Annotated in this window: 43 protein-coding genes (2 of these 43 only partly in view); 7 read left to right on the plus strand and 36 right to left on the minus strand. The window is 54.7% G+C overall.

Annotation, left to right across the window (positions count from 1 at the left end; all coding sequences use genetic code 11):
• The 31 genes from cysW to BLR00_RS04835 form a co-directional block, all read right to left on the minus strand.
• Nucleotides 1-414, minus strand: the beginning of a protein-coding gene (gene cysW / locus BLR00_RS04690) for a sulfate ABC transporter permease subunit CysW (protein ID WP_074631062.1). 465 nt of this gene lie to the left of the window's left edge; only the first 414 of its 879 coding nucleotides appear in the window; it begins with the start codon at nucleotides 412-414; the stop codon falls past the left edge of the window.
• A 10-nt stretch (nucleotides 415-424) separates the two neighbouring features.
• Nucleotides 425-1,258 (minus strand): sulfate ABC transporter permease subunit CysT, encoded by an 834-nt coding sequence (gene cysT / locus BLR00_RS04695; RefSeq protein WP_074631063.1) that lies wholly within the window; start codon nucleotides 1,256-1,258, stop codon nucleotides 425-427.
• 41 nt (nucleotides 1,259-1,299) lie between these two features.
• Nucleotides 1,300-2,124 (minus strand): EAL domain-containing protein, encoded by an 825-nt coding sequence (locus BLR00_RS04700; RefSeq protein ID WP_074631064.1) that lies wholly within the window; start codon nucleotides 2,122-2,124, stop codon nucleotides 1,300-1,302.
• On the minus strand, nucleotides 2,102-2,521 hold the full coding sequence (locus tag BLR00_RS04705) for a DUF2325 domain-containing protein (RefSeq protein WP_074631065.1): 420 nt from the start codon (nucleotides 2,519-2,521) through the stop codon (nucleotides 2,102-2,104). The genes BLR00_RS04700 and BLR00_RS04705 overlap by 23 nt, the downstream gene beginning before the upstream one ends.
• A 44-nt stretch (nucleotides 2,522-2,565) precedes the next feature.
• A complete protein-coding gene (locus tag BLR00_RS04710) occupies nucleotides 2,566-3,561 on the minus strand; it encodes a sulfate ABC transporter substrate-binding protein (RefSeq protein ID WP_074631066.1) in 996 nt (331 codons plus the stop codon).
• A 42-nt stretch (nucleotides 3,562-3,603) separates the two neighbouring features.
• Complete coding sequence (locus tag BLR00_RS04715; RefSeq protein ID WP_081346642.1) at nucleotides 3,604-5,265, minus strand: alginate export family protein; 1,662 nt, start codon at nucleotides 5,263-5,265, stop codon at nucleotides 3,604-3,606.
• A gap of 229 nt (nucleotides 5,266-5,494) precedes the next feature.
• Entirely contained in the window at nucleotides 5,495-6,820 is a 1,326-nt protein-coding gene (locus tag BLR00_RS04720) for an alginate export family protein (RefSeq protein WP_371130367.1), read from the minus strand.
• Nucleotides 6,817-7,209: a hypothetical protein gene (locus BLR00_RS17160; RefSeq protein ID WP_371130368.1), complete on the minus strand. Its 393-nt coding sequence runs from the start codon at nucleotides 7,207-7,209 to the stop codon at nucleotides 6,817-6,819. Before BLR00_RS17160 ends, BLR00_RS04720 begins: the two co-directional genes overlap by 4 nt.
• 485 nt (nucleotides 7,210-7,694) lie before the next feature.
• A complete protein-coding gene (locus BLR00_RS04725) occupies nucleotides 7,695-8,654 on the minus strand; it encodes a sulfate ABC transporter substrate-binding protein (protein WP_371130396.1) in 960 nt (319 codons plus the stop codon).
• A gap of 320 nt (nucleotides 8,655-8,974) precedes the next feature.
• A complete protein-coding gene (locus BLR00_RS16595; RefSeq protein ID WP_074631069.1) occupies nucleotides 8,975-9,709 on the minus strand; it encodes a type II secretion system protein in 735 nt (244 codons plus the stop codon).
• The gene (locus tag BLR00_RS04735) at nucleotides 9,696-10,073 is read right to left on the minus strand and encodes a type II secretion system protein (protein WP_074631070.1); all 378 of its coding nucleotides are present in this window, start codon (nucleotides 10,071-10,073) and stop codon (nucleotides 9,696-9,698) included. Before BLR00_RS04735 ends, BLR00_RS16595 begins: the two co-directional genes overlap by 14 nt.
• A 4-nt stretch (nucleotides 10,074-10,077) precedes the next feature.
• Entirely contained in the window at nucleotides 10,078-10,542 is a 465-nt protein-coding gene (locus BLR00_RS04740; protein WP_074631071.1) for a type II secretion system protein, read from the minus strand.
• On the minus strand, nucleotides 10,539-12,497 hold the full coding sequence (locus BLR00_RS04745) for a secretin N-terminal domain-containing protein (RefSeq protein ID WP_074631072.1): 1,959 nt from the start codon (nucleotides 12,495-12,497) through the stop codon (nucleotides 10,539-10,541). The genes BLR00_RS04740 and BLR00_RS04745 overlap by 4 nt, the downstream gene beginning before the upstream one ends.
• Nucleotides 12,497-13,090: a hypothetical protein gene (locus BLR00_RS04750; protein WP_074631073.1), complete on the minus strand. Its 594-nt coding sequence runs from the start codon at nucleotides 13,088-13,090 to the stop codon at nucleotides 12,497-12,499. Before BLR00_RS04750 ends, BLR00_RS04745 begins: the two co-directional genes overlap by 1 nt.
• Nucleotides 13,087-13,635: a hypothetical protein gene (locus BLR00_RS04755; RefSeq protein ID WP_074631074.1), complete on the minus strand. Its 549-nt coding sequence runs from the start codon at nucleotides 13,633-13,635 to the stop codon at nucleotides 13,087-13,089. Before BLR00_RS04755 ends, BLR00_RS04750 begins: the two co-directional genes overlap by 4 nt.
• 1 nt (nucleotide 13,636) lies before the next feature.
• Nucleotides 13,637-14,158, minus strand: a complete 522-nt coding sequence (locus BLR00_RS04760) for a PilN domain-containing protein (RefSeq protein WP_074631075.1) — start codon at nucleotides 14,156-14,158, stop codon at nucleotides 13,637-13,639.
• A 13-nt stretch (nucleotides 14,159-14,171) separates the two neighbouring features.
• On the minus strand, nucleotides 14,172-15,011 hold the full coding sequence (locus BLR00_RS04765; RefSeq protein ID WP_074631076.1) for a hypothetical protein: 840 nt from the start codon (nucleotides 15,009-15,011) through the stop codon (nucleotides 14,172-14,174).
• Nucleotides 14,992-16,683: a GspE/PulE family protein gene (locus BLR00_RS04770; protein ID WP_256324049.1), complete on the minus strand. Its 1,692-nt coding sequence runs from the start codon at nucleotides 16,681-16,683 to the stop codon at nucleotides 14,992-14,994. The genes BLR00_RS04765 and BLR00_RS04770 overlap by 20 nt, the downstream gene beginning before the upstream one ends.
• A complete protein-coding gene (locus tag BLR00_RS04775; RefSeq protein ID WP_074631077.1) occupies nucleotides 16,680-17,861 on the minus strand; it encodes a type II secretion system F family protein in 1,182 nt (393 codons plus the stop codon). The genes BLR00_RS04770 and BLR00_RS04775 overlap by 4 nt, the downstream gene beginning before the upstream one ends.
• Nucleotide 17,862: 1 nt before the next feature.
• Complete coding sequence (gene gspG, locus BLR00_RS04780) at nucleotides 17,863-18,297, minus strand: type II secretion system major pseudopilin GspG (RefSeq protein WP_074631078.1); 435 nt, start codon at nucleotides 18,295-18,297, stop codon at nucleotides 17,863-17,865.
• Nucleotides 18,290-19,210 carry a CysB family HTH-type transcriptional regulator gene (locus BLR00_RS04785; protein WP_074631079.1) on the minus strand — a complete coding sequence of 307 codons (921 nt, stop codon included), beginning with the start codon at nucleotides 19,208-19,210 and terminating at the stop codon, nucleotides 18,290-18,292. Before BLR00_RS04785 ends, gspG begins: the two co-directional genes overlap by 8 nt.
• A 172-nt stretch (nucleotides 19,211-19,382) precedes the next feature.
• A complete protein-coding gene (locus tag BLR00_RS04790) occupies nucleotides 19,383-20,015 on the minus strand; it encodes a hypothetical protein (RefSeq protein ID WP_074631080.1) in 633 nt (210 codons plus the stop codon).
• A 55-nt stretch (nucleotides 20,016-20,070) separates the two neighbouring features.
• Nucleotides 20,071-21,645: a putative porin gene (locus BLR00_RS04795; protein ID WP_176759937.1), complete on the minus strand. Its 1,575-nt coding sequence runs from the start codon at nucleotides 21,643-21,645 to the stop codon at nucleotides 20,071-20,073.
• A 23-nt stretch (nucleotides 21,646-21,668) separates the two neighbouring features.
• On the minus strand, nucleotides 21,669-22,370 hold the full coding sequence (locus tag BLR00_RS04800; RefSeq protein ID WP_081346643.1) for a TonB C-terminal domain-containing protein: 702 nt from the start codon (nucleotides 22,368-22,370) through the stop codon (nucleotides 21,669-21,671).
• Nucleotides 22,370-22,774 (minus strand): ExbD/TolR family protein, encoded by a 405-nt coding sequence (locus BLR00_RS04805; protein WP_074631082.1) that lies wholly within the window; start codon nucleotides 22,772-22,774, stop codon nucleotides 22,370-22,372. Before BLR00_RS04805 ends, BLR00_RS04800 begins: the two co-directional genes overlap by 1 nt.
• Nucleotides 22,774-23,184 carry an ExbD/TolR family protein gene (locus tag BLR00_RS04810; protein ID WP_074631083.1) on the minus strand — a complete coding sequence of 137 codons (411 nt, stop codon included), beginning with the start codon at nucleotides 23,182-23,184 and terminating at the stop codon, nucleotides 22,774-22,776. Before BLR00_RS04810 ends, BLR00_RS04805 begins: the two co-directional genes overlap by 1 nt.
• Nucleotides 23,185-23,198: 14 nt before the next feature.
• Complete coding sequence (locus BLR00_RS04815; protein ID WP_074631084.1) at nucleotides 23,199-24,881, minus strand: DUF2341 domain-containing protein; 1,683 nt, start codon at nucleotides 24,879-24,881, stop codon at nucleotides 23,199-23,201.
• A 42-nt stretch (nucleotides 24,882-24,923) separates the two neighbouring features.
• Nucleotides 24,924-26,570: a ShlB/FhaC/HecB family hemolysin secretion/activation protein gene (locus BLR00_RS04820; RefSeq protein WP_176759938.1), complete on the minus strand. Its 1,647-nt coding sequence runs from the start codon at nucleotides 26,568-26,570 to the stop codon at nucleotides 24,924-24,926.
• 991 nt (nucleotides 26,571-27,561) lie between these two features.
• Nucleotides 27,562-37,971 (minus strand): filamentous haemagglutinin family protein, encoded by a 10,410-nt coding sequence (locus BLR00_RS04825; protein WP_074631085.1) that lies wholly within the window; start codon nucleotides 37,969-37,971, stop codon nucleotides 27,562-27,564.
• Between the two features lie 361 nt (nucleotides 37,972-38,332).
• A complete protein-coding gene (locus tag BLR00_RS04830; RefSeq protein ID WP_074631086.1) occupies nucleotides 38,333-39,664 on the minus strand; it encodes a substrate-binding domain-containing protein in 1,332 nt (443 codons plus the stop codon).
• Between the two features lie 124 nt (nucleotides 39,665-39,788).
• Nucleotides 39,789-40,595, minus strand: coding sequence for an FxDxF family PEP-CTERM protein (locus BLR00_RS04835; RefSeq protein WP_074631087.1), 807 nt, complete (start codon nucleotides 40,593-40,595; stop codon nucleotides 39,789-39,791).
• 555 nt (nucleotides 40,596-41,150) lie between these two features.
• Between BLR00_RS04835 and ttcA the strand changes: the two genes are divergently transcribed.
• The 7 genes from ttcA (at nucleotide 41,151) to lpdA (ending at nucleotide 51,320) form a co-directional block, all read left to right on the plus strand.
• A complete protein-coding gene (gene ttcA, locus BLR00_RS04840; protein WP_074631088.1) occupies nucleotides 41,151-42,035 on the plus strand; it encodes a tRNA 2-thiocytidine(32) synthetase TtcA in 885 nt (294 codons plus the stop codon).
• Between the two features lie 45 nt (nucleotides 42,036-42,080).
• Nucleotides 42,081-43,442: a DegQ family serine endoprotease gene (locus BLR00_RS04845; protein WP_176759939.1), complete on the plus strand. Its 1,362-nt coding sequence runs from the start codon at nucleotides 42,081-42,083 to the stop codon at nucleotides 43,440-43,442.
• A 303-nt stretch (nucleotides 43,443-43,745) separates the two neighbouring features.
• The gene (gene leuS / locus BLR00_RS04850; RefSeq protein ID WP_074634135.1) at nucleotides 43,746-46,358 is read left to right on the plus strand and encodes a leucine--tRNA ligase; all 2,613 of its coding nucleotides are present in this window, start codon (nucleotides 43,746-43,748) and stop codon (nucleotides 46,356-46,358) included.
• 31 nt (nucleotides 46,359-46,389) lie between these two features.
• Nucleotides 46,390-46,887 carry an LPS-assembly lipoprotein LptE gene (locus BLR00_RS04855; protein ID WP_074631090.1) on the plus strand — a complete coding sequence of 166 codons (498 nt, stop codon included), beginning with the start codon at nucleotides 46,390-46,392 and terminating at the stop codon, nucleotides 46,885-46,887.
• A 179-nt stretch (nucleotides 46,888-47,066) separates the two neighbouring features.
• Entirely contained in the window at nucleotides 47,067-48,080 is a 1,014-nt protein-coding gene (gene holA, locus BLR00_RS04860; protein WP_074631091.1) for a DNA polymerase III subunit delta, read from the plus strand.
• A 64-nt stretch (nucleotides 48,081-48,144) separates the two neighbouring features.
• Nucleotides 48,145-49,410 carry a glutamate-5-semialdehyde dehydrogenase gene (locus BLR00_RS04865; RefSeq protein WP_074631092.1) on the plus strand — a complete coding sequence of 422 codons (1,266 nt, stop codon included), beginning with the start codon at nucleotides 48,145-48,147 and terminating at the stop codon, nucleotides 49,408-49,410.
• A gap of 83 nt (nucleotides 49,411-49,493) precedes the next feature.
• The gene (gene lpdA / locus BLR00_RS04870; protein ID WP_074631093.1) at nucleotides 49,494-51,320 is read left to right on the plus strand and encodes a dihydrolipoyl dehydrogenase; all 1,827 of its coding nucleotides are present in this window, start codon (nucleotides 49,494-49,496) and stop codon (nucleotides 51,318-51,320) included.
• A gap of 128 nt (nucleotides 51,321-51,448) precedes the next feature.
• On the opposite strand, the gene BLR00_RS04875 is transcribed toward lpdA, so the two are convergent.
• The 5 genes from BLR00_RS04875 to BLR00_RS04895 all read right to left on the minus strand — a co-directional run.
• Complete coding sequence (locus BLR00_RS04875) at nucleotides 51,449-52,096, minus strand: transglycosylase SLT domain-containing protein (protein WP_074631094.1); 648 nt, start codon at nucleotides 52,094-52,096, stop codon at nucleotides 51,449-51,451.
• A gap of 155 nt (nucleotides 52,097-52,251) precedes the next feature.
• Nucleotides 52,252-53,034: a 16S rRNA (adenine(1518)-N(6)/adenine(1519)-N(6))-dimethyltransferase RsmA gene (gene rsmA / locus BLR00_RS04880; protein WP_074631095.1), complete on the minus strand. Its 783-nt coding sequence runs from the start codon at nucleotides 53,032-53,034 to the stop codon at nucleotides 52,252-52,254.
• 72 nt (nucleotides 53,035-53,106) lie between these two features.
• Nucleotides 53,107-54,105, minus strand: a complete 999-nt coding sequence (pdxA, locus tag BLR00_RS04885) for a 4-hydroxythreonine-4-phosphate dehydrogenase PdxA (protein ID WP_074631096.1) — start codon at nucleotides 54,103-54,105, stop codon at nucleotides 53,107-53,109.
• 69 nt (nucleotides 54,106-54,174) lie between these two features.
• Entirely contained in the window at nucleotides 54,175-55,491 is a 1,317-nt protein-coding gene (locus tag BLR00_RS04890) for a peptidylprolyl isomerase (RefSeq protein WP_074631097.1), read from the minus strand.
• 195 nt (nucleotides 55,492-55,686) lie between these two features.
• Nucleotides 55,687-57,671, minus strand: the 3' portion of a protein-coding gene (locus tag BLR00_RS04895; protein WP_074634136.1) for an LPS-assembly protein LptD. Its footprint extends 874 nt past the window's final position; the window shows 1,985 of its 2,859 coding nt (coding positions 875-2,859); the start codon falls outside the window, past its right edge; it ends in the stop codon at nucleotides 55,687-55,689.

The following is a 57,671-nucleotide window of genomic DNA, read 5'->3' on the forward strand; positions in this document are numbered from 1 at the left end:
CCCAAGCCAACCCTGCAAGCCGAAAATGAGCACGTAAATCAGCCCTGAAACCACGGGAGACACCGAGAATGGCAAATCAATCAGGGTGATTAACAGACTCTTGCCGCGGAACTCGAACTTGGCCACAGCCCAAGCCGCCGCTACGCCGAATATCAGATTGACCGGTACGGCGATCGCCGCGACAGTCAGGGTAAGCTTGATTGCCGACAGCGCATCGGGTTCGGTGATGGCCGCAAGGTAGACATCTGTGCCCTTCTTCAGCGCTTCGTAAAAAACAGAGATCAGGGGTATAAAGAGGAACAGCGTCAAAAACGCGAGCGCGAGTCCGATCAAAGTTCTACGCACCCAGACGGGCTCATCGGTGGCTGCCCTGCGGCGTATCCCGGCAGACGCCGGAAGAGCGACAGTAGTCATTGATAGATCCTCATGTGGCGATGCTCTGGCGGCGGCTCCACCATTGCAGCAGGTTGATGATCAGCAGCATCACAAACGAAATGACCAGCATGACCACCGCCAGGGCGGTAGCGCCGGCGTAATCGTACTGCTCAAGCTTGGTGATGATCAAAAGCGGCGTAATCTCGGAAACCATGGGCATATTGCCGGCAATGAAAATAACCGATCCATACTCGCCGATTGCGCGTGCAAACGCCAGCGCAAAACCCGTCATCAATGCCGGGAAAAGCGTGGGAAAAATCACCCGCGAGAACGTTTGGAACCGGTTCGCGCCCAGCGTTGCCGCGGCTTCCTCCAATTCCGATTCAATATCTTCGAGTACCGGTTGCACCGTGCGCACCACGAACGGCAAACCGATAAAAGTCAATGCGACAAAAATGCCGATCGGCGTGAAAGCGATTTTGATGCCGAGCGGCTCAAAAAATTGACCGATCCAGCCATTTCCGGCGTAAAGCGCGGTCAGCGCAATGCCAGCCACCGCCGTTGGCAACGCAAACGGAAGATCCACCAGCGCGTCCACCAACTTCTTGCCCGGAAAGCGATAGCGTACCAGTACCCATGCAACCAGAAGGCCGAATACGGCATTGACCAGTGCGGCCGCAAATGAAGCACCGAAGGTCAACCGGTAGGAAGCCACGACACGTGGCGTCGTCACCGCGGTCCAGAATTCCGGCCACGTGAGCGCAGACGTACGGATAAACGCCGCCGACAGCGGGATCAGCACGATGAGGCTCAGATAAAGGAGGGTAAACCCGAGCGCCAGATTAAAGCCTGGCAAAACGCTATGTTGCTTGAACGTACTCAACTTAAAGCTCCTGTCGATCCAGTTTTACCATCATGCGCTTCTCACTCGCGTGCCCCAGGGCTCCCACCCGCCACGGCACGTGGCCTGCTTGCTTCAATCATACGGGCCGGTTCCCCGAGGAAACGGCCCTGCAATAAATGAGCACCTGCGCGAATCGCGGCTGTCATCTGCTGGCTGGTCTCGATATCCCGTATCAGCAGAGAGGCCCCAAAACGATGAACCGTATCCAGCAGCGAATCCGAGCCGTTGTGTTGCAACAGGTCAGAGGCATCCTGCCGGACAATATCCGGATACAGGCTTCCAAGTTCCGCCATCCAACTGTCACTTGCCCCGCTGTGATTCGCCGCGATCCGATAGCCGCGTGAACGATAGTTGCCGATCACGTGCCTGAGCAGCCGCCAATCGCGATTCACCTCGGACGGGATTTCAATCACTACGCGAGAGGTAGCCACTCCGATGAGATCGAGGACCTCCGCGAACGCGCGGCCATGATCGTCCTTGACGCTTTCCAGCAGGCGCGGCTGCACGCTGACGAAAAGATCGCCCGGCCCGGAAGCAGTATTAAAGTAATTGATGGCATGCACCGTGCGGCACAAACGATCAAGATTGACCAGTAGCGTATCCTCCGTCGCCAGCGCAAAAATGCCCCACGGCGACAATACATTAGTATTGTCCGTCTCGGAACGAATATAAGCGGCATGCCCAATAATGTGCCGGGTATTTGCATCGACCACCGGCTGAAAGACGCTTGACAAACGATTACTGGAGAAATGCCCGATTATCCAGCCATCTTCCGAGGGCTGCAGCAGATAATCGGTAGTCGCCTGAACCCGCCTCAGTTCGTCATGCGCATTCCTTGTTTTCATACCGGTGCTTTTTCCTTTGTTCGGGCATTAAGATAGCCGAAGCTGCCAGGCAGCTCCATTGTCCAACGATAAGTATTAGGGATCGGATAGCGTCGCCGCCGCGACAGGGAATCTCGCTTAATTCCATACTTTCCAGCTTCCTGCGCAACTCATGCGTTGAGTTTCTGCAAAACACCAGGGGTACGCCACTTTTATTTGCCTGCTGCTTCAAAGCATTCGATACGCTGTGGCTGACATAATCGTACAGTATCACCACCAGCCTGGCGCTGCCGGGGATTGTACGCTTGGTAATTCTCGACTGTCTGCCATCCCAGTGTTCGACATCAGTCAGGCCATGTGCGAGGAGCTCCCGCTTCAAGGTTTGTATGTAGTCTCCACCCACGATCAATGCAGTCATGCTGACTCCTGAATTATATGATGATGCCCTGACGCCGAAGGCTGCTATTTCTGATAAATCTGATCAAACGTTCCGCCATCTGAAAAATGAACCTTGTGTGCATTTTTCCAGCCGCCAAACGCATCATCGATCTTGAACAGCTTGATGGCAGGAAACTGGCTGGCATACTTTGCGGCAATCTTGGTGTCGGTAGGGCGGTAGAAATTTTTTGCGGCGATCTCCTGGCCTTCTTCCGAGTATAAATACTGTAGATAGGCTTCAGCGAGATCGCGCGTGCCCTTCTTGTCCACTACTTTATCTATTATCGCGACCGGCGGCTCCGCAAGTATGCTGAGTGACGGCACCACGATTTCAAACTTGCCGGAACCGTACTCCTTGATCGCAAGGAATGCTTCGTTCTCCCAGGAAATGAAGACGTCACCGACACCGCGCTCGACAAAAGTCGTTGTTGAACCGCGTGCACCCGAATCAAGTACCGGAACATTCTTGTAGATATCGGCAACAAATTCTTTTGCTCTGGCCTCACCAAAGTTTCGCTTGCCAAATTCCCACGCCGCCAGATAATTCCATTGTGCGCCCCCGGAGGTTTTCGGATTGGGTGTAATCACAGCCACACCGGGTCGAGCCAGATCGTTCCAGTCCTTAATCCCCTTGGGGTTGCCTTTGCGCACCAAAAAAATGATGGTCGAGGTATAAGGCGTGCTGTTGCGCAAAAATCGTTTCTGCCAGTCTTCCGGTAGCAGTCTGGCCTTTTCCGCGATGGCGTTGATGTCGTTGGCCAAGGCGAGCGTCACCACATCTGCCTCAAGACCGTCGATCACGGAACGCGCCTGTTTGCCAGAACCGCCGTGGGATTGCTTCACGGTCACTTTTTCGTTGGTCTTGGCCTGCCACTGTTTTATGAATGATTCATTGAACTCCTGATAAAGTTCACGCGTTGGATCATAGGAAACATTAAGCAAAGTCCGGTCTGCAACAGCGTGGCCACTGATTAATAAACTTGATAGTAAGGCCGATGTCACCCATGTTTTGATTTTCATTTTTCCTCTGATGTAATGATTAAATGAACCTGGTCAGCTCGATCAAAAAGCGCTGACGACTACTTCCATGTAAAGAAAATTGGAGCTCCCCGGACTTTTGCCAAGTGCCGCTATTTGCCGGTTACGCGTGAAGTTTCCGCTGACAAAGTGTGAATAACCCACAGTGGCATCGATATTGGCCGTGAGTTTATAACGCGCACGGATATCAAATGCATGTCCGATGAAGTCGCCACTCCTCCCGGTGGGATCACGATTGAAACCCGGATTCCGAATCGCGCTGTTATTGCCATCGAGCAAGTTATTAAAGCGGTCAGTGCTGCTGGCGAGCCAGAACCAGCCGTAACCACCGTCTATGCGCAGGTCTTTGGCCGGCTGAAACTCAAGCTTGATTTTAGGCGCTTTGATATTCTCAAAAACAATGTAGTCGTCCGCCGACCAAGGCCGCGCGAAACCAAAGAAGCGTTCAAACCGGTTATTCACGTTGTCATTGGGATGACGATCGCCGCTGGCGTAGCCATAAAAGGCGCTGATACGCGGTTTCCAGTCGTGTTTGAAGGTATATCCCGCCTCAAGCGTATAACCGTGCGCCTCATGCCGCTCCGCACCGTTTCTGCCGAATTGATAGATCAGGTTGAAATCATAATCCAGGTTGGTATTGCCTATCTTCCCATAGCCCCGCAGGGCAGGCGCGTGGATCTCGCGATCGACTTGCCCTGGCATCTTGCTGCCGTCCTGTATGAGGCCCATATAATATGGCTGGAGCGTGATAATGTCCGACCACTTGCGCCAGTGGCCAATAACCCCGTAAAACCACTGATTTTCGATGCGTTGATCGAAAGTGGTCAGGAAGCGTTTAACAGGTTGATAGGCCCATAAATCAACTTCCCAGTCGTTGACTTCCCGGCCCAGGTTGATGCGAAAGCCCTCGAAAGTATTGGTGGTGTTGCGCCATTCGTTACGCCCGATCAAACGCCGGTCAAGAGCCTCATAGGCCATACGGCCTATCCGGAACCTGATGGGACGGTCCTGGTTCCGATCGTCCTGACCCAGCGCGTGCTTGAAATACAGTTCACCATACCCCTGGATCAGTTCGTGCTCATTAAAATCACGGTCGTCATGCGGGAACTTGCCGTTGTAACGCCGGGAATCCTGAAATTCGATCGCGCCGCGAAATGGGTCCAGAAGTTCCCTTATTCCGACATATGCCCGTGAGCGTAGTAAAAAAGGCTGGTCAAGCGTGAGGTTGGTGCGTCGTATATCATTACTCCGAAACTCATATCGGGTACGGTGATCCAGACCAACATCCAGCCAGGTAATATCCTTGAAGGCCTCGATCCCGGTTTTGCTCAAAGTCTTCACATATCTGGGTGGATCGGACTCCGGTTGTGTGGAATAACTGCTGGAAGGTTGAAAATAGCTCGTGGATTTTTTGCTGGCTTCCGGTTTGACCGCAAGCGGGGTAGCGGGGTTATCCAATGCGGCAGGGTTAGCCGATGGCGGTATCGCCCATTTGTAATTATTGTCTGATAATTTTATCGACCAATTATCTGAATCAAATATCCCGGCCTGAGCCAATTGCTGCGCCGCTTGCTGGGTTGCCACCCGGGATTCTCCCATTGGCTGGTTGTTTTCCCTCGCCTGAATCGAGCTTACGGGTAATGTGCTGATCGCCGATGCAAGCGCGATTTGCCAATAGTACTTCACTGCTCTCTCCATAGTTTTTATCTGGCTGCTGCCCCGAATAATGAGAAGGCACCGCCGGGGTGGCAGGTGCCTTTTAATTAAAGTGCAGGATTATCGACAGAACAGAAGTTACCAGTCCCTCCTTATATGAGGAACTAATAAGATTAGATTTGTTTATCTCTTTTTCTCATATAGGGAGTTTAGGCAGCTGATTCTTGCGAAATGACCAAGTTACGCATCCGCGAAATATCTAAAAGGCGCTCATCAGCACTTCAACGTAGAAAAAATCGGTGTTGCCTGAGCGCTGTGCGATGTGGTCAGGTTGCGCCGCTATCCTGTTTTTTACGAAATCACCTGCAGTGAAATGAGTATAGCCGATCACGGTATTAATCCGCGACGTGAGCTGATAGCGCAAGCGCAGTTCCACCGCGCTCCCGACATAATCTCCACTCCTGCCTGTTTTATCCCGATTGAACCCGGGATCCTTGACGACACTGATGTTGCCATCGAAAGAATCGAAAAGACGATCTGTGCTGCTGGCCAGCCAGAACCAGGCATAGGCTGCTTCAAATCCCAGTTTTTGGGTTGGCTGAAGGTCAAACCTGATTTTAGGGGCCTTGATATTCTCATAAATAACGTAATGATCCGCAGACCAGGGGCGCGCAAAACCAAAGAAACGGTCGAAACGATTATTTACATTGTCGTTGGGATTCCGGTCCCCGGTAGCATAACCATAAAAAGCACTCACACGCGGTTTCCAGGAGTAATTAAAGTTCTTCCCTATTTCGGTAGTGTAACCATACGCGTCTTGCCGCTGCGTACCATTAGTACCGAACTGATAGCTGAAGTTGATATCATAATCCAGCAAGTTTCCAATCTTGCCGTAGCCACGCAGCGACGGCATGTGAATTTCCCGGGGGAGCTGGCTTGTCGCTGTATGGCCATTGACGTCAGGTGTTTGTAACTGGCCCATGTAGTAGGGTTGCAACGTGATGATGTCGGACCACTTGCGCCAGTGGCCAATTGCACCAAAAAACCACAGGTGATCGTTGCGCCTGTCAAATTCAGTTTGGAGACGTTTGACCGGTTGATACCCCCACATATCGATTTCCCAGTCATTGGCTTCCCGGCCCAGATTTAGACGAAAACCTTCAAAAGTATTAGTTGTATTGCGCCATTCGTTGCGCGCGATAAAACGCCGGTCCAGCGTTTCGTAGGCCATGCGCCCCACCCTGAATCTAAGAGGCCGGTTCTGTTTGCGATCATCTTCACCCAGCGCGTTTTTGAAATATAATTCGCCGTATGCCTGGATCAGATCATAGGGGTTGTTCTCCTGATCAGTAGACGGAAATTTGTTATTGTAGACTCGTGAATCCTGAAATTCGACAGCGCCACGAAACGGATCGAGGATCTCTCTTATGCCTAAATAGGCGCGGGAGCGCAGAAAGAAAGGATTGTCGACTCCCCCTTCAACACGGCGTATGTCGTTGTGACGCATTTCGTAACGGGTGCGGAACTCAAAGCCAATATCCAGCCAGGTGATATCCTTGAACGCCTCAATGCCGATGTCGCTCAACCGGCGCACATATCTGGGCGGATCGGTGTCGGGATTAGTGGCATAGCTGTTGGAACGCCGGTGATAGCTGGTGGGTTTTGGGGGGCTTCCGTTTTAGCCGCAGCAGATTTTTCCCACCAGTCATACTCGCGATCCGTATTCATAGCGGGTCTCGGAGGAGACGGTTCAGCAGGTCGATGCCCCGGTTTGATCGACCATTTGAAGTTTCCGTCTGTTGAATCGACCGCTTTTTTATCTGCAACCAATATTCCTGCTTGACCTATCTGCTGCGCTCTTTGTTGGATCACCCCGGATTTGCCTGATGGAATGTTGAATTCCTCCGCTTGAATCGAACCCATAGGTAATACGCTGATCGCGGATGCAAACGCGATTTGACAATAGCATTTCATTGATATGTTCCAAAAGGACTCTCCCGGTATTCCGGATAGGTCGTCTGCGTCGTTTTCGCGCTTGTGCTGCGCCGATCAGCAACAAGCCCGCGACCCATATAAAAATATGCTCTCTCGTAATCCTGTTTGGCTACCGCTGCGGGACAAGAAAAGGCACTGCTTGGCGACAGGTCCTTGAAATAAACCAAGGAGCTGTGACGGAATGGAAGTTACCAGTGTGGCCTTATGCAAGGAACTAATAAGATTTGATTTGTTTATCTCTTTTTCTCATATGAGGGAGTTGCGCGGAGATTCTGCAATGCGAACAACGGCGATCGTTTTTATGTGAATAATCTTTCGCGACTCTATCCCCCCTTGAATTGTCTAAAATGAATTAAGAATTCCGCTATTTATGTAAAGAAGCCCCATGAGCATCGGAGTCCGCGGCAAAACAGGCATCGCAGGCAGGTCTACATTATTGGGCGGCTTCGCTGTATTCGTCGTTGTTACTTCACGTGATAAATTTGATCGAACAGACCGCCATCGTCGAAATGCCTAATCTGGGCCGCTTTCCAACCACCGAATATCTCGCCGATGGTGAACAGATCCAGTTCTTTGAATGTCGCGTGATGGTGTGCAAGAATCACTGCATTACGGGGTCGGAAGTAATGTCTGGCGGCAAGTTCCTGGCCCTCTTCTGAATAAAGATATTCCAGGTATGCGACAGCGAGTTTGCGAGTGCCGCGTTTTTCGACCACCTTGTCCACGATGCTGATCGGGTTCTCGGCCAGAATGCTTATCGATGGGTACACCACATCGAATTTATCGTCACCGAGTTCTTTTCGGGTAAGGAATGCCTCATTTTCAAAAGTCAGAAGGACGTCGCCGATGTTCCGCTGAACGAATGTTGTGGTAGCCGCCCGTCCTCCACCGTCCAGCACGGGCACATTCCGGAATAACTTGGCAACGAAGTCTTTCGCGCCCCGCTCGTTGCCGCCCCTCTTGATCACATATCCCCATGCAGCAAGATAGCTGTAACGGCCGTTCCCGGAAAGCTTCGGGTTGGGAATCACCACGGACACACCAGGTTTGACCAAATCACCCCAATCATGAATGTTCTTGGGATTGCCCTTGCGAACAAGAAATACGGTAGTGGATGTATAAGGTGCGCTGTTGTGTGGGAAACGCTTCTCCCAATCTTGTGGAATCAATCCTCTTCGTTCTGCAAGGAGATCGATATCATTTGACTGATTCATGGTAATTACGTCGGCCTCCAAGCCATCCAGAACTGCTCGGGCTTGCTTGCTCGATCCACCATGAGATTGATTGACGGTCACTGTCTCTCCGGTTCTTTGCTTCCAGAACGCGGCGAAGGCCGGATTGTAATCTTTATAGAACTCGCGGGTCACGTCGTAGGAAACATTCAGCAGAGAGATTTCTCGAGATTCCGCTTGTGCTATGCCCATTAGCAGCAAGCCGGCAATCAGTGTTCGATACATGCTTCCTCCATGGTTTTGTCTGACTTAGCCTCCCGGATCAATGAGCAGTGTCGCCGGGGGGCAGGCGCCTTGAATTAAATGTCAGGGAGTGTTGAAAAAGCAGAAGTTACCAGCTCCTCCTTATATGAGGAAACAATAAAATCGGGTTTACTTATTTCTTTTTTATCATAGGCGAGGTTGCGTCCCCGATAGCGCCACCGACCAAAATTATGGACTCACGCATTAGTGTGGGGTGGATGATGATTTTCATCCCAGCCATTTTTACTCGGTAGCTGGGAATATCGTGGCTAATTACGCAAGCAAGCCCGGCGAGCATCGGATGCGGCGTCAAAGCAGGCATGGCATGCCGGTCCGGTCAAATCTCCGCAACTTTCCCGGCATTGGGCATTTGCGATGGTGAGCTGACTTCCGCACAACGCGAAACGGTTGCCCGGTTTTGCCGGTGCGACAGGTCCGGAAGGGCCGCTGGGGTTGGGCCGCGCAGGACCTGACGGAGGCGTGCCGGCATTCCCTGGCTGGGTTGCCGCGATAGCGGATAAGGCTGCGGCATTTTGCGTGTAGATAAAACGCCAATCCGTATATTCTTCGGCGTTGGTGAAATCGACAAATTCACGCAGGAATCCATCCCGCTTGAAGGGCTTGGCGGTGGATAGGCTGTGTACCCCGGTAATGCGCCCTTGTTCCCTGACCAGTCCCCATTGAACCGTTCTGGTAATCGGATCACGGTAGATCCTGCGCAAATGGTGTCGCGTTTTGACGAAGCGCTTATCATCCAGCAGATCTTGCAGCGTGAGCGGATAGTGTTTGACCCCGCCTGGGGTATTTTCATAATAACTTCCTATGGCTTTGCGAAATTGTTCGCCGATGAACAGGAGTTCCCTTTCTTTTTCCCGCTGGGCTTCGGCATGCCAGACTTGACCGGTAGAGGCGAGGGCAATGCCGGAGATAATGATAAACATCAGTAGCCCGAGATAAGTGAAGCCTTGCTGGTGCCTGACGAATGTATGCCTACCAGTCGCCATAGCTTGATCCATCCATAGCGGCACCGGGGGCGCCGCTATGCAAATCGTACACACCGCCCGGGGTATCGTCCGACGGCGGAACAATAACCCAGGTTGTTGCGCTTTCCGTTACGGGATCCACCGGTATGCTGCGAATATATTTACGCTCCGCCAATTCTTCCAGCGTGTGGGGATAGCGTGCCTGATCACCATAAAACTTGTCCACCGCTTCACGCATCACGGTAAGGTTCTGCTTCAGCGCGGCTTCTTTTGCCCGATCCACCCCGCTAAAATAGCGAGGTGCAGCCACTGTCAGCAGGAGCATCAGGATGGCCAGCACCACCAGCAGTTCGATCAGCGTGAAACCTGGAAATGCGCGGCCCATGTCATCACCATTCGTTGTAGGCGATACCGTTCAGTCCGATTTCCCGGCTGAAGGAATAGACGTCGAACACGTTGTCCCCGGCTTGGGGAGAATCCTGACCACTTTCGTAGCTGCGCTTGCCCCATGTCTCCTGCGGACTGGCGCCCGTGTCAGGATTCATCGGATCGCGAGGCACGCGGCGTAAAAAGCGTACAAGCCGCTTCTTGGGATCGCGCGCATCCGGAATGCCTTGGGCAAGCATATCCAGTGACGCCGGGTAGCCAGAAGTCTCCGCCGCTTTTTCCACACGGCCTTCGTCGGCAGCCTTCTTGTAAGCATCCAGTGCTGTCCGGATGTCGCGCAACGCGGCGCGCAATTCCGCTTCCTTCATGCGCTTGACGCTTAACTGGCCGAGTGGCAGCAACGCCATGGCAAGGATGCCCACGATAGTCACCGTCACCACCAGTTCGATCAGGGTAAAGCCTTTCATGGGATATTGGTTGGAGAACGAAATGGATCGGGAGGCTGAGGTTGTCCGCCGCCTGCAGGGCTGGAACTGTCCGCAGGCGGACTGACGGCCGGTGATGGAGCCGCCGGTGTTTGCGGCTGATCCTGAATGACCTCCTGCGGTAAAGGTTGTTCGATCGGAAGAGACGGGCGTTGCGACGAATTACGTCCGGTGCCGCTTCCTCCGGCACCTGGAACAACGATCTGCGGCCGGTCATTAATACTCAGTTCCGTGCCGGACCAGTATTCTGAAAGTTCTGATTCCGGACGCCGGATGTTATTGATAACACGTGGCGTTATCGCCAGCACGATTTCTGTTTTGTTCTTTTTATCTTCCTGGTTGGAGAACAATCGCCCCAGCACCGGGAGATCTCCCAGCCCGGGCACCCTGCTCGCATTCTTCCGTTCATCATCCGAAATCAGGCCTGCCAGCACCTGAGTTTCGCCATCCTTGAGGCGCAGCAGCGTATTGGCGTTCCGCGTGCCGATCTGAAATACTCGGGAGCCGTTGGTTAAAACTGTGGGGACTCCCAGCGAACTCACTTCCAACCCCACCTTGATATGGACATGATTATCAAGGGCAATGCGAGGCTCCACCTCAAGCTTGAGACCCACGTCGATATACTGAACACTCTCGGAAGAGGTGCCGGTAGTGCCTGCCACATTAGTAGTTATCAGGGGAATCTTGTCCCCGACCTGTACCCTGGCTTTTTCGTTATTGCGCACGCGGACGCGCGGATTCGCAAGTATATTGATATCGCTTATGACTTTCCTGAAAGTGGCTTGTGCATTCTGGTTGATGGTAAGAAATTCGAGCGGGGCCGATGCCATATTGGCCGTAATTGCACTCAAAGTAAGTCCTGCCGTACTGGTTAACGTCGTTGGCCATGCGATTCCCAGTTCCTGCAAGCGATTGCGGCTTATTTCCAGTACATCTATTTCAAGCATGACTTCTGGATCGGCCATGTCATTGGCGGCCACCAATTTTTCCGCAATGCGGATCACCTCTGGCGTATCGCGAATCACCAGCATGTTAAGACGCTCGTCTATATGAACATCCTTGCTCTTGAGCATGGTTTTAAGTAGCGCTGACACATGTTTGGCACTGGCATTGGTGAGAAAGAAGCTACGGATCATCAGATCCTGGTAATCTTTGAGTTTCTGCAATGTATTGGGAAACACCAGTGCAGTGGTTTCGGATAAGGCTTTTTTCTGCAAGCCATTGGTCGCCAGTACCATTTCTATGGCATCCTCAATGCGGGCATTGGAAACAAATACCGTCGCCTTGGCATCCTGTTTGATGTCCTTGTCCAGAATAAAGTTAATCCCGGTGGTACGCGAAAGCGCCTCGAATACCATTTTGATATTGGCGTCCCGTAATTCCAGCGAAATGGGTTTGTCGAAAGGCGACTTGAGGCGAGGCGGTTCATTACGCACAAACTCGCGCTTGCGGCGAATCTCCCCCTGTAACTCAAGTGCCCCGCCATGGGAAGGGGTTTCGAGCAGCACCGTCCGCAACACGGCCTGCGCTGCATCCAGATTACCTTCATTCAACAGGTTGCGTGCGGACTCCACCCGATCGGCATGTTTACGCTCGCTTGTTATCGCATGCTGGCCTGTCAAAGCACGTGCATTAGCCGGGTCTGCGAACAGCACGCGTGCAAAAAATGCCTCTGCCTCGGCAGTCCGTCCATCGCGCAACGCCCGGTCAGCTTCCTGCAGCAATTCATAGACGGCCCGCTCATGCGTGACATGCACATCCCTGCGCGTGGGCATATCCTCCGGTTTTGCACGCCGCGCTGCATCCGCATTGGCTATGCGCTCCTCTGGGGTGTCGCCCGGCACGCCCTCCTTCGGCCACGGCGAAAAGGCGCAAGAGGAAATCATCAGCATCAGCACGCAGACCGCCAGACTGCGCGCCCCGAAGGTAGAGTTCATCAAAAAGCTCCCTGGTTACCATCTTCGGCGGGTAAGGCGGGCTTAGCGGTTTTTAGGAGCGTCCGTGGCTGCCCCAGGGGCAAGTAGGTGAGATTCAAGGTAGTTGCATCTTCTGTGTCAAGGCGCCACATGCTGTCGATATTCTGGCCAGCTACAACCGAATATACTTTATTGTTTTCGGAGAGAAAAAATGTCGTCCCCTGCGGACTATCCTCGAGTTTTCCAAGATAGGAAAATGGTGCCTCCGGTGCCACCGGCTTGGGGGGCGGCGCAGGCGCTTCAAGGGGTTTGGAAGCCACATACCAGTCGTGCGGCTTGAATAAATCCGCGGATCGGCTGTCTTGTTCCTGTACAAGGCGTGTACGTCCACTCAGCACGCTCCAGTTCAATGCAGCGGAAAGTTCCTGAGATGCCGCTCCGCTTGCGGTGGCATCCGAGGTGGCGGTCCTGGAGCGATCAGGCGTTCGCTGGGTTGAATGCGCAAGCTGAATCACGCCTTCTTCATCTTGATCATCGACCTGAATGGCGAGCCAACCTGTGAGGGCTAAGGCTGCCGCCATTGCCATCCGGCGTTTGATTAATGCTGATGTCATGTGCGTTTTCTCACAAAGAATACAAAACGCAAAATGACCGCGGCCTGCCCGTCCGCCACCTTTCCTCGTTCCAATGCAATGTCAGCGAGCGCTGTTGAGGGAAGTTTCTCCAGTACATCCAGAATAAGGCCATGAATCTGTGAATAAGTCCCCGTTACCGGCAGCGTGACCTCGAAGCGTCGCAAGGCTCCTCCCGCTTTCTCCACCAGCGCGTATTCCCCCTTATTCAGCTCCAGTCCTTTATCCCTGGTCAATATAAACAGCGCGTCCAATTCGTCGGAAAGCTCATCCACTGTGGGAAACCTCGCCTGAAATACCGCGAGCTCCTGCGCCAGAATCTGGTCCGGCGGCAAAACCGGGACCACTGGAAGGGGATTCAAAGGGCGCGCAGCCAATTCCGTGCGCAAGCTGTCGATCTCGTCGCGCAGAGGAAGTATTCCGATGAACAGGACAGCCAACGTAACCGCAAGGAGCGTGATCCCGGTCAGTCCAGCCGGACCGAGCCGGCGCGTCAGATGCCTTATCTTCCAGGTCATCGCGTCCATATCAGCCAGCCCACCGCGCGCTCAGCGCAAAACGAACAGGTCTCTGCTGATCCGAAGCGACCACCTCGTGTTCCTCCAGAACCACGTCAGTCATGTGCCCGGTAGCTGCCAGTTTGCGCGTATACTCCAGCGCATCGGCCAGTCGCCGCGCCTCGCCCGCGATACGCAAACGTCCTTTGGCGGCATCAGGGCGTATGGCCAGCAGTGCGATCTCGGGTTGAGTGGTTTCTTCCAGTATCGAGAACAGTGTTGGCCACGGCCGGCCCAGCTCGCTCAGCACGGCGTTGGCCTGACGGACCTGCTCTTGCAGCGCTTTCTGAATCTCAGGGGAAGGTGGCACATTCGAGGTGCGAGCCGCGTGAGGATCATTTCGAACTCGCGATTGCAGATTTGTACGTTCGCTTTCCAGGCGGAGGTACCCCAAACCGGCAGTGGAAAAAAGTAGCAGGGCTGACAGCAAAAGTCCCCACGCCCAGAATGGAACGGCATGTTGGGCCTTGGCGTGATCAAGATGGATTTTCATGTAGGCTGTTCCATCAGGACAACACCAGCATGGCGCCAGCAAAGACCCGGTCCTGGATTGGCGTCAATCCTGAAGGCCATGCCGGCTTAGCCATTTGGACTTCCCAGTCATTCCCCGCGGATACGAGATCGCCAGATTCTCCATCGACCAGCTCCGGTGCGCACAGCCGCAGCGAATGGTGGTCGTGTAGTCCGGCGGTAATCGTCAAGCGATCCAGTATGCTGGGCAGGCTGCTGCCCCAGTCATTTATTGCATAAACCTGTTGTACTCCGCACCAGCCTGCCTGCTTCCACGCCAGCAGACTGAGCCGTTCGGGCTCCGCCAGTACAAATATTCCATTGGGTGTCCGCAGGGTGCGATGCAGATGGTTGAACGCCGCCATCAGGTAAGGCTGAATCGAAATCAGCCGTGCGCCCGATGCAGCCACTGCATCGCGCAGGGTGACGACGAGTTCGCGATCCACGGCGCTTGCCAGAGCGGGATGGCCGGGTGCGGCATCACTCAACCTGACATCCCAGCCGGCGACAACATCGCCGTGCGCCCGCTCAAAGGCATGACGCGTGAGTACATCCAGTTCTTCGCGGTTGCGTGCGCTATCCGGATTGGGAACAATCGCATACCGCAGCAAGCGATTGGAAAGCATTGCCGTGACCCGCATCCCCCCTGCCTGCACTGAGCGCAAAATCTCCGGTAGGATGGATAGCGCGCCGCGCCAGGACGTGGCTTTGTCCACGGCGCACGAAATCGTATCCTTGGCGGTGACATGCGGATGTAAGCCACCGGTTGCGTGCAGCCATACCACGCGATCCGGATAGATCGCCAGAACAAGCCGGTCACGCCACAAACGTGACACGATTGATCTCCTCGAGAGTGGTTTTGCCATCTGCCACGGTTGCCAACGCCGCCTCACGCAAGTTTTTCATGCCGCGCGTACGGCCCGCTTCTTTAAGTTTTCTTAACGGCTCACGGGCGATTATCATTTCCCTGAGTTCATCATCCAATGCCAGCAATTCCGCCACCGCTTTCCGGCCTCGATACCCGCTGCCACGGCACTGTCCGCATCCGCGGCCCCGGCGGAAACGGAAGTCTTTCGTGGCCTCCGGCAGCAAGCGGGACGCCGCCAGCAGCTGCGCAGAAGGCGTATAGTCTTCAACGCAGTGCGGGCAGACCAGACGTACCAGGCGCTGGGCCATTACGCCGTTCAGCGCCGCCACCAGGCTGTAGGGCTCCACATTCATGTGCAGGAAGCGGCTGATCACGTCAAATACATTGTTGGCGTGTAGCGTGGTGAAAACCAGGTGTCCAGTCAATGCCGACTGCACCGCGATCTGGGCGGTTTCGGCATCACGAATTTCACCCACCATGATTTTGTCCGGGTCATGCCGGAGGATGGAGCGCAAACCTCGCGCAAAGGTCAGTCCCTTCTTTTCATTGACGGGGATTTGCAGCACGCCAGGCAACTGGTATTCGACCGGATCCTCGATGGTGATGATCTTGTCATGGCCGTGATTCACTTCGCTGATCGCCGCATACAGAGAAGTGGTTTTGCCGGAACCGGTGGGACCTGTGACCAGCACCATACCGTAGGGCTCGCTTACGAGTTGGCGAAAGCCTTCAATGATGTAGTCGTCAAAACCCAGTTGTGCCAGGGACAGGCCGGTGGCCTGATCCGACAGAGATTTGCGGTCGAGCACCCGCAGTACCGCATCTTCTCCATAGATACTGGGCATGATGGAAACCCGAAAATCCACGTCCCGCCCCTGCATCATCACCTTGAAGCGGCCATCCTGCGGTACCCGGCGCTCGGCGATATCCAGTTCTGACAAGACTTTCACACGAGATACCGCCTGTTCGGCCATCTCCGCCCCCTGCATGGCGCCAACCTGTGCGAGAACGCCATCAATACGATATTTGATGACCAGCCCCGAGGCTACGCTCTCCATGTGGATATCACTCGCTCCACTTTTAAGTGCGTCATACAACGTAGAGTTGACCAGCCGGATGATCGGACTGGCATCCGCATTAATATTTTTCAGCGAGAGATGCTCTATATCGCCGGCGTGAGTTTTCCCGGTTTCCGCTGAAGTCAGCATGGCCCCGTCCATCGCGTGCAGACTCTCTTCGTGGCGCGCCAGATAGGCCAGAATATCGGCGCGATGGGCCAGGTAGAGATCAAAGGGTTCGTGTACGCATTCCATCGCCCAGTCGAAAAATTCAATATGAAATGGATCGGCTACAACCAGGCGTAGCCGTTTCCCTGGAGCGCGCAACGGGAGGCACTCATGCCGGGTTGCAAGTGTAAAACTCATGATGTCGAAAGCCGGGCTTAACGCATGCAGGGCTGCCATATCCATCGCTTGCAAGCGTGCCGCGCGTGCCAACTCGGCGACAAAATGGGAGGTATCCAGTTCCGAATTGGTTTCCAGCACATCCACCACGGAACGTCCGCTGCGTTGTGCCAGCAAGCGGGCCTCGGCAATGCCCTGAGGCGAGAAAAGCGTCATCGCGGCTGACGGCGTGCTCATTGCAGGCTACCCGCCAATTCAAAAATAGGCATGTACAGCATGAGTACCACGACACCTATCACAAGCCCGATAAAAATCATCAGCAGCGGCTCGAACAGGCGTGTAAACCATTCCAGCCAGCGCGCGATTTCTTCATCATGCAGCGTGGCGATATGCTCCAGCATGGGACCCATTTCGCCGCTTTTTTCTCCGACCCGGAGCATGCGCAACGATACGGGTGTGACCAGCCCGGCAGCTTCCATCGCCTCGGAAATGGCGCGGCCTTCACGGATCAGCGCGCTGGCGCGGGTGAGGCTGACGTGAAAGGAAACGGCCAGCAGTCCGCGCGCCATTTCCAGTGCCTGCGACACCGTGATGCCGCTTACCAGCAGCATGCTCAAGGTGCGGTAGAAGCGAGCCAGCTGAAAAATTCGCATCTGTTCACCAATCATGGGAAGGCGCCATAGCAGTCCCACCAGATAGCCGCGTACTTCCCGTATCGACAGTGCGTAACCCATGGCCGTAATAGCAATAAGCGCGGATATCAGGATGGTGTTCCCATACTGATCGATCAATCCCGCCCAGGCCAGCACCATGCGCAACATCCAGGATTGTGAAGTTCCGGCGTCCGCATAGATCTGGGAGAATCGCGGCACCACGTAGCCAAGGAGAAACAGGATTACCAGGCTGCCGACCGTTATCAGGAGAAATGGGTAAATCGAGGCAGCCACCAGTTTCTTCTTGAGTATTTCGACCTGCTGCTCGTAGCCGATATAGCGCATGAGCGCCTCCGGCAGGTCACCGGTTCTTTCGCTGGCTCGTATCATGGCCGAATAGAGGAGCGGAAACTGCTTGGGATGGCCCGCCAGCGCGGCAGAGAATGTCTGCCCTGCGTATAGGGCATCGAGTATGCCTTGCAAGGTGGCGCGTACTTCAGGACGATGCTCCTTTTCGGCAATGCCCTCCAGTGATTCGATCAGGCCGAGCCCGGCTTTCATCAACGCATACAGTTCCCGGCTGAACAAAAGCAATGGAAATCGCCCATGCCTTCCCATGCGCAGCTTATCGGGCCGTGCTTCCGTCGAGATGACTTCGTATCCCTGACTTTGCGCTTGCCGGGCGGCATCCTCTTCATGCGGAGCATCAAGGTCCAGCGATATCAATTGACCGGCGGAAAGGGCGCGAACGGTATATCGCATTTTACCAATTGACGATATCCGCACTCTCTTCATCGCCCCCGGGTTGGCCGTCCTTGCCTAAGGAAGACAAGTCATATTCGCCATGCTCACCGGGCGCTTTATAGAGATAAGGTCGTCCCCATGGATCATTGGGGACGGCCTTCTGGAGATAAGGTCCTGCCCACTTCGACTCAGCCGCCGGTCGAACATTCAGCGCCGCCAGTCCCTGTTCACCCGTCGGATAACGGCCAACATCAAGACGATACTGGTCCAGCGCCTTTTCCAGGGAATTGATCTGGGCACGAGCGGTCTTTACTTCCGATTTGCCAAGCTGGGCGAAATACTTGGGTGCGACATACCCAACGAGCAAACCAAGAATGACGAGAACAACCAATAGTTCCAGCAAGGTAAATCCGGATTGAGCCCCGCGTTCCGGAATATTTCGGCGTTCAAGCATATATTTTTTGCCTTAAAGCGGATTCGGTCAGATCCGGTGCCAGTCTCCCGATGAAATCATAGGCATACGCGCGCAGATAGTGCCCACGCCGCACGGCGATGCGGGCAAAGTTGGATCCAAATAAATGACCTGCCGGAATAAGGGCCAGGGACACATCGCGCTCGGGACTGAACGCCAGAGATGAGACAACGCCTATCCCCAGCCCAAGCCCTACATAGGTTTTGATAACGTCGGCATCCATCGCCGTAATGACAATATCCGGTTCAAGATTAGCTTTACGGAATGCATGATCCACGTGGGATCTGCCAGTAAATGAAGGATGATAGGTAATCACCGGGAACTTGCTTAAATCTTCCAGTGTTACCTTATCCACTGCCAAAAGAGGATGGTCATTCGGAACGATGATTCCATGCTCCCATTCGTAGCAAGGGAAGCTGATCAAATCCGGGATTTGGGCGAGCGTTTCCGTGGCAATACCGATGTCAGCATCACCGCTGAGCAGCAGTTCAGCGATTTCCTTGGGACTTCCCTGGTGCAGGGAGAGATGAACCTCGGGTACGTCCAGCATGAAGCGCTTAATGACATCCGGGAGGACATAGCGGGCTTGCGTATGGGTGGTTGCAACTGTCAAATTTCCTTTTTTGCGTCCCGAAAACTGCGAAGCCACCCGCTTGATATTCTCGGCATCGAGCAATATGCGATTCACCACTTTCAGAAGATCACTGCCTGCCTCGGTCAATCCCACCAGACGCTTGCCAAAACGAGAAAAAATCTCGACGCCAAGCTCATCCTCCAGTTCTTTCAACCCCTTGGAAATGCCTGATTGGGAAGTAAACAGCGCCTTCCCCGTCTCGGTCAGATTGAAGTTTTGCCGAACTGTTTCACGAACGATTCTTAATTGCTGAAAATTCATAAGCGAGAATTTACGTGGTTATTGAAGAGATATAAAGTTATAAAAAAATGTTTCCATATGAGTTTTTGTGATAAGAACATGCTAAACCGGATGCCCGTAAATTTACCAACAGGCCTTGCCACCGGTGCCGTGAAAGTGATTGAAAGTGCGTCGCGAGGATCTGGGATCATCATCAGGGGTTCGCAGAGCGCACACTGAGGGGTTTCATACGGTTCTGATCGAGGTTGTCGCGGTAATCCTGAAAAATGTTTTCGAGTTCAACGCGTTTAATCTGGGTGAAAGGCTCTGCTCGCAAAATACTGGTAAAGCCTTCCGGTCTCTCGACATGATTGATCAGCTCACGTCCGAACTGATAGAGTTGTTCGTTTTTACCGGAACAAGTTGCCAAGGTGGCGTCCAGCGCTGTTTTCTCCGAAGCCATTGTCTTGAATTGACGCTGGGTTTCCAGTTGCAATGTACTGACCTCAGCCAGCTCGGTTCGCGTCTGCCGCAAATTGCTTTCGGCCTCTTTCAGCCTGGCTTCAAGGTCGGCAGCCTTACCTTGTTCCTTCGCGTAATCCTCCGCCAGGCGCTTGTTCTTTCGTGAAAATCCATCCAGATTTTGCTGCGCTTCACTCACTCGCTGCTCCTGTTCCTTTAGCTTGTTGCCCAGCTCGGTATTGGCCTGTTCCAGCTCCGCTGTTTTTGCTTGAGCCTGTTTGATGGCCTGCTGTGTACGGCGCTGCGCTTCCCGTTGCCGCGTTTCTTTTTTATCGGCGGACCACGCCGGTGCCGTCGGGCTCATCGGAAATATGAATAAAGCCATGACCATCCATGTGATATTCGGGAAAAAAGAAGATCGCAATAGGTTGGAAAACACCTTAGAACCTCGCGGTAAGATCGATTTGAAGAATATCGATACCCAGTTTTGGTCCGATGATCTGATTGGCGGTAAGCCAGCGCCCGGTAAACCAGACGTTATCGGCAATCGCATAAGCGGCGCCTCCAATCCAGCCTTGGGCATTCGTGCCGCCCATATAAAACTCGGAATCGGTAAAACCATCAAGCAGCGAATCGGATTCCATGCGTTTGAATGCACCAAACAGCAGCCAGTCATGGCGTTTCGCCGCGAGCAACTGGCCCATGTCCTGAAGCATGGTCGTGCCGATGTCGAGGCGCACCTGGTAGGCTGTGTTGCCTTCCTTTCCGGTCAGGTTCGCACCGCGCTGTCGCATCTTGCCGGGGTCGAAACCAAGATTCCGCGCATAGTCGCCCATGAGGCGAATGCGCACAGGATTAAATGTGGCCAGGTCTATTCCGCCGGTCAGGTTCAACTGATGAAATTCGGATGCCAATCCATATACGCCTCCGGCATCCAGTCCGGCAACGGGTGGATTATTAAGTTGTATCAAGGTGTTGCCCTTTTGCCGCCACTGCACCGCGGTGGTGTTTAAATTTACATCGCCATTCAGAGGACTGATTTTTCCAGTCATGTTTTCATAGTGATAGTAGGCTGCCGCCAGCGTAACTTTGGATTGAGGGTTCATATTCCATTCCAAGCCGCCCTGCCCCCCAAATAACCATTTATCATTCTTTGCCAGATCGACTTCCTGGATGGGGAATACACCGCCAGCCCCGAATACCAGCAAACGGTCGTTGACCTTTGGCCTCGCTGAAAACATGACCCCGTCAAAGTTCAGATCGGGATCCCACACCATATCGGTACGGTAAAACGGATTGGCTACCTTCCCGCCACTGAGAAGCAGCCAGTCGTTCGGCCTGTAGTTGATATAAAGCCTGTCGAAAAATGCGGCAAACGAACGATCGCTATCGCCGAGCGTCTGATTCGCCGCTACCGGATTTTCACTTGCCCCATTCGTTGCCAAACGGACTCCGGCAGTGAAGTGATCCGTAAGTTTCACATCCACGGCGAGTCTGGCCCTCACGCGCCAGCGGAGGCGATCTATTTGGGTATTGTCCACATCAACCCCTGCCAGTCGGAATACCCCTGGCGGGGCATTTGCTTGGGAAAAAAAATCGGTGTCATAACGCAGTCGAACATCCCCGCTCCAGGTAAACCGATCCAGCCATGAGGGAAGGGGCTTGCGGTCTCCCCAATGTTCGTTCTTCGCCTGTGCCAGCACATCCTGCTTGATTTCCTCGCGCATCTCCTGCTTGACGAACTCTGGAACGTACTGCATGCGAATGACCTTGCCTTTATCTTCACCACCTTGCAGTGCCTGCTCACCAGTGAGTTTTTGCGGCGCATCGTTTGCTTTAGGCGAAACCTCTTCCGCTACTTGTTTCAATAAAATATCAGCCTTCTCCCTGGAAAGAATTCCTTCCTGCACCAGCAGATTCACCAGTTTGACCGTACTCGCGTCAGCTATCACCATGCCTGAAGACAGCAGGCTGAAGATGCCCAGAATTATTTGTAGTAAATATCTGATTTTCATATTATCTCTTGCATCGTCATTCATCAGCCGCCCGCTGATCGGGAGGTGATTCTCAATCTCACGGGTTGCGGCATGTTTGCCGGAGGCGGTTCTGAAAGTGGCGCGATATTATTCAGCGCTGCCTTGATCAACCCGTCTATCTGGGCGTTCCCGCTGCTCCCTTCTAATTCGAAGCGCTCAATCTTTCCGTTTCCGGCAACCCAGACCTTGACCACCAGCCGGTAATCCCCCTTGGCTAGATCTCTATCCTTGGCCAAAGCACTTTCGATCTGGCCTTTAAGCAATCCGGTAAACCAGGAGAACGGGTCTTTGCCGCCGATCGTGGTGCCCCCCTGGTACTCATTGGTGACCGTACCGGCCTGAAACGGACTTGGACCGTCACCCGCCGCCCCTTCCATCTTTAAAGCTTCGGCCGGAGGCTGGGGCGCTTCCTGCGGCTTGGGCTGTTCAACCTTCATCTCCTTTGGCTGCTCCTTAGGTGGTTCTTTTGGTGGCGGAGGAGGCGGCGGAGGCGGCGTATCGGACATGATCTTTATGGTGGTCGCCGCTTTCTTGGGGCTGGTATTTCCCGTCATCAGGTTCTTCAAAGCCAGGCCGATACCTGCCACCACCAGTAATAACCCCAATCCGAGCGCAATGCGTCGCAGCCAGATCTTGCCCTCTGCCGTCCTTTTCGCCGTCCCTTTAGCTATGGGCATCGATATGCCTTGAAGCTGGCCGCCCATCAACTTCCTATTTTTGCCGTCACCAAACCCACATTCTCAATCTCCAGGCGCGTCACCAGGTCCACCACGGCAATTACTCCCGCATAGGACGCTTTGGCATCGCCCTTGATCATTACGGCAAACTTGGGGTCTCGCGCTTTGGTTGCACTGAGGTGGGTCTCGAGTTCGGCGAGACTCACCCCTACGCCGTTCATCAACATGCTCCCACCCTCCTGTACCTGGACGATCTTCACTTCATGCTGCTCTGTGCTGGGTTTGCTGGAGGGCTTGGGCAGGTTCATGGTGAGCCCCTGCACACCCGCGGTCGTCATCAAGATGAAGATGACAAGCAGTACATACGCAAGATCCAGCATGGGCGTGATGTTAATGGTGTCGTAGGGTTGCGATTCGTTCTGTATCTGCATTACTCGGAACTCTTCTTAGTGACCAGGCCAATCTCCGTAATGCCCAGTTTCTTGCAGATCTCGAGCACTTCGGAAACCTTGTCGTAATGTGCTGCCGCATCGGCTTTGAGTACCACCGGCAGCGAAGGATTGTTACCTTTGAATTCGCTCAGGCGCTGTTCTAGCATCACCATATCCACGGGGTACGCATCCAGGTAAACCGCTCCATCCAGCGTGACGGTGATCGCACGAGTCTGCGGCTGGGCCAGGCTTGCCGTGTTACGCGTGTGCGGCAGCTCTACCTTCACTCCCTGCACTGATGCTGTGGTCATAATGATGAATATCACCAGCAACACATAGGCAAGATCCAGCATCGGCGTGATGTTGATCTCGTCGTAAGGTTGATTGTCTTCCTTGACATCACCAGACATGATTCAGTCCTTTCTTAGCGTCCATACAACTCGGCGACCCGGGTTACGAATTCATCCACGAATATCTGCATATCAGTTGTGATGTTTTTGATGCGGCTGGCCAGGTAGTTGTAGCCAAATAACGCGGGTATCGCGACCGCCAGACCGGCGACCGTAGCCAGTAGCGCTGCAGCGATTCCGGGGGCGATGGCATTGACGTTCACGTCGCCCGCCGCGGCGATTGCGGCAAAGGTAATCATCACACCCACTACCGTACCCAGTAGTCCCAGGAATGGGCCGCCGGATATGGCAATGGTGAGCAGCACCATGTTGGCGTTCAGCTTTTTGTTTTCCCGTATGAGATTGGCATCAATCGATGCCTTGATGGCGTCAATGGATGCACCCGTCAGCGTAAGTTCATTGCCGTTGGTGTAGCGTTTGCGGATTTCCCTCAGCCCCGCGCCGTAAAGATGGAATAGGGTAGAATCGGGATAATTATCATTCTCGTCGAGTGTCAACAGATCATCGCTGCCAGCATTTGCGAAACGATCGAGGAACAGACGGTTGCCGCGATCCGTGCGAACAACCAGCTTGCCCTTCACAACCATAACAGCCAGACTGATCGCAAACATGACGGCAAGAATAATGATCACCACCCACGCATCTACGGTCAGGCTTTGAAAAAGAATGCCGAAATAGGAAACGCTTTCATCCTCTTCTTCGCCGTCAGTGGAAGGTTTTCCGATTTTTAGCAGCTGGCTGTCCATTCCCTGACCCGCCGCGGCCAGCTTGAACCAGTCCTCACCGCGAGCGACATTAGCTATCTGAATCTCATCGAGTTCGCCGGTATAGCCGGCACCGATCTCCACGCCGCCCTGCGCATCCGGCAGCGTAAGATCGCCTGTCCCTACCGGTGCGCCGTTCACATACAGCGTGGCCTTGCCTGCGGTTGCCGTGACAGCCACATGCTGCCAGGCTGCGGCCTTGATTTCACCGCCGGAAATGACGGTCGCACCAGACGCCAGTACCAGCTTCTGGTTGTCGATTCTGAGGGAAAGCGGTTCTTGGCGGTACAGCACTGCCTGCTGAGGAAGCGCGCCCGGTTTGATCCAGGCGGAATACGAAAAATTACCTCCCGCTCCCAGTTTGAGCGCAGGCGCAGGGTGGATGCTAAGGGGCTTTTCATTGAACACGGCTGCCGCGCCAAGCAAGGCCGCCTTTTGCACGGCTATTTCACCGGTTGCCGCCAACCCATTCGCTGAGGCATCCTGCAGTAGCGCTTTCTCGCTGAAATGGAAAACGGCTGCAATCCCTGAATCCCAGCTGCTCTTGTTGTCAGCTGCGCTGGTGGCCGCCTCGTTACCGTAATAGAGCCAGAAATGTGCCGACTTATCCGCCGGATTAATCTGAGGGAGCAGCACCCAGATCACCGCCAATTCGTTGATGGAATCAAATTTCTCGATATGAAACTTGAGTTCGGTCTTGTCATCCGACGCGACAAATCGCAGATCGGCGCCATCTGCATCTGCATCCAGAAAATTGAAGTTGCCTGAATGCAGGCGTACTGCCACCGGCACCTGATCCACCGCCGTCCCCCCACCTTGCGGATTAAGCGTGATTTTTGCTCTGGCGGGCCATGCCTCGTCCCAATAAGCTCCCGCAACCGGAGAAAATGAAATGAAGTGCAAGGCTAACAATAAGAAAAATACTTTATTCATCAGGCTATATATCCTTGATAATTCGAGCTGAACCGGCATGCGCTACATCTCGAGCAGTACTTTGAAATGCACACGCATATCTCCGGTCTGGATGTTGGTGGTGCTATTCCTGAAATTCCGTAAAGGCCAGGCAAAATCAAGTGCGCCGCTGAAAGCGCTAAGCCCCCTCTGGCCCTTCAGATTGTCCGGCGACCGGATCCTCATGCCAAATCCCGTACTCATGATGCCGTATGACAAATCGGTGTCCAGGGTCTGGTAGTTATGGGTATAAGCACCGTCGACGAATACAAGCATTCGCCAGTCAATCAGATCCCCCGGCAGACGGGGGGTTTGCAGCCCCACCGAGCCTTGAAAACCGTTGTCACCGAGCAGTTGGGATTCCGGGTAGCCGCGCACCGTCTCGACCCCCCCGGCGCTAAACTGTTCATTATTGACGAGCGGCTGATTGGCTATCTGTGCGGATACTCTTCCCGACAGAATAAAATCCTTCGGCAGGGTTTGCTGACGCTGCAAATCGGATCGAAGGTAGATGAAATCAGCTTGGGCGCCATGCCGTTTGCATTCGAACTGATCTTCATAAACTCCTGGTATGCACTCTATCCTGCGCTCACTCAAAGGGCGTGTTGAGAAGTGAACTCCCAACCCCAGTTGCGTGGTGCCGTTTGTATCCTGCTGGGTGCCGTTGTACTGGAGGCTGATCGGGAAATAACGTATCGGCGTGTTGAGGCTGTCCGTTCCCAGTTGCACCGCCTGTTTGAAATTTTTATAGTCGAAACCAACTGCTAAACTGTGATAATAATTATCCAAACCGGTTAACGGCAGAACGAGCCGGGTTCCGACAATATCACCCTTGCCGATCACGTTTGTGCTACCCAGAACCGCGACATTGCTATTCGCATGAACGCCGTAGACGGCGAGCATGATGCCGCTGTCTCCCAAACCCATCAGGTAGGTTCCCGAAAAGACCTGAACCTGATCAAGATTCTCCGGCGCAATCTGATATTGAACATTCAGGCTATGCCGCCGCTGCCAGAGATTGTCATAACGGAGGGTACCAATCAGCCGCAACCGGCTGGTATTGGGACTGAAGCGGTCATTCAACTCCATGCTTGCGTAAAGTGGAGATCGATCCTTGACATTCAGATCGACGTCCACGGTACCCGGCGTTGTACCCGCGCGCAGTACAGGCGAGACACGCAGGCTGGCGGAGCGGTTCAGCGAGGCCATTTCTTTCTGAACCACCGGAAAATTGGGAACGCTTCCTTCGGCAAGGGAGGGCACCGCTTCACGAATAAGGCCCAGCGAGTAGTAACGCGAGTCTTTGATGCGTAAACGTCCCACCTTGCCTTCAGTAACGCTTAATCGAACGACACCATCCTTGACATCCTGCTCGGGAATATCTACAAAGACCGTGACGAAACCGCTGTCCTTGTATGTCTGCTCCAGCGCCTTGCGCGCCGCCTCCAGGTCGTCAATTGTTTTTTGCTCTCCCATAAAAGGGTAAATAATCCTCTCCACGACCATCTGTGGTAATACGGTGTTTCCTTCAATCTGAATATCGAGAATATCGAAAAGTAACTTCTTCTCGGTTTCCGCAATTTCCGTGTTTGCTTCACGAGCAGGCGAGGGCGTTTCCGCTGATACGGAAACGCTCGACCAGAATCCGAATTTGGCGGTTAGTGCGAACAAGCAAAGTATCCTGAAATTATGAAACACTCGGTGACCCAGTATTGTTTCCCGTCTCATCAATACAGCGGCGGATAGACGTGCGACCGCGCTCGCCTTAATGCACGATGCATATGAGAATAAATTGCGTTAGCATCTCGCTCGGACCTCGAAGCGGGCTGCGGCTGCCTGTCCTTAGGGCCTCATTCAATTGATGAATGCGTTGTTACAAAATTATTCAAATCATCGTCTGACTCATATATGCCGTCATGGGGGAAGGCCTGCGGAAATGCGAAAAAAATTCATTACGCATGGGTATCCGCTAAATCAACCAAAAGTCATATCATGCGGACATTCCTTCATTAAGCATTCAGACGGGATAGCAATATACGATTGAAGCGGATTTAAATGAACCTACAAAAAATGGTTTTAATATGAATTTTTATGCTAAGGGAATTCACGGGCTCTTCTCTAAAAGAGGCCAAAAATAGAAGATGCGATTCGGTGAAGGGAAGGTGGTGGCCGCCGGCTTTTTTGCCAGGCTTGCCTGATAAGGAAGGGGAATTAGGGACCGGTGCGATAGATGAACTTAGGGCCTGTTAACACTTATTTCGCACCCGCGACGGTGACGGATTTCATCCAGCACGAGGCATGAGCCGCGCGGCGGAGCAGGCCTCCGTAAGCGGCGAGTAACGAAGGGCTGGATGAAATCCGTCCCGTCCCTTTGGGTTGCGCACAAAAAACGTGGATGCCGCGTTACGAAGCTTGGCCATAGGTTACTATGGCCTGCGCTTCGCGCCTTGCCTCCGCGTTTTTTGTGTAGCAACGCGGGTGCGAAATAAGTGTTAACAGGCCCTAAATCTCTCAATTGACTTGACCCTTGCCTTCTGGGGAAGCTTTGCTGCCGGATCAGGAGGATGGAAATGCGAGCAGCGTGCCGCGCCCGAATTTTGGGGAAGTTGGGTCGGAGTGATCAAAGGGGTGAGGAGTTTCCTATGGCCTCGCCTATGGATAATTATTCGCCCAGACCCAGCACTTCAACGCGAATAAATGAAGGCATGAGCTGGCGGGTGTTGGACAGACCGGAATTGTTGGTACTTGCCGCACCACGCCCGAAATCATCGACAGTTCTTGTAACCGACGCTCCGACACTGGACCCTGCAGCCGCGGCGCCCGCCAGTACGCCGCTATCCGAAACCGGGGTGCCCGTTGCCACGCCACCCACACGAATATTATCCGCGCCCACTACCTGCACCGCGGCAACATTCAGGTTGCCAGCCACGCGAATTCCCGCATCCCCGGCGTCGACGATGCCCCTGGGCGCCAGCAGATCGACGGAACCCACGGTGGTTCCGGCGCCTGTCAGCAGCTGACCGATGCCGCTGCCCGAGACCGCGCCACTTGGATTGACAAATATATTGCCATTGGCATCCGTCTGTATCACCGGCGGCGGCGCTGCCGATGCAGTTTTCGCTCCTCTTCCGGCATCGATATTTCCATCGGAAGACCACAGCAGAATGTCACCTCCCTGCAGCGTGAGGATACGCGAGCGATTGACGGTGAAATGCTCCTTGGCAAAAGCGCGGATGGCTCCCTCGCCAAATGCCATGATGCCCAGATTGGCCGCCGCGGGGATATTGGGTCTGACAGACTCATCGATTTTCAACGCTCCCAGCTCCGCCGGGGGGTTGGTCAGTCCTACCACCACCGATCCGCCGGGCGCCAACAGCGAGATATTGCCGTCCTGTTCGGTTTTGATCTGGCTGAAAAAGAGATTGATGTCACCAGCATAATCAGCTGCCGGGAACAAGGTCTGGATGGCGTCGTAGCCGCGGTCATAACTGGCGCCGCTAAGATTATGCTCCAGGCCGGTGGTCCTCAATTCGCTGTATAGAACCTGGGAGACGAAAGGCAGCTTCTGCGGATCGGGCAGGGAACGGAACGCTGCGAGCGCTTGTGCATCCGTCAGGCCGCCCTGGCTGGTGAGTTGCCTCATATAGGCGGTCAGCGCCGCCGGATGCGTGCCAGCCTGTGCGGTGCCCGCCACCAAGTACCGGTCTATGAAGGCGGTGTAGTTGGGAGTGCGCAATCCCCCGGTCGCTTCGCTACCCAGGCCCGCTGCCGCGACGATGCTGGCGCCACCCGCCGGCAGGCGCGCGTCGTCGGTGCTGCCCCGGGTGGTCACGCCCGCGCTGTTGCCCAGATCAAGGTTGCGACCTGCCAGTAGCTCCAGCAAACCCGGTCCTCCCACGCGGATACGATCATAATTACCAAGCAATTTATTGCTCGCGGCGTCCTGCCTGATGTCGAAAATAATATCGCGGCCGGCCTGAAGCAGAGTTAAATCGGCCACATTTAAATTTTTGCTATCCAGATTGAGATTACTGATATCTTTGCCGGCAATGAATTGCGCTTGCTTGGGCAGGATGATCAGTTGGCTGTCACCAAAAATACTGCCCGTCTCGGCAATAACGCGGACTGGCTGAGTATCATTTCTATATAAGGGAAGGATGGGCAAAGCGGCAGTATCCAAATGAATGTCTGCACTTAAACCCGGGATTGTGGAAGTGCCGACGGCATTCAAAAATGGAGCCGGCCTGAGCGGGTTGGCAACGCGACCGGGATCGGCTTCATATATTCGTGTCATGCCACCAAAGGTGATGTTGCCATTGGCCAGCAGAGTCAACCCACCACTGGGAGAAGGAAATAGACGGGTCTCATTGACCTGCACATTTCCCGACAATGCTACGGCCTCAAGGCCTGCAGGATAGACCTGCAAGTTCGGGTTTTTGAAGCCAGCCTTGGTTAACCCACTAGCGGGCAAGCTGTCCAGGATCGCGCCAACGTTGTTATTGAGCGTCAGATTGCCCGCAACACTGGCAAGATTAAGCTTGCTTGTCGTTGAGTAGGTATAGAAAAACGTGGGCGTATTGTTTAGATTGTTGCCGAGTGTGTTAGCGCGAGCAGCAGGCAATGTCGTAGCGTTCAACACCCCTTCCAGGGTAGCATCCTTGCGCGCCCGAACATCGATTTTGCCGTCGCCCAGCACCAGCAGCGTATAAACAGGAGTGGTATCAGAGGAAGATCCGTCAGCGGTATCCTGTACGGCACGTGCGGAACCCAGCGATCCGCCGGCGCTGATCAGTGCGTGGCCGCGATCAACCTGGAATATGCCGCTGTTGACATCCCCCCCTGCCAGCAGGGTCAGATCGCCGCCGCCCTGTATCACCAGGTTGGCGGGATCGGGGACGGAACCGGCCGCACCTGCGAGCCGCCCGTTGGTTGGAATCACGGCGGAGAGGTTATTGATATTATTGCCGGCTTTTACCGCGATATCGCCGCCGCCCAGTGCGCCGATCCCTTGCTGGAAGCTGGCAAAATTGACCCACCAGGTCGTGTTCTGGTTTGCGGCTATGGTGCCATCGCCATCGGTGTTGACTTTGCCGCGGCGCCATAGCCAATCGGCGACCAGTTGCTTGCTGGGCGCGCTGGTAATGTCCTGTCCCGCCTGGATACTGATATCCCCGCCACCTACGGTGTAGTTTGCGCCCAGCGATGCATTCAGGCGATTGACAGGCAGCTTGAACAGATCTGGATCGATCGCGATACCCGCTGTTCCAGCCGTATAGATCACCGAAGCGGAGGCATTGGGCTGGGTAAAGCTATCCGTGGCTTGGTCGTAGCCAAGCCGTACATCACCCGCGGCCGCGACATCGATATCGCCGGTGCCGGTGCGTATCAGCTTGCCGGGTGCAAGAATGAAATGGCCATCCGGCGTAGTGGTAACACTCAATGGGTCCGCGCCGGATAAGTCTGCGCCGCCAACCAGCCGGTAGGACCACGAGGGGCCGGTCCCCAGCGCGGCGCCCGGCGCGGCTGTGGCAAAGCCATCGCTGATACTGCCTTTGACGATGAGATCGCCGCCTGCACGCAGGGTTAGCATGCCCGGTTCGTCTCCGGCACGGCTGGCCGAATAGAGATTCCAGTCGCTGTCGACTGTCAGGTTGCCGGGGGATAGGACTTCCACCCCGGGCCGGATGTGGAAGGCACTGTCGCCGCTTTTGCCCAATGTATCCAGGATCGTATTCTTGTGAGCCATGAAGCTTGCAATATCGGCATCGATCTGGCCGAAGCCCAGCGTGGCGCCGTTCGTGCCGCCCGCAGTCAGCGTATCCACGTTACGGTAAACCTGGACTGCTTCCAGCACTGTGGCGGAAGTACCCTGGATAGCCGAATTCAGCCCACTCACTGCCACGCCATCACCTGCACCGCTGCCAGTACGCGGTGCGCGCAACAGCACTTCGCCCCCCGTACCACCTGTGCCGGCGCGGACATCGATCTGGCTGCCGGTTTGAAGGTCGAGCGTGCCAGCTGCCGTGCCCAGCACGACTTTTCCACCCTGCTCACCGGTTGCCGTGGCGTCGGCCCGCAAAGTCGCACCCTGGGTCAGCGTCACGCCGTTGTTTGCATGAAGCTCGATCCGCCCACCGGTGGCGCCGCCGGCGGCGATGGTGCCAGCTACGGTAATGGCGCCCTGATCGGCGCTAAGCTTGTACTGGTGGGCATGAACGATATCGGAGGCCGCTATCAGAATGTTGCCGGTGCGAATACGCGTATCGACCGATTGGGTAAAGCCACCGGCGGCCAGCGACCGGTTCAACGCGGAGTAGCTGCCCAGACCCAAATTCATGACATCGAGTTCGAACGTACCTTGATGCTTACCGGCAGCAGCGGTGCCGGCCCGCAGGTCTCCGTCCAGGAACAGGGAGCCGTGCCCGGCCCTGATGGATAAAGTCCCGGCATCGCTGCCATTGCCGCCCACGCTACCATCGGCCGCGTTTGTCGCGCCGGCGAGATCAACCACGGCGGCGGATAGCGTCCCGGCCGCTGCTTTGATATCGACGTTACCGCTGGCGGACTGGAGGCTCACTTTGCCCGCGGGGGCATAAGCGCTTATCCCTCCCAGCTTCTTATCGACGCCCGAGGCTTCAATGCGCGAGCCTGCCTGCAGGGTAACGTTATCCTCGGATTGAGCGCCGGTGGCCTGCAGTGCCAGTTCCCCGGCACGTACCGAGATCAAGCCGCCCTGGCTGATTTGCGTGCCGCTGATCGCAAGTTTTCCGCCTATGCCGGCGTCCGCCAGTGCTGTACCAGCGCCGGTACCCGACCCTGCTTGATCGATATTTACCCTGCCGTCCACGTTGGTGATACTTTGGTCCGCGCCGGTCGATGTGCCCAGTCGCGCCGATTGCAATTGCAGATCGCCCGCATTCGCCAGATCGAGCTTGCCATCACCAGTTGCCACAATATCCTTTTGCGCCTGGATATGTACGGAGGAGAAGCCATCGATGTGTTTTTCGCCTTCACCGATGAACAGACGGCCGGAGTTGGGCGCATCGCCATTGAGCGCAAGAACGGTCAGGCTGCCGCTGCCGTCGCCCGCGCACACCGTGGCGCAAGCCGCCTGATTGAGGTTGGTCAGATTGACGGAGGCCGCCTGCAATAGTTTGTTATCGGCACCATGACCCACCAGCCCCCAGCCATCGAGATGAAGACTGTCGAGACGCGGCTTGCCATCCGCATCGATACTTCCCAGGACCAGGGAGCCATACAAATCGATGGTGCTGTAGCTGCGCACGGTCAGTTCGGTGAGTTCGCTAAGGCTTGACAGCAGAGAGGAGGTCAGGTTGAGACCGGCGCCCGGCGTATCAGGGGGCGCATCGCCCATACTGACCCTGCTCGACGAGAGCGCGATGGCGTGGGCGTCGATGCGGGCGGAAGGTGCGATCCGGCTATCCGCCGCGGCATCCAGGATAACGCTGCCGGTGCTTGCGATCCTTGTCTGATCTTCCACGATCAAGGTGCCCAGCAAGGCTACCGAGGGATCTGCGATCGCACGGTTGAAGTTGGGCTGAGGCGCCTCCGCGACGCGAAGCAGGGCGCCATCTCCGTTCACCTGCAGCGCGCCGGCGCTGTTATCCAGTGTTCCCTGGCTGCGAATGGAGCTGCCGGACCGTGCGACGACTTGCTGCTTTGCCGCCAGGATGATTTCCGGCGCGAGCAGGGTAGCCGCCGTGCTATTGCGCAGTTCGACCCGCTCGGCGCCCACCGTGAGCTGGTCGCCTGAAGAAGAGGTGGTGCGTCTCCCGCCTATGAGCAGGCTTTGGGCGCCCAGGCTGTTGAGTCCCGAAGTCTGCAACTGCAACGTACCGTCGTCCGGACCCAGACTGTCCACCAGACTGATGTAGGGGGCTTCCACCGATACCTCGCCACCACGGCCATCGCGCACAATGGCGTTACCCTTTGCATCCTTCCCAACGACGAAGGTAGCCGTGCTGAAACCGATAGTGCCATTCAATAATAGTGCATCGGTGGCGGCAAGCTGGAGCTGTCCAGCGTCCGCGGCGATTCTGGGAATGACCGTTCCGGCGGAAACCGCCGTTTCAGAGAAAAACTGGTTCGAGAAACTGTCGTTATATTGCGATTGCGTTCGTACTACGCTGCCAGGCGTGACGTGAAACAGGGAGGTTCGGCTATCGGCAATATCCGTGCCTGCAACCGCCGTGCGCCCGGCCACGATACTGGAACCATCCATCTGCGCGAACACGGTCCCGAGGGGGAGATCCTGGTACCCAAGTGCGGCGGTAAGCACAGGAAGCGGCATATCCCGCACCCCCTTCACGGTGGAAATCGCGTACGCGCCCGGCAACAGGGCGTAGCGGGCCGGAAGCAGCACATAATAGCCCGCCGCCAGGCCGGGCACGCCGCTCAGATAGACCGTGTCACCGACGCTCACCCCGGAGCCGATCTGATACTGATGGTCGAGCGGGGCAAATACCGATGGTGAGGTGGTTGAACTGAAGGCGGGGAGGATGGCCGCGGTATAACGGCTATCCAGCACATCCTGCGAACCGCCCGGTCCCGCCACGAATTCATACGCATACAGGTCGCCGCCACCGGAAAGATCAGCCCTTGCACCACTAGCGATAGTCACGGCGGGCGCATTCAAGGATATTTGCTTCGCTAACGGTGATGAGATGAGGTTTGATGTTGCCGGGTCGACCTGGTACACCCAGGATTTTCCATTCTGCACGCTGCCGAAAGGGATTAGCTTGCCATCGCCGGATACCGAGGTCACGCTGCCATCCTGCAGCGTGACGCCGCCGGTCGCATTGAAGGCGATCTGCCCCAGCGGCGCGCGCACTACTCCGGCCTGGTTGATGGTAGTGGCGTTGACCGTAAGCTTGCCGCCCGCGGAAAGCGGTGTGTCGCTCAGGCTGCCGCCATTGGACAGGAAGGTTACCGCACCGGGCGCATAGGCGCCCTCCGGATTGAGGGTGAAATTCGCCCGGGTTACGGGGTAAAGCTGAGCCGCCTGGAATATCAGGTTGCCGGCGGTTTTGAGCGAACCCGTAAAATTGGTGGTTGAATCGGTCAAGCTGTAGGAAAACCGGATATCGCCGTCGCTGTGATAGCGTGCGGTGGAAAATCCGTCGAGTAGGCTGTTGCCGCGGATATCCACCAGCTTGGCGCTGACTGTCAGCGTCGCATTGCCAGTTGCCGGGTCGCGGACCGGCAACGTGCCTGCCCCGGGCTGGTTTTTACCATTGACATTTCCCAATGCCACATAGGCCGCCTGCAGGTTGGCGGAGGCGCCCGGATTTCCCCTCAGCACCGGCGCATCCAGCGTCAGGCTGCGCCTGGCAGCGAGATCCACGCCTCCATCGATTGCGATGACATCCGTACTCTTGAGTTCGATCTGGTCGAAGCCGCCAGCCTGGAGCTGTCGCGCACTGATCCGGGCGGTGCCGTTGGCCGGAGCGGTAGGCAGGCCGGTAACCGGGTCCGAGGTGAGCGTCAGGATGCGATCCTGTGTCGGGTAAATTCCCGCGCCCCCTCCCAATGCTCCATTCGGATTGATGGTTCGATCATATAAATCCAGCCCGATGGACAATCTGCCTGCGGCAGCGCCCGGGACGGACGCCGCTTTACCAAGCAAACTACCGTTGACAGCCATGCCCTCCCGTGCTTGCAGACTGATTTCACCTCCCGCTCCGGCAATGGCGATGGTTTGCACGCCTGTGGTAGTGAACTGATCTATCTCGCCCCTGGCTCCGGAAACATCGATCAACGATCCGGACTCCAGAATCAGATCGCCTTTATTCGCGCTCAAGATTACGCTGCCCGCGTCCAGCATCCTGCCCTTGCGCAGGCCGTCCGCGCTATCCCTGCGGATCTGTGCCACGCTGCCTGCCTGCAATCTTGCGCTACTGCCTACCAGTAAATGCTGATTGCTTACGAAGCCTTCCGTATTGTCATCCTCGCTGGCGATAATCAATCCCGGCGCCACACGCAGACTGATGTGACCCGCCGGCGCGTCGATGGAGCCGAGAACTTGCAGATTCTCACGTGCGGAAAGCGATACCGACGCACCGGGGTCGGTGATAATGGAAGCTCCCACCCCCATGGTCAGGTTGCCCAGTCCCAGCCGGCTCAGGGCGCTGGTCGACGCCAGTGTCAGGCTCACCGGGCTGCGGAACAATTCATCCAGCGTACCGATGCGGCTGAAAGCCGACATGGCGGTTCCGGTGGGCCTGATCAGGTAGCTTGCATCCGGTATCCAGTTCTGCATTTGCGGGCGGATCTGCGTACCGGCTACAATCTCCAGGTTGTTTACTCCAGTCAGGCTATACGACGCAAAGCCGCCTTGGCGGAACGCGGCCGGATCGATCCAGTATTCCCCGCTGTTTCCTGAAGGCGCTCCGCCTATCCTGACCGTGGGGGCAGTGATGGCGAGCGTGCCGCCATCGAATAATCCATAGCCCAGCAGTACTCCGCGCATTTCAACCGCGCCCAGCATATTGCCGGCGTTATCAACACTTGTCGAATTCAACTGGATGTTTCCGCCCTTCCCCGCAGTCAGCTTGTTATTGCTATCCACCCACCCGCCGCCGGACACATCGATCTGGCTGCTGGCCCCGACCACCACATTCTTGAGGGCGGTCAAAGTCACCTTTCCGCCGTCGAGCAACAGGGGCGCATTATCTGCGGTGGCGAAAATAAGCGGAGAATTGTTGACCCATCCGCCGCGCACGTCGATTTGCGTGCCCGGAGCCAGTTGAACGCTACCTTCCCGGCTTTTCAGGCTGACCTCGCCTGAAAGGATAGTGATGTTGCCGGCTACATTAATGTCTGAGGTTGCCAGCGCAGAAAAGGCTCCGCCGGGCGAAAGCCGCAAATCCGTGGCGGCAGAGAGATGGATCGTGTCATTGCTGAACAAATGCAGGCTGGAGAAACCGCCCTGTTTTATTAAATCAGCCGATAGCTGCAGGCTTTGCCGGGATTCCGGCGGCGCCGGGGTACCGGAATCGAATCCCTGCAGCAGACCGGGAGCCGACTGGCTTAGTACAATGTTCCGGGCGCGGAAATCCGGGGTTTCCCCCCCGTTTACTTCCTGGCTGGCTTCGCCAATCACCAGCGTGCCGCCCTTGGGCAGGTCGGCCTCAATGCGCTGCAACAGTCCCGGGGTTGCATGCGCCCGCAACGCCCCTTGCAGTGCCGCCCAGGGCGTACTTACGGAGATCGTCCCGGCGGATTGTCCTTCCGTATATCCCTGTAATACCGGGCGGGGCGTCGCCACGATGGTGGTGGTACCCCATTTGCCTGACGTGACGGTATATCCGTCGGCAAAGCCTATGTAATTGATGTCGATGGGCGCGTCGGCGATATTGTAGATCCTCCCATCGCTCCCCAGCAGGGTCGTGGTGCGATCAAGTCCCTGTTGATACTGGATGGTGCCGCCGGAGACATCGAGGATCGAGCCGCTTTTGGTGATCACGTCACCGCCGGAGTCCAGCGAAATACTGCCGGCCTGCGTGAGTTTTTCGGAAATCCCACGCCCCAGATTATTACGGAACGGAGCGATATCCGCCAATGGGGTGCCTTTGCGGAGATCGACCGTGACCGTTTTGCCTTTCAGGAAGCCGTTGCGTTGCAAGGGGGCATCTTGCAACTCGTTCGAGCGCAGCTCTACTTGAACCAGATTGCGTTCGGCGGAGAGTTGCACGCCTTGCAAACCGGAAGCATCAATGCGGCTGGCCGTGTCGAGGTAGATGCGACTGCCGTCGGGCTCGATGGGTACCGGCTTAGCGTTATTGCGATCGCGAATCCGGTCGTAAGGATTATCCGCCGCCAATGCGCTTACGTTGCCACCCGGTGCAATAATGGAGGCGCTCCCCTGCAGGGCTATTTCTTTGCCGACTAATGACACTGCTGAGGGTAGGAAAACCTGAGCATCGGTGACGGTTTTTTTGTCAGTCGCATCGGCGATGATCTCGGTGACGCTACCATGGGACATGGTTAAAGTGCCGCCCTGATTGGGCAACAGTTTGTTGCTGCCATTTTCCGCGACATTGACAAATCCAGCGGAAAGGCTACTATCCAAAGGGTTTCGCCGCGAAACATCCCCGGCGGACAGTTGAATGGATCCATTGGCATTCACCGAAGTCGTTGCGGTCAGGCGGCCGGATTGATTCACCAGCAGCCCCGCCAGGGTGATGTTGCCGCGTTCCGCCGTGATTGTTCCCTGGTTGCTGGCGGTTGAATTGGTTAGCCCGCCCGCATCTACCTCGATCAGCAGGCCACGCAGCGCCGGGTCACTACTGGCGGCCAGATAGACGGTTTTTCCAGCGCCCAATATGGCCTGCCCGTCCGGCGTGCTGATCTTTCCCTGATTGGTGACCGTGGGCGCCAGTAGCATAATGCGCCCACCGTTGGCGGTAGCGAGAATGGCACCCGGTTTGATTTCGATATTGCCGGTGAAACCGGTCCCGCTTTCAAATACTGCCGGGAATGTATTATCTATTACACCTGTGTTGCCCGTGAGCAATCCTCCAAGATAGGTTGAATCCTTGATATTGAGCGTTGACGCGACCAACCCGCCAACGTCGACCTGTGCGCCGTTGGCAAAGAGAACGCCGTTCTGGTTGATCAGGTAAACCTGCCCGTTTGCCCTCAATTGTCCGGCAATCGTGCTGACATCCGGTCCCCACACGCGGTTCAGGGTAGATGCGGTGACGCTGGGCTGGTCAAAGACCACCGCCTTGTCGGCGCCGATATTAAAATCTTTCCAGTTGAGAATGGCTTGTTCGCTTAGCTGGCGCACCGTCATGGTGTGGCCGTTGATCTCGGGCATGCCGCCATGACCTATCTGGCCGTGGCCCACGAAAGGCAGATCGCCGCCCGCGCCGCATGCGCCGCCCGCGCAGGGCGTCGGCAATGACGCCGGGTCGATGGCGTAAGCTACATTCGACCATGCCTGCATCACCGCGCTGGCGGCCCACAGCAATTTGAAGCTGGTGGTTAATCGGTGACGCAAGTGCTCGGGACGGGAGCATTTGGCCGAATTGTGTCGCGGTGATTTCATGCGGTGAAACCCTTTAACCAGAATTCGGCAGTTGTAGCGGCATCGCTAACATGGCGAAAATCAAAATATATAAAAAATTCATTATGGATCATGAGGCTATCAAGAAAATGACGATCAATTACTGAATTCAGGATTAATCTTTATCCAGCGTGGGGCAGGATTGTCGCGAATAAAAAAATTCCTGAAGTAAGCACTTTCAACCAGTTATAAACACGGCGGATATTCGCTGTTTTAGCAGTCATCTCTACCGATCAAAAACCGACAAATCCCCACAGAACGTGGGGACCTCAAACCAGAGCCCTTACAGGACGCAGGGCTCCAACCCGAACCCCGCAGGACGCGGGGCTCGGTGGTGACCTCCTTACTCCACCAGTTGCAGTGGAGCGGTCGAATTGCCGAAGCGGGTGCCCTTGGCGCGGAAGGCATCCAGTGCGGCATTCCCCGTTTCAGGGAAGGTGATGGGATCAAGGATCGTGCCGGGAACGGTGGTGATTACGGCCGGATCGAGCGCCTTGTTGATGAAGGCGGTGGTTACGCTGCCCCAGGCAGTGCCACTCTGGTGATAACGCTGACCATTCACCGCATTCTTGCGCGTATTGACGGAAGCCTGGTAGAAGTAGTCGTAGCGCCCGCTGATTGCCTGTGCCTTGTTGAAGGTGGTGGTGCCGACGCTTGCGCCATCAATGCTGGTGAATTGCCAATGGTTGGCTCCGGTCGGAATATTTTCCAGGCCGAGGATGCCGATTGCGCGTTTGCCCTTGGCGAATACACCGTCCAGGACGCTGGGTACGTTGCCCGCGCTAGGTTCGGTGCGCACGGTGTATTCGCCATAATTGACCGGATCGCCCAAATCACCTGATATATTAATCGGCTCAACCGTTCCACCAAAGGCGGCTCCACCCGGGTTATTCAGGAAATACTGGTTGGCGGCGGCTTTGGCACCGGAACCGAAGTTCCGGTCGATCACCACCACGGGACCCGCTGGCAGGTTCCCGGTATCCGTCGCATTTCTCAGCTGGCTCCAATCCTGGATACCGCCTGAGAGGATCGCGGCGATTTCAGCCTTGCTGAACCCGTTCGGGCGCTGCTCCGCTAGATTGTTGGTGACCGCAATGCCGTTCACCACGGCATAAAGCGGCTGGGACGTAACATGGCCCAACTCGGCTGCAGTGACGGGCGAAACACCGGAAGGCAGGTTCAATCCGGTGAAAAGCGCAAGCTCTTGGTTCGCAAGACCGATATCCGGCGCCTTGGGATCCGTCAGGCCGGTATTGGTAATCCGGTAGGAAGGATTGCCCCCGGCGCTGATAAGCGTCGCGTTGCCGATAACCCGGTAGTAAGGCAGGGTCTGGCCGCGAACCAGCGGGCCGATGCCGTTGGCAAACACTCCCCCCAGGGAGCGATAGACAATCAGCACGTTCGAGCCAGCCGGCAGGGACCCGGCAGCAGCGGCCAGTTTGCCGTATACGGCACGGAATGACCTGCCCTTGGAATTGTCCGCCTGATCAGTGTAGTAGTCTATGGTGCCCGGGGTAAACAACGACTTGGCGATGGTTTCAAACACATTGTTTTGCTCCGCGCCCCCGCCTGTGTAGAGGATCAGATCCGGCGTGACGGTAGGACCCACCGCATATGCCTGGCCGGCAAAAGCCAGTGCCAGGGAGGCAGCGAAAAGTTTCAGTTGCTGTTTCATTTTCAATATCCTTTTAAATAAGTTGAATGCCGAATATTTTGGAATTATTCAGGCAAAGCTACTCCCCGTCCGGCGAAAGTGTGCCGGGCTTTTTACAAAAACGGGGAGTGAGTTGTTTTTAAATCTAGGACAGGGGGCTGGAACGGCGCCGGGCGATAGTACCCACCAGAGCCAGACCGGCCAGAAGCATCGCCCAGGTTTCAGCTTCCGGGACAGGAGAAACGGTAAGCTCTCCGGCGCTGCTCAGTGTCACCGTACCCAATAACGCCGCGTTCACGATAGCGGTATTGGAGGTCCCGTTTCTTGTGATTTCGTAAAAACTCAGGCTCTGTCCTAATCCCGCAGTCGTATCGAAATTAGCTTTGGTATTCCAATTGGAACCATGCGCAAACTCATAGGATGCATAGTCGGCGGAGCCGTCTTTCAGATGCAGGTAGGTATTTCCCCCCACAAACCCGGGGGCGTCTATGGCGCCTTGGCCTCCGTTCGCGCCCGCTGCGCTTGCCGCAGTAATATAAGAATTGACGTTACCAGCCCAAGCAAGCAATTGAAGATTGCGGGTGCCTGCAGGAGTGCCATCAGCGGGACCCGTGGTCAAATAGCTGACGGGATCTCCATCTATCGAACCGCCATTGGTATCCGCTGCTATCAGGTTCCATTTGATATCCGCCACATGGGATGGGCCTACAGCGGAGAGAAACGTATTCCAGTTCGCGTCGGCGGCCAGGTTGTGGGAGATTCCCGCGAAGGATGAATTGATGTCATCTTTGCGCAAGCCGGTATCCCATGCAAAGGTATAACCGCTCACGGATTCATATGCATTGAACAATACCGAGCTATTCCCCGCCGTACCGGTATATGCGGCAAAAGCGGAACCTGAAGTGGCTAGCGCCACCACGGCCGCGAGATATTTGATCTTGTTGGATTTCATTAAAAACACTCCTTGATTTCAATTGATGAAGTAACCGAACTGCACCTGCATCCTAGGGGGAAATTTTCATAAATGAAAACAACATATTTGCATTAGGAAATGAGCTGATTTCATAACCTGAATATTTATCCGCAAATGATTCGCATAATTCCTGTTCAGAGGATAAACATGAACCAGGAAATCCACAAAGAACAAAAAAATGTAACGTATTGACTTTTAGTCATGCTGTCTCTGGCCCGGATATTTTCATCAGCCTGGTCCGAAAATTATCAAAAGTGGCATGAACGATGGCACTTGATGAGTCGTGTTGAAATCCAGTTTGTGCCACCGGACTTCGTGGGCAATAGTCGTAAGTAAGGGGCTGCCGGGGCACGTTTCTTTCGTGCCTGGGGCGGCTTTTGGAAAGGATTTCCGAACAAACTGTTGCTATCCGGAAGATTTTCCTTAAAATCTAGCGGCGGGTTGATCCAGAAGTAGGGCGCTGCTGATCGTCCGGGCCTTATGGCATCTACTATATTTTGGGCAAATCAATGTTTTCGAGCGATGAGATAAAAAATGGAAATCGTGTCCAGAAAAGAACAACATAATATTAATAAGCTGCACAAACGGCTGAGGCGTCTTGTCGGTACAGCCATTGCCGATTTCAATATGATCGAGGCGGGAGACCGGGTGATGGTGTGCCTCTCGGGTGGCAAGGATAGCTACGCGTTGCTCGATATCCTGCGCAGCTTGCAGGCCCACGCGCCATTGCCGTTCGAATTGATTGCGGTGAATCTGGACCAGAAACAGCCCGGCTTCCCCGAGCATGTATTGCCGGGCTATCTAACCAGCATTGACATGCCTTTCCGCATTGTCGAACAAGATACCTATAGCGTGGTGAAACGCGTCATTGCGGAGGGTAAAACGACTTGCAGTCTGTGCTCGCGTTTGCGCCGGGGGGTGTTGTATCGTGTTGCCAGCGAACTGGGCGCGACAAAAATCGCGCTGGGGCATCATCGCGACGATATTCTTGAAACACTGTTCCTCAATCTGTTTTACGGTGGCAAGCTGAAGACCATGCCGCCCAAGCTGGTGAGTGATGATGGACGGCATATTGTGATTCGTCCACTTGCCTACTGCAAGGAAAAAGACCTGGAAACCTATGCCCAGATTGAGGATTTTCCGATCATTCCCTGTAATCTGTGCGGCGCTCAAAAAAACCTCCAGCGGCAGGCGGTAAAAGAAATGATGCAACAGTGGGATAAGAAATTTCCAGGCAGGCTGGAGACGATGTTCACGGCGTTGCAGAACGTGCAGCCTTCGCATTTGGTTGATCCTGCGCTCTATGATTTTTGCGGACTCAAAACGGGAAATGGACCTGTCGCTGATGGCGATAAGGCGTTTGACCCGGAAACTTTCGAGCCTGCGATGGCAGAGATCCTGAGTTTGAACAAAGGCTGATTTCCGGCACTTCAATTTGACTGAATGAAATTTCCCGGCATATCGATGAAGAGATCGTTCAGATTCGTTGTGTTCCCAACGGTCTTCCTTGTTTTGCTAACGACAGCGTTGCCCACACGCTCTGCTCTGCCATTCGATAACAAGAGTGGCGTTCCTTCTCTGGCTCCGCTGCTTCAGGATGTGACGCCGGCGGTGGTAAATATTTCGGTGCAGACCCGCTCCGCCATCGAAGACAATCCATTGTTTCGCGATCCATTTTTTCGCCGCTTTTTCGAACTTCCTGACCAGACAGCCCGTCCCGAGCGCAGCGCCGGATCGGGGGTGATCGTGGATGCGGCCAAAGGGTATGTCATTACCAATTTTCATGTGGTCAAGGATGCCCAGCAGGTTCTTGTCACGCTCAAGGACAGGCGCCAGTTTCAGGCGAAGCTGGTGGGGACGGATCCCGGCACCGATATTGCCTTACTGAAAATTGAAGCAAAGAATTTGCGGGCTCTGAGCCTCGGTGATTCCGATTTGCTTAAGGTAGGGGATTTTGTTGTTGCTATCGGCAACCCGTTTGGTCTGGGACAGACCGTCACTTCCGGTATCGTCAGCGCGTTGGGCAGAAGCGGACTTGATATCGAAGGGTACGAGGATTTCATACAAACCGATGCATCCATCAATCCGGGCAACTCCGGCGGCGCACTGGTGAATCTCAAAGGGGAGCTGATCGGTATCAACACGGCCATTATCGGCCCCTCCGGCGCCAACGTCGGCATCGGTTTCGCGGTGCCAAGTGCGATGGTCAAGTCGGTGCTGGATCAGATTGTGCGCTTTGGAGAGGTGCGCCGCGGCAGGCTGGGCGCGAACGGTGAAGATATCACCTACGATCTTGCATCCTCTCTGGGATTGGCTTCCACCGAAGGCGCTATCATCAGTACGGTTGATCCCGGCTCGCCTGCGGAAAAGGGGGGGCTGAAGCCACGTGACGTGGTAACGGCGATCAATGGGCGCGCGGTGCGCAGTGCCGTGGATTTGCGCAATAAAGTAGGGATGAGACCGATTGGAGAAACAATAGACCTCAGGCTGATAAGAGATGGCAAGCCTCTGACCGTAAAAATAAAGATCGACAAGCCGCCTGAATTGGCCGGTAGCGGGGCGGTAGCGGTGCCTCAGCTTGCGGGTGCGGCAGTAGCAAATCTCAAAGCGGGTCGCGGGCGAACTGAAGGTGTGCTGGTGACCGAGGTGGATGCCAATAGTCCTGCCTGGCTGCATGGGTTCAGGCCGGGAGACATCATCATCGGAGTTAATCGCAGGAAAGTACGCTCGATACAGGAGCTCCTTGCAGTTCTGAAAGCAAGCGAAGATGCCCTCATTTTCGATCTGTTGCGCGGGGACTTCAGGCTGACAATTGTAATCCGCTAAACATTTTTTCATGGCGTCTGCATGCCGCCTCGCGCTCAAATCCTCTTGTGGAAGACACGGCTCGTTCTGCACGGTCGCGCTATTCCGCGTCGTTGCGCCTTGCCCTGTATCCCAGAAATCGCATATTCACTCTGTCCAGCTCCCGGATTCAGGTGAATAGACCAGGCCACTTCCGGCGGCGCGCCTGGCGCTACCCTGTCTGGAGGCCGACGCAGAACGGAATTCCTCATCAATGAGACGATACGGATGGCACCGGGGGTATTTGTTCGCGGTATAATTCTCAGCTTTATGGCGAGCCGGATTATGCAGGAAAAATATCATCCGCAGCAAATCGAGCAGGATGCCCAGCGGCATTGGGAGACGAGTGCCGCTTTCAAGGCCGTTGAGATCGCTGGCAAGCCGAAATATTACTGCCTGTCGATGTTTCCGTATCCATCCGGTAAGCTGCACATGGGACACGTGCGCAACTACACGATTGGCGATGTGCTATCGCGTTATCGCCGCATGCAAGGTTACAACGTGTTGCAACCCATGGGATGGGATGCTTTCGGTCTGCCCGCGGAGAACGCAGCGATACAAAATAATGTGCCCCCCGCGCGGTGGACATACGACAATATCGCTTACATGCGTAAACAGTTGCAGAGTCTGGGACTGGCTATAGACTGGGACCGCGAGCTTGCTACCTGTGCACCGGACTATTACCGCTGGAATCAGTGGCTTTTTCTGCGAATGCTGGAAAAGGGATTGGCTTATAGAAAGACCGGCATTGTAAATTGGGACCCTATCGATCAGACCGTGCTTGCCAACGAGCAGGTGATAGATGGGCGCGGCTGGCGCACCGGGGCGCTGGTGGAGAAACGCGAAATCCCGATGTATTACATGAGAATCACCGCCTATGCCGACGAGCTCTTGGAAACACTGAGTGTCCTGCCCGGCTGGCCGGAGCGGGTCAAGACCATGCAGGCCAACTGGATCGGCAAGAGTTTTGGTGTCGACGTTATCTTTCCTGCCGATACGCTTTCGGGCATGCCACAGGCGCTGAAAGTTTTTACCACCCGTGCCGATACGCTGCTTGGCGTAACCTACGTTGCCATCGCGGCCGAGCATCCCGTTGCGTTATACGCCGCGAGAGGCAATCCAAAACTTGCCGAATTCATTGAGGTTTGCAAGCACGGCGCCACCGTGGAAGCGGAACTTGCCACCCAGGAAAAGAAAGGGATGAACACCGGGCTGTTTGTTATTCACCCGCTGACCGAGGTGAAGCTGCCGGTATGGATCGCTAATTACGTATTGATGGGCTACGGCGAAGGGGCGGTAATGGCTGTTCCGGCCCATGACGAACGCGATTTCGAGTTTGCAGCAAAATATTCACTGCGAATCAGGCCGGTGATCAAGCCGAGTGACGGCAATCTGGCAATCCCCCTCACGCAGGCGTATGTAGAGCATGGTGTGACCTTTGATTCAGGTGAGTTTTCCGGCCTTGAATTCCAGGCAGCGGTGGACGCGATAGCGGCAGTGCTGGAACAGAAAGGACTGGGCGAAAAACGGGTGCACTATCGCCTGCGCGATTGGGGCATTTCACGCCAACGTTACTGGGGCTGTCCCATTCCCCTGATTTATTGCGATACATGCGGCGTGGTACCAGTTCCGGATGACCAGCTTCCCGTAGTGCTTCCGGAGGATCTTGTGCCGGATGGTGCTGGCAATCCGCTGGCAAAAACCCCGTCATTTTACGAGTGTTCCTGCCCGGCCTGCGGCAAACCCGCACGCCGGGAAACGGATACCATGGATACTTTCGTGGATTCCTCCTGGTACTACATCCGTTATGCCTGTACTGGCCAAGGCAAGGCGATGGCTGAAACCATGACCGATGCGCGCGTGAATTACTGGCTGCCTGTAGATCAATATATCGGTGGCATCGAACACGCTATTTTGCATCTTCTCTACTCCCGCTTCTGGAGCAAAGTCATGCGTGATCTCGGGCTGGTAAAGTTTGATGAGCCATTTGCCAACTTGCTGACGCAAGGCATGGTGCTGAATGAGATCATGTTTCGGAAAACCGAAACCGGACGCGTCACCTATTTCAATCCGGCGGACGTGGATATTCAGACGGATGAGCAAGGCAAGCCCATCGGTGCGCTGCTGCGCGCGGATGGCCAACCGGTTGAATCCGGTGGCATTGGCACCATGTCGAAATCCCGGAATAATGGTGTTGATCCGCAAAAACTGGTGGAACAATATGGTGCCGATACCGCCCGTCTATTCATGATGTTCGCCAGTCCGCCAGAGCAGACGCTGGAATGGGCGGATACTGGAATGGAGGGTGCTTTCCGCTTTCTGAAACGGTTGTGGAAACAAGTGTATGAGCACCTGCAACAAGACGTGCCGGCGTCCGATCCAGCGCAAGGTAACGATACTGACGGCCAACTCAAGGCATTGCGTTTTCAGTTGCATCAGACCATCGCCAAAGTAAGCGACGACCTGGGCAGACGCCACACTTTCAATACCGCCATCGCGGCGATGATGGAATTAATGAATGCTCTCGGAAAACTGGAAGACTCCAGTCCGGCAGCGCGTGATTTGATGCGGGAATCGCTGGAGAAAATCGTATTGCTGCTGTCGCCCATCGTTCCTCATATCTGTCATGCGTTGTGGCGTGAACTCAAACCGGGAACCGAGCTCCTCGATCAACCATGGCCGCAAGCCGATAGCACAGCTTTGGTGCAGGATGAAATTGAGCTGGTAGTGCAAGTCAACGGTAAACTACGCGGTCAGATATGTATTGCCAATGATGCAAAGCGAGAAGCGATTGAACGTATGGCATTGGAAAGCAGTCAAGTACAGAAATTCATTGCCGGAAAGACGGTCAAGAAGGTGATATTAGTGCCGGGCAGGCTCGTGAATATCGTTGTGTAAGGATATAAGCGTCACCCGTGAGGATTTAACCATGAAAAATATCTTGTTGGTTGCATTGTGTTTCGTGCTCACCGCATGCGGTTTTCAGTTGCGCGGTCAAGCCTCGCTGCCGTTTAAAACCATTTATGTTTCTTTTCCCGTAGGGCATCCCATTGGCATGGATGTTAGGCGTCTCATTCAGGCGGGTACCACCACGCGTGTGGTTGAAAAGGCAAAAGACGCGCAAGCTACGCTGGATATTATCAGTGTAGTGAATGACAAACAAATCATGTCGGTATCGGGAGGCGGAAGAGTGCGCGAGTTCGAATTGCGGTACCGGGTTTCTTTTCGCCTCTATGATGCCAAAGGAGTAGATCTCATTCCCACCAATGAGATTGCCCTGCGTCGCATCATTCCCTATACAGATGCGCAGGTCGTGGCAAAGGAGGGAGAGGAGGCAATGCTCGTCCGGGAAATGCAAAACGACTCCGCGGAGCAAATCTTGCGGCGACTGGAGGCGGTGAAAGTAGCACCCGCCAAATCTTCCTGAATCCGGCAATGCGGTTCAATCGCGGATTCAGGTGAAGACCTGGAAACGGTGCAATCTGCCTCGTAGCGGACCCACGCAAAAGGTGAGAATCGGGTTGCGCAAGAAATCTATATGAATCAAAGTATTATCCAGGAAAATGAGCGGCCAACCAGCGGATTTTAGGATAATAGCTTAAAGCCATGCGTCTTAGCCCCGAGCAGCTTTCCCGGCATCTTCAGAAACAGCTTGCGCCGCTTTATACGGTATTTGGCGACGAGCTGCTGCTGTCCATTGAAGCAGCCGATTTAATTCGTACCAGGGCGCGTCAGGCCGGCTATAGTGAGCGTGAGATTTTCACGATAGATTATCACTTCAATTGGGCTGACTTGCGGCAGAGCAGCAGTAGTCTTTCACTGTTCGGGGAACGACGTATAATGGATATACGTATTCCGTCCGGCAAACCAGGAATTCAAGGTAGCGCGGCTATAGAAGCATATTGCCATTCGCTGCCACCCGACACTGTCACGCTTGTTACCCTGCCTAGAATTGACAAGCAGGGTTCTGCGGCAAAATGGTTTCAGGCGCTTGAGAAATCGAGTGTAATGATTCCGGTTTCTCCGGTGGAGCGTGGCCGCTTGCCCGCATGGATTAGTCAACGGCTTGAAATGCAGGAGCAAAGTGCCGAACCTGAGACATTACAATTTCTTGCCGGCAAAGTGGAAGGCAACCTGCTCGCGGCCCACCAGGAACTCAAGAAACTCGCGCTGCTCTACCCGGTGGGCATGCTATCTTTCAATCAGGTGAAGGATGCGGTGCTGGATGTGGCGCGTTACGATGTTTTCAAACTGTCCAATGCGATGATGGCGGCGGATACCGTCCGGTATACCCGGATATTGGAAGGCTTGCAGGGCGAGGGTACGGCATTGCCGTTTATTGTTGCTACACTCGCGGGCCAGATTCGCTCGCTGATTGTCATTCTTGAAGGACGGGATTCAGGCAGGCCACTCATGCAACTGATGAATCAAGCCAGGGTATGGGGGGGAGATCAACAGAAAATTGTGGAAAGCGCAGTCAGTCGTCTCAGTATGAAGCAATTGGTGCAGGCCTTGTTGCATACCGCGAAAATAGATAGGATCAGCAAGGGTGTGGCGCAAGGTGACGCATGGGATGAATTACTGCAACTGGGATTGCGTTTGGCAGCTGGCAAGCGGTGACAGCGTCCATCATTGTTGGATCAGTCATGAGTGAGTCAATTCATTGTCTAAGCGGAAGTGAGATATGGATATCATAGACATTAAAACTTACATGCAATCAATAGGGCGCGAGGCTCGTAGCGCATCGCGCCTCGTCGCCAGAGCGGAGACCGCCTCTAAAAACCAGGCTCTCGCCATCATGGCGATGGCCATCCAGCGCGATGAGCAGGAGCTGTTGGTCGCGAACGCAAAGGATGTGGAAAACGCAAAAACAAGAGGGTTGGATACGGCCCTGATTGATCGTTTGACACTTACTTCGAAAGGTATTGCCGGCATGGCGGAAGGTCTGCTGCAAATTGCCGCGCTGGCGGATCCAATTGGGGAAATCAGCGATCTGAGTTTCCGCCCCGCTGGCATACAGGTAGGGAAAATGCGCGTACCCCTTGGGGTGGTGGGCATCATTTACGAAGCGCGTCCCAACGTTACGGCCGACGCCGCGGGATTATGCCTTAAGGCGGGTAACGCGGCCATACTGCGCGGTGGGTCGGAAGCGATTCATAGTAACCAGGCCATCGCGGCTTGCGTAAAGGAAGGATTGAAAGCCGCCGGGTTGCCTGAGACCGCGATTCAGGTGATCGAAACCACTGATCGGGCGGCTGTGGGGGAACTCATTACCATGAAAGAGTTCGTTGACGTGATTGTACCGCGTGGCGGCAAGGGGTTGATCGAGCGTATTTCCGATGAAGCACGTATTCCGGTCATCAAGCATCTGCACGGTATATGCCACGTTTATATAGACGAGGGAGCCGATCTGGATAAGGCTATCCGCATTGCCGACAATGCCAAGACGCAGCGTTACGGAACCTGCAATACTATGGAAACGCTGCTGGTGCATGAAGCCATTGCCAGGGAGGTGCTACCTCCTCTGTGCAAAATCTATCTAGATAAAGGAGTGGAGCTGCGTGGTGATGCGCCATCTCGCGCCATCATCGCGCAAATGAATGAAGCGGTGGAAGAGGATTGGCACACCGAGTATCTTGCGCCGATTCTGAGTGTGCGGGTGGTAAGCGGACTGGATCAAGCCATCGAGCATATTGCCGTTTATGGCTCCCAGCATACCGATTCAATCATTACCGAGGATTATAGCCGCGCCCGCCGTTTCCTGCGCGAGGTTGATTCCAGCTCCGTGATGGTAAACGCATCTACCCGCTTCGCCGATGGGTTTGAATACGGCCTCGGTGCGGAAATCGGCATCTCCACCGACAAGATTCATGCGCGTGGCCCGGTGGGATTGGAAGGACTGACCAGCCAGAAATTCATCGTACTGGGCGATGGACACATCAGACAATAAACAAATCAGGCAACAATATTTCCAACAAAGAGAGCCACGAGAAATTAAGAGAGCTCGGATTTTTTCCTTATATAAAGTTTGTCATGACTCAGTTGATCGAAATAAAAATCCCTGATATCGGAGACTTCACGGACGTTCCCGTTATCGAACTGCTGGTGAAGCCGGGCGATACGGTGGAAAAGGAAACATCGCTTATCACGCTGGAAACCGATAAGGCGACGATGGAGATTCCCGCGCCTCAGGCGGGCATCGTGAAGGAGATTAAAGTCAAGATCGGCGATAAAGTGTCGGAGGGGACGATCATACTTGTATTGGAAACAGCGGCTGAACCGGCCAAGCCAGCTTCGTCGGCTGAGCCGATTGAGACGCCTGTTCCATCATCTGCGTCCGAACCGAAGAAGGCCGGGATGCCGCCAGACTCGTCTGCCAAGGTAAATTCAGAATCCAAGCCGGCCGGATCTCGCGATATTCCACAGGGCGATATTCATGCCGATATCGTGGTACTGGGTGCGGGACCGGGCGGCTATACCGCCGCGTTTCGCGCCGCTGATCTCGGTAAAAAAGTCGTCATGATCGAGCGTTACCCCACGCTCGGCGGTGTATGCCTCAATGTCGGCTGCATCCCCTCCAAGGCACTTCTGCATGTGGCGAAAGTCATCACCGAAGCTGAAGAAACAGGGCGCCAAGGCATTGTTTTCGGCAAGCCCGCCATAGAACTCAATAAGTTGCGGGCATGGAAAGAATCTGTCGTCGCCAAACTTACCAAAGGGCTGACTGGGTTGGCGAAGCAGCGCAAGGTGCGAGTGGTGCAAGGAACGGGTAAGTTCGTTTCTCCGAATATGATTCAGGTGGAAACGCCTGATGGCCTGAGAACCGTATCTTTCGAGCATTGCATCATAGCTGCAGGTTCAAGCGTGGCAAGTATTCCCGGCTTTCCCTATGACGATCCCCGTCTCATGGATTCGACCGGTGCGCTGAAGCTGGAAGATATTCCCAAGCGCATGCTTATCATTGGCGGGGGTATCATCGGCCTGGAAATGGCGACAGTTTATGACGCACTCGGGTGCAAAATCAGCGTGGTGGAGTTGATGGATCAATTGATTCCCGGCGCAGATGCGGATCTCGTCAAGCCTCTGCACCGGCGCATACAGAAACGCTACGAAGCGATTTACCTAAGAACCAAGGTTACAGGGATCGAGAGGCGGGAGGATGGCTTGAGAGTTACATTTGAAAGCGCGTCCGATACCGTCCCTGCACCTGAACCGCAGCTCTACGACCGCATTCTGATGGCGGTGGGGCGCCGCCCCAACGGCCGCGATAGCGGCGTGGAGAACATCGGCGTCAATGTCGATGAACGTGGTTACATCCCGGTAAATAAACAGCTGCGCACCAATGTTCCACATATTTTTGCCATCGGTGATATTTGCGGCGAGCCTATGCTCGCTCACAAGGCGTCGCACGAAGGCAAGCTCGCCGCGGAAATCATTGCGGGTGGAGAACATGCTACAGAAGCGGCATTTGATGCCCGCGCCATTCCCTCTGTGGCTTACACCGACCCGGAAATCGCCTGGATGGGTCTGACCGAAACCGAAGCTGACAAACAAGGTATCGAGTACGAAAGAGCGGTGTTTCCCTGGGCGGCAAGTGGCCGCGCGATCGCAATGGCGCGCGACGAAGGGTTGACCAAACTGCTGCTGGACAAAAAGAGCCGCCGTATTCTTGGTGCGGGTATCGTAGGGGTGAACGCCGGCGAGCTGATCGCCGAAACAGTGCTGGGGCTTGAAATGGGCGCGGATATGGAAGACATTGGACTCACCATCCACCCGCATCCAACCTTGTCTGAGACCGTATTTTTTGCTACCGAAATTGCGGAAGGGTCGATTACTGACCTGTATATGCCGAAGAAATAAGAGCAATTTCGAATGATATGACTGCCTAAGTCGAAGACCTATTACTTCCGGGTTATTTGGGTGAGAAAAGCCGTGTCTGTCTTCGATAGCTTTCTTATTCGCAGTATCTTCGTTAGTCGCTAGTTTTTTCAGATTCCTCGTCGTACCGGGGGCAGCTTCATGCTGACCTGATATTTGCGATAAAGATCCAGTACTTTTGGCACATACATCCGGGTCTCTTGGAACGGCGGAATCTGATTTCCATACTTAACGACATTGTTCTCCCCTGCATTGTAAGCAGCCAGTGCCAGGCTTACATTGCCATTGAACATTTTCAGCAAGTCACTCAGATATCGGGTACCGGCATGAAGATTCTGTACGGGATCGAAACGGTCGGTGGCGCCATATCGCCGCGCGGTATCCGGCATGAGCTGCATCAGGCCCGCCGCGCCTTTTTTCGATACTGCCGTGGCGTTGTAAGCAGATTCCGCGGAAACCACGGCATGTACCAGTGCACTTTCCAGGGCGTAAATCCCGGCAATTTCTTCGATGATGGCGCCATACTGAGCCTTGGCCGGCATATCAGGCTGCCTGTCACGTGTGCCGGGAATTGTTTTCTTGGCAACGGTGTCGTTGGTCGACGTAAACGGAACGTAACGTTTATCCGTGGGTACATTGCTGAAATGTGCGACACCATTTTCGTCGGTAAACCAATAGATAGTCGCATTGGCTGACTGCGCCAGGCTGTAGGTCAACAAGACCGTAAAGGTGAATGCAAGGGGCGAAAGAAGTTTCATGATGATGGCTGAAGAAGGAGTGTCTTCATTTTCTGCGTCTTTTCTTGAATTATACTCAGGCTCATGACCGGAATATTAAATAAATAAGAAATCGCTCTTCATATTCCGAATGAGAGCCGATAAATTTCTACTGAAAGTCTATGGGCCATCTTGTACTACGGCAGAAGCTGCCGTTCACTTAAGTAATCTGCAATCGCGACAAACTGTGTCACGGATAAGTTCTCTGCCCGCTTTCCCGGGTCGACTTCCAGTGCCGTGTAGTCTTCTGGTTTGAGATATCCGTGCAATGTATTGCGCAGGGTCTTACGCCGTTGCGAAAACGCGGCGGAGACAATTCCAGCAAATATGCTTTCCTTGTTCGCTGCAATTAACGGTTGCCTGCGCGGAATCATGCGCACAACCGCCGACTCTACTTTTGGCGCGGGATGGAAGCATTCTGGGGAGACGATGAAGAGTTGTTCCATTTCGAAGCGGCATTGCAGCATGACCGAAAGCCGTCCGTAGTCCGGAGTGGAGGGTTGAGCCACCATGCGCGCCACCACTTCCTTTTGCAGCATGAAATGCATATCGCGGATACCGTCTGCGAATCGAGCCAAATGAAACAGGAGTGGCGTGGAAATATTGTAGGGCAGGTTACCCACCACCCGAAGATTCTTTCCAAGCACGGAAAAGTCGAATTCCAGCGCATCGGCCGAATGTATCGTCAGACGCTCTTCCAAAAATTCCCGGTGCAGGCGTTCGACGATATTACGATCGATCTCCACCACTTGCAAATGATCGAGCGATTGTAGCAGAGGACGCGTCAGGGCCCCTAATCCAGGTCCGATCTCCACTAGAAGATCGTCTTTGCCCGGATGGATGGCGCGAACGATATCCGCGATGATTGGGCGATCAATCAAGAAATTCTGGCCGAAACGCTTACGGGGAGTGTGCTGCATGAATCCTGTCTGGCAACCGGTGTCGCGGGAATCCGGCTTGTTATTTATGGTAAAGCACCCATTTTTCCTGAACTACTTCCGATTTCCGGCCAGCATCATAGCCATATCAATTGCCGCCAGTAAACTGCCGGGATCGGCCCGGCCGGTTGCCGCTAGATCCAGGGCAGTGCCATGATCTACCGATGTGCGGATAATAGGAAGCCCCAATGTAATGTTCACGCCTGTGCCAAAGCTGGCATGTTTTAGCACCGGCAGTCCCTGATCGTGATACATGGCGAATACACAATCGTAATTCTTCAGGTGTGAAGGATTGAATAGCGTGTCGGCGGGTAGCGGGCCAATTAAATTCATGCCTTCGTCACGCAGTTCTTCCAGCAAAGGAATGATAATGTCTATTTCCTCTCTTCCAAGATGGCCTGATTCACCCGCATGAGGGTTCAGTCCCGCCACGGCGATGCGGGGCCTCTCGACGGCGAAGCGTGTGATCAAGTCGTGATGAATAATTCGCAGTTTTTGCTCCAGTATTTCGCGGGTGATGGCCGCCGCGACGTCCTTTAGCGGTAGATGAGTGGTGGCCAGCGTTACCCGCATGCCGCCGCCCGCCAGCATCATGACTACCCGGCTGTTCGTGAGCTGGGCAAGATATTCCGTGTGACCGGTGAACGCGATACCGGCGTCATTAATGATACCTTTATGTACCGGCGCAGTTACTATCGCATCGAATTCACGATTCATGCACCTATCAACGGCATGCTCTAGCGTTTCCAGAACATAGCGCGCATTGGCTGGATCAAGTTTTCCAGAAGTCGCCGGTACAGCCAGCGGTATGTGCAGTACTTGCAAGCAGCCGATTCTGTGTTCGGTGTTGCTGAGCGGGGAGTAGTTTATTATTTCCAGTGGAAGCCGTAACAACCGGGCGCGCTCTCGCAACAACTCACGGTCGGCGATAACGATCAGCCCGCATGGCAGATTCCGCTGAGCGATTTGTACACACAAATCCGGACCGATTCCGGCAGGCTCACCCGCGGTGAGGGCCAGCTTGGGCGTTACGGAAATTCCAGGAGAGATCATGGCACTACTGGAAGGAAGTCATTTTCTTCACTTATGCTATCGAACGCGTTTGATAACAGCGTTTCGATATTAGCCTTCCTCCAGCCTGTATTCGACGTAAGCCCGATCACGCAATCGTTGCAGCCAGTCCTGGAAAGCCGAGTCGGCTTTACGCGCACGGATTGCCTGGCGCGCCGTTTGCCGCTGCCGTTCCTTGCTCATGTCCTGGGAACGGCGTTCAATTACCTGAATCAGGTGCCAGCCGAATGGGGACTGTACCGGTCCGCTGATTTCTCCGTCCTTAAGTGCGCTCATGGCGTGCTCGAACTCCGGTACGGTGTCACCCGGCGAGACCCAGCCCAAATCGCCTCCTGATGCAGCACTCGCATCTTCAGAGTGCAGTTTCGCCAGTTCATCAAATTTACCACCGTTGTCCAGACGCTCTTTCAGGTCCGTTATTCGGCGCCGGGCATCGCCTTCGGACGTAAGCTCATTGATTTTGACAAGAATATGGCGAGCATGGGTCTGGTCCACCATCGTTATGGCTTCGTTTTGATTGCGCCGGTCGACCAGCTTGAGGATATGAAAGCCGTTCGGGCTCTGGATTATCGAAGATAATTCACCGGGTTTCATTGGGGTCACGTAATCGGCGAATCTCTTGGTCAGCTGGCTGGCGGGGCGCCAATCCAGCAAGCCGCCTTGCATGGCGTCGCTTGCATCGGAGAATTCGGCGGCAACCTTGGCAAACTCGACGCCATCCTTCAATTGAGCCAGAGCCGCTTCTGCTCGCTGCCGCATAGCCTCGATTTTTATGGCATCCGCCTGCTCCGGTAACTGGATCAGAATATGGGCGATGCGGTATTCGCTGCTGTCTGCCGAGTTTTCCTGCGTATGCAAAAAATTGTCCACCTCACCTTCGGTTACGCTTATCCGATTGTTTACCTCGCGTTCTTTCAGCCGTACCAAGATAATTTCGTCGCGAATTTCATTACGGAATTTGTTGAAGCTGATCCCATCCTCCTCAAGCGCGCTGTGAAATTCCGACAATGACAGCTTGTTCTCCTGGGCGATGCGGCGGATAGTCTGGTCGAGTTCGGTATCGCTGACGGTCAGGCCCGTTTCTTTCGCGAGTTGCAGTTGTACGCGATTGACGATGATGCGCTCCAGCATCTGCTTTTCCATTACCGCCCGCGAGGGCGCCTGCATACCCTGTTTCTCTAATTGTTTAACGGCGGTTTTAAGCATTTCATCCAGTTCGTTGCGTGTAATGACATTCTCGTTCACAACCGCGACGATATGGTCTATAGATTGAATACCGCTGGAATAGGCCGGTTGTTGAGCAATAGCGATCCCGGCCGTGAACATAGCCAGCAGAACAGGGGGACGTAACAAAAATTTCGTGCCCATGCGAATAAGCGTATCAACCAAAATCTGGTGATTGTAGCGTACTCACCATGAAGGTGAAGGTCAAGTGGCGCAAGAAGCCTTTATGGATCATAGCGCTAAACTGGAGAACGAGCAGTCCACTGCCGATTTAAGTTCAAAGATTGCAGAGTAAGGAAATCATGGCAATCCGCGAGCCTTCGCAATTTATGATCCGGGCTATGGCCCCTCCACTGTGCCACTCCCCTGGCTGCCGGTCCTGGTGTATCCAGGAATGCTACGCTGCAATACCTGTAGCGGATTTGATCCGATTTGCATCAGGCCATTCAACTCAAGTTGCAAAAAAGCCGCAGTCGTTGTTCTCTGAGTGGCAAGAGTCAGATGCTGGACCACGAACCGCAATGACCAGCAACAGGCATTATACTCAAGTCCCGCCAGCGCTTCCAGAATCTTCTGATCCTGTACCGAGTAATTCAGCCGTGTCACAGTTTGCCATCTTTCCGACCACCGCCACTGTGACGACGCGTCGACCTGGTGCAACACATCGCGGGTAAACCGGTAGCCAAAGTTTATTACCCTGCCAGGTTCGGGGCGATAGCTCAAGCCTGAACGCACCACGTCAGCCATCAGCCTGCTGTGGTCAAATTGCACGCTGGTATCGGTGCTTATCGTTGGGGTGATAAACCCCGAGATCGCGGCAATAAAATCCGGTCTTCTGTTGATTGTCGAAGGTGCGTCCAGCGTTATGCGGCGATCTATAAAGCTGAGTTGATAACCGGCGGCGAGCCGCAAACGCTCTTTGCCGGTATCCGCCTCAATCAGACGGGATGTAAGCGCGAAGGTCATTTGATTTGCGTCGTTGATACGGTCGCTGCCACTAAAGCGATTTTCGGTCAAGATCTGGGCAAAACTGAAATCCGTCTTGGCGGAATCGAAATTGGGTAGTGAATTCTGGTCACGGAATGGCACATAAACGTAAAAGAGCCGTGGCTCGAGAGTCTGAGTGAACCGTTCTCCGCGCAATTCCGTTTTTCGATCAAACATGACGCTGCTATCCACGCTGAACAGTGGCAGGGTGCGAGACGGATCCGTATCTTGTGGTACGCCGGAGGATGAGCCAGGAGACTCGAGGTTATATGTCGTATGATGCAGACCAACCTTCGGAGTGATATAACCAAATGCGCTTCGCATAGGATAGCTGACGCTGGGAAAGAACGTGACCCGTTGACCGCTTACCAGAGTAGGGTGGGAAAAGTTCGTGTAACTGCTGACAAGATTGAAATCCAGTCCGAGAACATCGGCTTTATTCGCGGTAAGGGTAACCTGCGGTAGCCGCTTATAAGGAGGCACAATCGGGTTCAGGGGATCCTGGATAGTCTGAAATTGCTGCACAAGTGAAGTGACATTCAGCGTTCCGCTGTCTCCCAGATTACGATTGTAGGCGACCAGACCCTGCTGCAATAGATTGGTTCGGGAGGTCAGATTCATGGTATTACCCAGATCGCGGAAGTAGGTGTCGTCGGATACCCTGTTGTAGTCCAGGCGGGTGAACCAATGCTGACCGAAGGTCTGATTATGCCCGAACGACACACGATAGCGGGTTTCTTTGGTAACAAGGTCGGTTGGCAATACCTCGCCAATCAAGTTGCCATTTAAGGTGGTTCCCAGATAGCGGAACTCGCTGTTCAATGCGACACCACGCCGCGACATCGCGCGCGTAGAGATTGTTGCATCAACGTTGGGTGCGATGTTCCAGTAGAACGGCACCGTCAGTTCTATACCCGTCCGGACATTGTACCCATACAGGGGGGCCAGAAGTCCGGTCTTGCGTTTCCCGCTGAACGAGAAATCCATCCAGGGCGTATACAGGATTGGAGTATCCTTGAATGTCAGTTTCACTTTCCGGGCGGTACCCACTTTCTTTGCGTTGTCGATTTCGACGTCGTCGACTTGCAGATACCAATCATCATCTCCAGCCGGACATGTTGTATAGGTCGCCTGCCGAAGCCGGTATCGATCCTCGCCTTCAAACAGCAGCATATTGGCGTTGCCCCGGCTGCTTGCATCTTTTAAACGATAGTTGGGATCGCTCAATTGCCCGGTTTTATCTGCCAGATTGAACGTGAGCCGTGAACCTTCCAATATATCTCCACGTTGTTCGACACGCACACCGCCTTGGGCCTCGGCTATATCCGTATCCTGAT

Origin of the sequence: Nitrosospira multiformis (genome assembly GCF_900103165.1) — a bacterium.
In the GTDB taxonomy this organism is placed as follows: Bacteria; Pseudomonadota; Gammaproteobacteria; order Burkholderiales; family Nitrosomonadaceae; genus Nitrosospira; species Nitrosospira multiformis_D.

Bases quoted from the DNA above. Each gene is read 5' to 3' on its own strand.
- BLR00_RS04700 (WP_074631064.1), bottom strand. From the start codon at position 2,124: ATGAAAACAAGGAATGCGCATGACGAACTGAGGCGGGTTCAGGCGACT.
- BLR00_RS04705 (WP_074631065.1), bottom strand. From the start codon at position 2,521: ATGACTGCATTGATCGTGGGTGGAGACTACATACAAACCTTGAAGCGG.
- BLR00_RS04710 (WP_074631066.1), bottom strand. From the start codon at position 3,561: ATGAAAATCAAAACATGGGTGACATCGGCCTTACTATCAAGTTTATTA.
- BLR00_RS17160 (WP_371130368.1), bottom strand. From the start codon at position 7,209: ATGAAATGCTATTGTCAAATCGCGTTTGCATCCGCGATCAGCGTATTA.
- BLR00_RS04725 (WP_371130396.1), bottom strand. From the start codon at position 8,654: ATGGGCATAGCACAAGCGGAATCTCGAGAAATCTCTCTGCTGAATGTT.
- BLR00_RS16595 (WP_074631069.1), bottom strand. From the start codon at position 9,709: ATGGCGACTGGTAGGCATACATTCGTCAGGCACCAGCAAGGCTTCACT.
- BLR00_RS04735 (WP_074631070.1), bottom strand. From the start codon at position 10,073: ATGGGCCGCGCATTTCCAGGTTTCACGCTGATCGAACTGCTGGTGGTG.
- BLR00_RS04740 (WP_074631071.1), bottom strand. From the start codon at position 10,542: ATGAAAGGCTTTACCCTGATCGAACTGGTGGTGACGGTGACTATCGTG.
- BLR00_RS04745 (WP_074631072.1), bottom strand. From the start codon at position 12,497: ATGAACTCTACCTTCGGGGCGCGCAGTCTGGCGGTCTGCGTGCTGATG.
- BLR00_RS04750 (WP_074631073.1), bottom strand. From the start codon at position 13,090: ATGACATCAGCATTAATCAAACGCCGGATGGCAATGGCGGCAGCCTTA.
- BLR00_RS04755 (WP_074631074.1), bottom strand. From the start codon at position 13,635: ATGGACGCGATGACCTGGAAGATAAGGCATCTGACGCGCCGGCTCGGT.
- BLR00_RS04760 (WP_074631075.1), bottom strand. From the start codon at position 14,158: ATGAAAATCCATCTTGATCACGCCAAGGCCCAACATGCCGTTCCATTC.
- BLR00_RS04770 (WP_256324049.1), bottom strand. From the start codon at position 16,683: ATGAGCACGCCGTCAGCCGCGATGACGCTTTTCTCGCCTCAGGGCATT.
- BLR00_RS04775 (WP_074631077.1), bottom strand. From the start codon at position 17,861: ATGCGATATACCGTTCGCGCCCTTTCCGCCGGTCAATTGATATCGCTG.
- gspG (WP_074631078.1), bottom strand. From the start codon at position 18,297: ATGCTTGAACGCCGAAATATTCCGGAACGCGGGGCTCAATCCGGATTT.
- BLR00_RS04785 (WP_074631079.1), bottom strand. From the start codon at position 19,210: ATGAATTTTCAGCAATTAAGAATCGTTCGTGAAACAGTTCGGCAAAAC.
- BLR00_RS04790 (WP_074631080.1), bottom strand. From the start codon at position 20,015: ATGGCTTTATTCATATTTCCGATGAGCCCGACGGCACCGGCGTGGTCC.
- BLR00_RS04795 (WP_176759937.1), bottom strand. From the start codon at position 21,645: ATGAAAATCAGATATTTACTACAAATAATTCTGGGCATCTTCAGCCTG.
- BLR00_RS04800 (WP_081346643.1), bottom strand. From the start codon at position 22,370: ATGGGCGGCCAGCTTCAAGGCATATCGATGCCCATAGCTAAAGGGACG.
- BLR00_RS04805 (WP_074631082.1), bottom strand. From the start codon at position 22,774: ATGCAGATACAGAACGAATCGCAACCCTACGACACCATTAACATCACG.
- BLR00_RS04810 (WP_074631083.1), bottom strand. From the start codon at position 23,184: ATGTCTGGTGATGTCAAGGAAGACAATCAACCTTACGACGAGATCAAC.
- BLR00_RS04815 (WP_074631084.1), bottom strand. From the start codon at position 24,881: ATGAATAAAGTATTTTTCTTATTGTTAGCCTTGCACTTCATTTCATTT.
- BLR00_RS04825 (WP_074631085.1), bottom strand. From the start codon at position 37,971: ATGAAATCACCGCGACACAATTCGGCCAAATGCTCCCGTCCCGAGCAC.
- BLR00_RS04830 (WP_074631086.1), bottom strand. From the start codon at position 39,664: ATGAAACAGCAACTGAAACTTTTCGCTGCCTCCCTGGCACTGGCTTTT.
- BLR00_RS04835 (WP_074631087.1), bottom strand. From the start codon at position 40,595: ATGAAATCCAACAAGATCAAATATCTCGCGGCCGTGGTGGCGCTAGCC.
- ttcA (WP_074631088.1), top strand. From the start codon at position 41,151: ATGGAAATCGTGTCCAGAAAAGAACAACATAATATTAATAAGCTGCAC.
- BLR00_RS04845 (WP_176759939.1), top strand. From the start codon at position 42,081: ATGAAGAGATCGTTCAGATTCGTTGTGTTCCCAACGGTCTTCCTTGTT.
- leuS (WP_074634135.1), top strand. From the start codon at position 43,746: ATGCAGGAAAAATATCATCCGCAGCAAATCGAGCAGGATGCCCAGCGG.
- BLR00_RS04855 (WP_074631090.1), top strand. From the start codon at position 46,390: ATGAAAAATATCTTGTTGGTTGCATTGTGTTTCGTGCTCACCGCATGC.
- holA (WP_074631091.1), top strand. From the start codon at position 47,067: ATGCGTCTTAGCCCCGAGCAGCTTTCCCGGCATCTTCAGAAACAGCTT.
- BLR00_RS04865 (WP_074631092.1), top strand. From the start codon at position 48,145: ATGGATATCATAGACATTAAAACTTACATGCAATCAATAGGGCGCGAG.
- lpdA (WP_074631093.1), top strand. From the start codon at position 49,494: ATGACTCAGTTGATCGAAATAAAAATCCCTGATATCGGAGACTTCACG.
- BLR00_RS04875 (WP_074631094.1), bottom strand. From the start codon at position 52,096: ATGAAACTTCTTTCGCCCCTTGCATTCACCTTTACGGTCTTGTTGACC.
- rsmA (WP_074631095.1), bottom strand. From the start codon at position 53,034: ATGCAGCACACTCCCCGTAAGCGTTTCGGCCAGAATTTCTTGATTGAT.
- pdxA (WP_074631096.1), bottom strand. From the start codon at position 54,105: ATGATCTCTCCTGGAATTTCCGTAACGCCCAAGCTGGCCCTCACCGCG.
- BLR00_RS04890 (WP_074631097.1), bottom strand. From the start codon at position 55,491: ATGGGCACGAAATTTTTGTTACGTCCCCCTGTTCTGCTGGCTATGTTC.